The organism is Rhodococcus sp. IEGM 1379 (assembly GCF_030056815.1).
Classification (GTDB): domain Bacteria; phylum Actinomycetota; class Actinomycetes; order Mycobacteriales; family Mycobacteriaceae; genus Rhodococcus_F.
This window is the reverse complement of the sequence record NZ_JASHKR010000015.1, coordinates 1-55,815: the sequence shown is the minus strand read 5'-3', so window position 1 is coordinate 55,815 and position 55,815 is coordinate 1. Positions and strand designations below refer to the sequence as shown.

Genomic DNA, 55,815 nt, shown 5'->3' with positions numbered 1-55,815 from the left:
TACAGCGATGGCGAAGGTTTGATGACGCAGCTGCGGCAGCAGGACCTGCAGGAAATGCTGGTCGACGAAGCTTCACTGCCAGACGCCGACCCGGACCGCCTTGCCGGCCCGTTTGCGCACATCGTCGTGGACGAAGCGCAGGAGTTGACCGACGCGGAGTGGCAGATGTTGCTGCTCCGCTGCCCGTCCCGGAGTTTCACCATCGTCGGCGATCGAGCACAGGCTCGGCACGGGTTCAGGGAGTCGTGGAAGGAACGGCTCGAGCGGGTTGGACTCGACCGGATCAATCAGGCTTCCCTGAACATCAACTACCGGACGCCGGAAGAGGTTATGACAGAAGCCGAGCCGGTTATCCGGGCCGCGCTTCCGGACGCCAACGTCCCGACCTCCGTCCGGATCAGCGGCATCCCCGTCGAACATGGCCCGGTTTCGGAACTGGGTTCGATCCTCGATTCGTGGCTTGCCGAGAATTCGGAAGGGATTGCCTGCCTCATCGGCGCCGAAGATTACCGCGGTGGGACGTCTCGTGTCCGGTCGTTGACCCCGGAACTCGCGAAGGGGCTCGAGTTCGACCTGGTTGTACTCATCGACCCGAATTCGTTCGGCACCGGCATCGAAGGAGCAGTCGATCGGTATGTCGCGATGACCCGTGCGACCCAGAAGCTCGTCATTCTGACAAGTTCTTGAACTCGAGCGATTGACATATCCTAGAACAAGTGTTCGACTTGGGTTATGAGGTGGTCGGGTCAATCGCTGGATGCGGACGACGGAGCGTTGCCGGGGCTCGAGCGCGCTGGTTTGGTGCGTTCGGTCCAGACGCCGGAGTTCGAGGGCATCACGTTCCACGAAGTGCTGTGCAAGAGCGCCCTCAACAAGTTGCCTGAGGAGTCCACTCTTCCATTCAGCTTCACCGTCAACGCTTTTCGTGGCTGTTCCCATGCGTGTCGATATTGTTTTGCCAGGCCCAGCCACGAATATCTCGACCTCGATGCCGGTCATGACTTTGATTCGCAGGTAGTGGTGAAGACCAATATCGCTGCCGTCCTCCGCAAGGAACTGGCGCGAAAGTCGTGGAAGCACGAGTCGGTTGCATTGGGGAGCAATACCGATCCGTATCAGCGTGCGGAGGGGCGTTACCGGTTGATGCCCGGCATCATTCGTGCGTTGACCGAATCCGGTACGCCGTTCTCGATCCTCACCAAGGGAACACTGCTGCGACGGGATTTGCCGCTGCTGAAAATGGCTGCCACGCAGGTCGACGTCGGAATCGGAGTCTCGCTGGCTATCAATGATCCCGTCCTGCAGAAGCAGATCGAACCTGGCACGCCGTCGCCACGCGCTCGCCTGGAGATGATCAGGGCAATCACCGACGCCGGATTCTCCTGCAACGTGATGGTCGCGCCGGTCATCCCGTTTCTCACGGATTCCAACGAACACCTCGACGGACTTTTTGCCGCACTTGCCGAGGCCGGTGCTACCGGGGTGACGGTCTTCCCGATGCACCTGCGGGGGAGTACTCGCGGGTGGTTTCTGAACTTGCTCGCTGAGGAACATCCCGCGCTGATTCGTCGATACCGTGAGCTGTACGGGCGGGGTGCTTACGTCACGCCGGAGTACAAGCAGTGGTTGAAGAAGCGTGTGGATCCGTTGGTGGAACGGCACGGATTAGGCGGGCAATCCAGCCATCGCGTTGCCCCGGCGCAGCGTATCGAACGTGAACTCGTGGGTGCCGGGACTGCGCTGACCTTGTTCTGAAGGCGACGGACCACGGTAATTCGGAGGCCCGGGCTCCCGGTCGCGGGATACAGTCGCCTGGTGCTGCTCACCCTGACGTCCACGCCAACCTCGCGGTTCCCCGATGCCACTGCGTTGAGTTTTCTTCTGCACAAACACCCCGACAAGGTACAGACGTTCGATTTGTCCGTCGGTAAAGCAACGGTGTTGTATCCGAATGTCGGCCCGGAGGAGACGACAGTTGCCCTGATCGTCGACGTTGACCCAATCGAATTGGTGCAGAACAGGTCTCGGCGAGGGAAAGGCAATGACAGCTTTGCGCTGGGGCAATACGTCAACGATCGTCCGTATGCGGCGTCGTCCATCCTGGCCGTGGCGCTGTCCAAACTCTTTCGGACCGCTTTGGCCGGGACGTGCACTTCGCATCCCGAGCTTGTGGATGCCGAACTGGCGCTGACGGTTTCGGTCCCGGTAGTTCCGGTGGGCGGCGATACCGACTTGCCACGTCGGCTGTTCGAACCACTCGGGTGGGACGTGACGGCGGTTCCGGTACCGCTCGACCCTCATCTGCCGGACTGGGGCGATTCCAACTTCGTCTCGCTCACGCTTACCGGGGAACATACGGTGCAGAGCGCCCTCCGGCACCTGTACGTCTTGCTGCCGGTTCTCGACGACGTCAAGCACTACTGGGTTGGATCCGACGAGGCCGACAAACTCGTACGTGTCGCCGGCGAATGGTTGGCGACGCATCCCGAGGCGTCGTTGATCATGTCCCGCTACCTGGCACGCCAACGTGACTTGGTGGAGTCCGTCGTCGACAGGCTTGTTCCCGACGCTGCGGAACCTGTGGACGAGCTTCCGCGTCCGGAACCGCCGCTGGCGCGTTTGCGAACCGAAGCCGTCGTCGAAGCGTTGCGCCAGTTGCACGTTCGACGCGTAGTCGACATCGGATGTGGCGAAGGCAAGCTCATCGAAGCCCTCATGCCGCATGCTCAGTTCGATCGACTGGTCGGTATCGACGTCAGTGCTCGCGAACTTGCCCGCGCAGATCGCCGGTTGAAACTCGCCGAACTATCCGATTTTCAACGTGAACGTGTGTCGCTGATGCAGTCGTCGGCGACCTATCGCGACTCGCGGCTCAAAGGATTTGATGCCGCAGTTCTCATGGAGGTGGTCGAGCACGTCGATGCCACGCGCCTGCCGGCATTAGTGCGATCGGTCTTCGCTGACGCAGCCCCGCAGGTAGTTCTGCTGACGACGCCGAACTCCGACTACAACGCGCTGTATCCGGCGCTGGGCGAGGGAGAGTTCCGCCACCCGGATCACCGGTTCGAGTTCTCGCGAGCTCAATTCGAGGAGTGGGCCGCCGACATCGCTACGGCCCACGGATATTCGGTGCAATTCAGTTTTGTCGGATCAGTTGATCCCACTTTGGGCGGCCCGACGCAGATGGCGATCTTCAAGAAGGAGGTAGGCACGACATGACGGTTTACGAGATACCCGACCTCGCACTGGTTGTGCTGATCGGCGTCAGTGGCTCCGGGAAGTCGACGTTTGCCGCACATCACTTCGGTCCACACGAGACACTCTCGAGCGACCAGTTCCGGGCCTGGGTCAGCGATGATCCGAATTCACAGGGCGCAACGACCGACGCCTTCGAGGTGCTCGAACTGGTTGCCTCCAAGCGTTTGCGTCGTGGCCGGTTCACGGTTGTCGACGCAACCAATGTTCAGCCTGCCGCCCGCAAGCGGCTCATCGCGCTGGCACGTGACCACGACGTTCTTCCCGTTGCGATAGTGCTCGATGTTCCCGAATCGGTGTGCTCCGCGCGTAACGAGGCTCGCCCGGATCGCGCGTTCGGACGTGACGTCATCAGGCGTCAGCACCAGCAGTTGAATCGCTCGCTCCGAGGGCTCGGCAAGGAGGGGTTCCGTACCGTTCACGTGCTCAGTGGGGAGGACGCGATCTCCGAGGCCGAGTTCGTGCGTCGGCCACTGCGCAGCGATCTGCGAACGAACAACGGTCCGTTCGACGTCATCGGCGATATCCACGGCTGCCGAAGCGAATTGGAATCGCTCCTGACAAAGCTCGGCTACTCCATCGAATACGGTGCCGACGGAGCACCGAAAGATGCTGTGCCGCCTCAGGGAAGGACGGCGCTCTTCCTCGGCGACTACGTGGATCGCGGGCCGGACTCGGTGGGCGTACTTCGCCTCGTCATGGGGATGGTTGCTGCCGGTCACGCGCTTGCCGTGCCGGGAAACCACGAAAACAAACTCGTGAAAGCCTTGCGAGGCAAGAAGGTGACGACAAGTCATGGACTGGCCGAGACTCTCGAACAGCTGGCTGCGGAGTCGACAGAGTTCCGGCGAGACGTCGTGGACTTCTGCGACGGTCTGGTTGCTCACCTGGTTCTCGACGACGGAAAGCTTGTGGTCGCGCATGCCGGTCTGAAGGAGGATTACCACAATCGTGCCTCCGGCCGGGTGCGGAGCTTTGCGCTGTACGGCGATACTACTGGTGAGACCGACGAATTCGGCTTGCCGGTGCGGTATCCGTGGGCTGACGACTACCGTGGAGCGGCCATGGTTCTTTACGGGCACACGCCGGTTCATCAGGTGGAGTGGGTCAACAACACCGCATGCCTCGACACGGGATGCGTGTTCGGTGGAGCACTGACTGCTCTGCGATACCCGGAGCGTGAGCTCGTATCGGTTCCGGCTGAGCAGGTCTGGTACCAGCCGGTTGTGCCGTTGGCGCCGCCGACCCGCGCGCCGGATGTTCTGGATCTGGCCGACGTGCTTGATACCACCGGCGTCGAAACCGCGTTGCGGGGACGCGTCTCCGTTCGCCCCGAATACGCGGCTGGTGCATTGGAAGTGATGAGCCGATTTGCTGTGGCGCCGCAGTGGTTGCGGTACCTACCGCCCACGATGGCACCTTGCGCGACATCGCAATTCGATGACTACCTGGAACATCCGTCGACGGCGTTCGAGGCGTACAGAAGTGCCGGGATCAATACCGTGATCTGCGAAGAGAAGCACATGGGATCGCGTGCTGTTGTGCTCGTGTGCCGTGACGCCTCAGTTGCGCGTGAGCGATTCGACGCCCCGGATTCACTCACAGGAATGGTGCATACCCGAACGGGCCGTCAGTTCTTCGACGACGACCTCACCCGGCAACTGCTGGATGGTATCGCCGCGGCGCTTACGACGGCCGGAGTCTGGGAAGAGCTGGGAACAGACTGGATACTGCTCGATTGTGAGCTGCTGCCTTGGAACGTCAAAGCTGAAGGGCTGCTGCGTGATCAGTATGCGGCTGTCGGAGCAGCAGGCCGGACTGACCTCAGTGCCCGGGCAAGTGTGTTGTCGCAGGCAGCATCCCGAGGGCTGGACGTGTCGGAGCTTTCGGAACTGACGTCGGACAGAGCGACCAGCATCGAGCGATTCAGCGAGGCGTACCGGCAGTACGTGTGGCCCACCAACGGGTTGGACGGTGTCCGCGTCGCGCCATTCCAAATCCTTGCCACGGAAGGGCAGGCGTACGGCGAACGCGACCACGACTGGCACCTCGCAGTTGCGGATCGATTGGTCGCAGCGGATCCAAATCGATTCGCCGCCACACGTCGCGTCGTTGTCGAACTCGATTCGGAAGAATCCGTCTCCCAGGCGACCAAGTGGTGGGATTCGCTCACTGACGCCGGTGGGGAGGGGATGGTCGTGAAACCCCTTGCGAATCAGATCTACGGACCACGAGGGTACAACGCACGAGTCCAACCCGGGATCAAAGTTCGTGGGCGAGAGTATCTGCGGTTGATCTACGGAGCCGACTATCTGGAGCCGTCGACGCTCACACGTTTGCGCAACCGCAACCTCGGGCACAAACAGTCAATGGCACTGCGTGAGTACGCACTTGGGATGGAAGCAGTGTCGCGGCTCGTTGAGCGCGAACCGTTGTGGCGCGCTCATCAGGCAGTGTTTGCGGTGCTGGCGCTCGAATCGGAACCTGTTGACCCGAGGCTGTGATGCAGGAATTGCGTCAGAAACTGATCACTCCCGTAGTGATCGACGGGCTGCACCTTAGGTGGTTCGTCCCGCCAGAACTGCGCGAGACGGTCCGCTGGGGGTTGGCTTGGAATTCCGACAGTCCACGAAGGTGGGCTGCGCTGGAGCCAACGTGGTCACTGACCGCCGACGTGCGTTCGAGTTCGAAGCCGCTGTTGCGGCGATTGACAGCTGACCCGAAAATTGATGTGCTGCAGCAACCTTCGATCGGCTATATCGGTGCCCTGCAATTTATGTTCAATGCCGATCTTCCCGTTCCGTCGCAGGTCGCAGTCTCTGGTCCGCTGAACCTCGTTGCGGGAACTCCGCGCAAGAATGTGAACACAAGGCAAGTGTGGACGGATTTCGACTCCGACGCGATCACCGTCGGATTGGTACGACGTCTGCGACTGGTGTCGATAGTGTCGGATATGTTGCCGAATGCACGTCCGCCACACGGATCGAATTGGGGATGGGCGTCACGGCAGTTCGTGTCCGGGACGGAACGGGTCTACGAATTGGCGCACCCGCCAGAAGCACTCGCGTCGTACCAGTTGACGGACCGTGTGAACGGGCCGCACCGAGAGAGTTTCTTGGTGGTAGATCTCGAGACGGACCCGTAGAACTGATCGAAAAATACGTTGGACGAGGTAAAGATCCCCGCGTAGCGTCGAGGTGCACTGATTCACCAGCCGAAACGGAGTTCTACCGTGTTACCGCTTACCGAACGCGATATTCGCGGGTCTTTCGTCAATTGCTCGAAAGGTGAGGCGAAGCGGCTTCCGGTACCACGGGATTTGGATCGGCGACCGTGGGAAGATTTGGACTTCTTCGGCTGGAACGATCCGACAATGCCGGGGCGTGGGTATCTGGTGATTCCGCAGGGCGACGAGTTGATCGGTATTGCGCTCCGCTACCAAACCGGGAAATCGGGTCGCGCTCAGATGTGCACAATCTGCTTGACGACGCACGGTAGTGGGGGAGTCTCGTTGCTGAGCGCAGCCAAGATCGGTGACGCCGGCCGGCGCGGCGACACCATCGGTACGTATATGTGCACTGACCTGGCCTGTCCGCTGTACGCGCGAAACAAGCGGCGGCCGTCTGCGGGCAACCGTTACCAGGAGAATCTGACGTCGGAAGAAAAGGCACAGCGAGTGGTCACGAACATCGGTGCGTTTGTGGCCATGCTGGGCGCTTGACCGAGTGCACCTGCATCGAACGGGTGCAGTCCTGAAGATTAGGCCCTGGATATCCCGGAGTGGGATGTGTACGGAGTGTCGTACGGCAGTGACCTCGCGCTGCATTACCTGCGCGACTACCCGGACGGGATCCGCGCCGTTGTGGCGGATTCCGTAGTGCCGCCGCAGATGAATCTCGCAGACACGTTGTGGCCCAACGCGGCCCGGGGATTCGATGCACTCGGGTCTGCGTGCGACGCGCACCCTGCCTGCCAGGCCATGCTTCCAGACTTGGTCGGGACGCTGGCTAGAACCGTGACCTACCTCGATGCACACCCGCAGGTGGTCTCGGTGACGGCGGGGGATGGGCCGCCGGTCGACGTGATGGTTGACGGCTACAAATTGATGTTCCTCGTGAACTCGGCATCGTTGGCCGCCAACGGACTCGTCGATATGCCGGCGATCATTGCGGCGGCCGCCCGCGGCGATGTCACTCCCGCCGCGCAGTTGCTGGCGAGCGTCCAACCCTCACCGGTCCCGCTCGTTGGGTCGGGACCGACGTACGGAGTGTTCTGCGGCGAAGCCGTCGCACATACGAGTGCCGAGGCCATGTTCGGTGCAGCGAAGAAGTCGCTACCGCAGTTCCCTGTCGCGGTCCTGGGCATGACCCCGCGGCTGCCTTGGCTGGTGGGGGACTGCGCGGCGTGGAATGTCGAGGCAGTCCCGGACCGTGTCGCGCAGCCTGCCGACAGCACCGTTCCAGTGCTGTTGTTGAGCGGCGGTCCGGCGGCCGTCACTGGATTTCTGGACGACCCGTCGTCGTCGTACCGACCGCAATGCCTCGACATTGTCGTGATTCCGCCGTTCTCGACCTCGCTGGCAGGGCCCGCATGATGGTAGAACTCGGCGCCACAGGGTGAAGCCGAGGGTGAAGAACTCAGGTCGGACTGCCCGATTTCTCGATGGTGGATGCTGCCGGGCAAATTCACGACAAAATCCGGCATTTCGAGCATAGGCTCAGTGCTCCGAGTCAACGCAGCCGGTAGAGGCAGTCCCTCGAGTCGTCATGCCGGAAGGAATTGCCCAGCGAGATTAGGACACCACTATGCGCAGAACTCCCTTGATCTTCGTCACCTGTGCCGTCCTACTCGCGGGGTGCTCGACGACCGTCGATTCGACGGGCTCGACCTCAGCATCGACTACGACGACGGACCCGCGGGGCGGCATTCCTCCCGGCTATCCACTGGAATCCGACGTGATGGCGCCGCTGGTCATTACGACCCTCGGGCCGGATCCGATTCCGGTGACCGGTACCGACGGCAAGGTCCACGTCGCCTACGAAATATCGGTGCTCAACGTCTCGCCGCGACCCGCGATCATCACCGCGCTCGACACACTGGCCGGTGGACCGGACGGCAAGGTAGTGGCGAGCCTGGACAAGGACGAGGTGCTGGCTCGTACCTTCCTGTTGGCGAACATCGAGGCGGTACCGGTTACCGACATTCCCGTCGGGCGCACTGTCGCACTGGTACTCGACGACGTCTATGAGACCCGCGCCGACGTTCCGACTGAGGTGACCCACCGTTTGGTCACCTCGTACGGCGCGTTCGTCACACCGAATTCCGGACTCGAGGCGAGGTATCCGGACGCCGTGACTCAGATCGGTGGAGCCGTCACGACCGGGACAGGCTCTCCGGTGATCATCGGCCCGCCGCTCGCCGGAGACGGGTGGGTCGCAGCCAATGGATGTTGCGTGATTACCTCGCACCGCGGGGCGATGATGGCAGTCGGTGGACGGATAAACGGCACCGAGCGCTATGCCATCGACTGGATGCGCATCGATGCGAATAACCCGGAGCTGAGTTCGAGCAGGGGTGACGGCTCGAAGAACGAGGACTACTTCGCCTACGACGCACCGCTGTTGGCTGTAGCCGACGGCACCGTTGTGGCCGTCGTATCGGATAAGCAGGACGAGCCGCCGCACCAGGTAAACAGCAACCTCACGTTCGATCAGCTCGGCGGCAACTACGTGGTCATCGACATCGGTGAGGGCAATTACGCCTTCTACGCGCACATGATTCCCGGATCGGCCTCAGTGAAGCTGGGCGACAAGGTTTCTCGCGGTCAGGTAATCGGGAATCTGGGGAACTCGGGCAACACCACCGAGGTCCATCTGCACTTTCATATCTCGCGGGCCTCGGCCCCGTTGTCCGGCGACAACGTGCCCTACGAAATCGACGCCTTCACATTCGTTGGTTCGACGGTCACCGACACCCTCGTCAAGGGACCGAATGCCGGTGAGCGAACCGATCAGCTTCCGCTCAATCTGGATGTCATCAGCTTTCCTAAATGAGGAGACCGACAATGCGTAAGGCTCCGCTCATTCTTGTTGCGGCCGTTGCACTTTTGGCGGGCTGCTCGTCCTCGGTCGATTCCACCGAATCGAACGTATCCCCGGCATCGACGGTCAATTCTCAGGACGGTGTTCCGCCCGGCTATCCCGCAGACATCGACATACTGGCGCCGTTGGTGATCAAAGCTATTGGGGCGCAGCCGATTCCTGTGACGGGTGCCGACGGCAACGTTCATGTCGCCTACGAAATATCGGTGCTCAACGTTTCGCCTCGACCGGCCGTCATAACCCGGGTCGACACGCTAGCCGGGGGACCAAACGGCAAGGTGGTTTCGAGTCTGGCGAAGAACGAGACACTGGCACGTTCGATGCTGGTCCCGAACTACTCGGGGCCGTTCACCGAGATTCCGGTCGGACGCACTGCTGTGTTGATGCTCGACGATGTGTATGACGCTCGCGCCGACGTTCCGGCCGAGGTGACGCATCGGTTGACCGCAACATTCGGCCCTGCCGCCGAGCGGGATGCGGCCCTCGGTGCAAAGTACCCGGACACGGTGACCCAGATCGGGGGAGTGGTCACGACGAGTGCGAGTTCACCCGTGACTATCGGACCGCCGCTTGCCGGTGACGGCTGGTTGGCGGCCAACGGGTGCTGCGCCGTTTCGTCTCATCGCGGGGCACTGATGGCCTCAGCGGGGAGAATCAATGCCGTCGAGCGCTTTGCCATCGACTTCTTGCAGATCGACACAGTCGCAGGCGTGGGGACGTCCACCGGTGACGGTTCGAAGAACGAGAACTACCGGTCGTACGACGCTCCGCTGCTGGCCGTAGCCGACGGCACGGTGAAGGCAGTGGTGTCCACGATGCCGGAGGAGACGCCGCAACAGGTTCCGGACGTTGCTACCGTGGATCAGCTCGGTGGCAATTACGTGATCATCGATATCGGTGACGGCAACTTCGCCTTCTACGCGCACATGATCCCCGGTAGCGCGTCGGTGAAGGTCGGTGACAAAGTCACGCGCGGGCAGGTGATCGGCAAACTCGGAAACTCGGGCAATACTTCCGAGCCTCATCTGCACTTCCAGGTGAGTCGGGCCGCGATACCTCTGAGCGGCAACAATGTGCCCTACGAAATCGATCGCTTCACGTTGGTGGGATCAATGGCCACCGACGCCCTGGTGAGAGGGCCGAATGCCGGAGAACGTACCAACCAGTTGCCGCTCAACGACGATGTCGTTAACTTTCCGGCGATCTCGTGACGGCGCCGCCGAGGAGTTAGCTGTGACGGGGGATCGGTTACATGCGATAAGAGTGAAGCCGCATTTTCTGATTTCCGTCTATTGGTGGCATATGTCCAGCTATCGTTCTTGGCAACTCCCGCGCCTGGTGGGATGTGACCGAGAGGAATCCCATGAACAGATCTGTGCGGGCCGCAGTGACGCTGGTGGTGGCCGGTGTGTCGCTTGTTGCCCTTTCAACGGTCTCGGGCGCGGCCCCACCGGATAACGGTCAGCGGGATGCGCAGGTGAACTTCTGGGCCACGGACCGCGGCGCCTGCGAGGCAGATTTCACCATCGAGAACCACACCAACGTCACGACCTACACCATCGACTGGCGTATCGACGGCGAGGCTGGGCGCGATATCGGCGTGGGATTTGATGTCTATCGCACCGGTACCCCGAACATGTCGAGCAAGGCGTTGTCGCCGACCTGGCCGGACGAGGTGCCGGAAAATACGCCCGAGAACCGCACGATGCTCTCCGGCCTCCCCGCTGTCTCGGCGACCTACACGCAGGACCTCAAGAACATCATCGCCGGCTGGAATCCTGCGCTGCCCAACCCTGACGCGGATACACACACGGTGGAGTACCGCATGGTGCTCGGCCCGCCCGGGAACAATGGGCAGACTCCCAGCGAATTGCCTGAATGGATCGGCGACCGGGCGTGGCACACCGTCACAGTCACCGGATGCAATCCGCCTCCGGAAACCGGCTCGCTGGGCTCGAGCAGTTGGTTGGGTTCGATCTTCGGCGGGTCTACCGGGTCGATCAACGGCTCTTGAGACGCCGGCGCGAGGGTCTCGAATGAGTGTGCCTGAGATTCGGTGATGTGAAGTGCGGGAGCGGCGTCGCGATGACGGCGTTCCCGCTTTTGCCTACTTTTGGAGGGTCCATCCGGAAATTGCACTGCGCGACAACCATGTTCACCTGTATTTAATATCGGTCACTGACGGAAACTTGATATTTTCCGAATATGTGGCCTACGTTTCTGATACCACCTTGCACAAAAGTGACGAACTAACTTCACGTCCGAGCAACGCAAGATCCATCGGCACCGAAAGGGGAGGACTGGAGTCAGAACGCGCCGAAACCGACGATTCCAGCGACTTCGGACGGATCGATGCGGTGGATCATCACCGAATTGTTCTCGTTGCCACCAATGGTGGTGAGGGTGCCGGCGTCATTGACCAGCACGATGTTGACATGCTGACCGAATGGACTGTCGCCGCTGTACAAGATCGTGTCGCCGACCTTGGGTTGATAATCCTGGCCGTACGGTACAAAGGATCCGACGGATTCGTAGTACTCCTGCAGCGTGTACACGCCGGGGATCCGCCACGAACTCGACTTCGGGTTGGAAAACGGCGCACCGATCTGGTTCATGTTCCAGCTGACAAAGTCTGCACACCAAGACTCTTCGACGCCCTCGGCATATTTGGTGCCCGGGTCGCCGGATTCCCATTCTTGTTCCAGGCTGGTCACCAATTGGCTCTGCGCAGAGGTCAATTCGCTGTAGTCGACAGTCGGGAAGGCGTTGAGTTTCTCGCCCGCCAGAGCGTCGCCGTCGCGGTTGAACCACCAGAGTCCGCCGGCAATCAGGAGTGCCAGTACTACACAGAATCCGACCAGACCTACGAGCTTGGATCTGGTCGGATTCTGTTCGTGTGGCATCACGACACAATAGCGGACTACTCGGGTTTCACTCGAGGGGCGGAGCGGATCGATCGATTGTGGTGGCGAGGGGCTTTTCCTTGATGAAGGTCAGCAGGATGACTGCGACGATTACCAGGGGCACGATGTACATGAAGATCGGTGCCAAGGCGTCGTTGTATGCACCGACGATGGTCTCGCGAATCGGGGCCGGTAGCTTCCAGAGGATTGCGGGTGTCAACGAATTCTCATCGTTTCCGACAGCTCCGCCGGCGGCAGGCAATCGCTCTGTCAGAATATTGGTCAGACGGGATGCGAACAGGCTGCCGACAAGCGCGCTACCCAGGGACGCGCCGATCTGACGGAAGAAGTTGTTCGACGCCGTCGCAGTTCCGACTTCGGCTGCGGGAAAGGTGTTTTGGACGATCAGAATCAAAATCTGCATGACGAGTCCGATTCCCACGCCGAGGATTGTGATGTAGATGCCGAAGACGATCAGTGGTGTCGACGGTGTCAGCCTCGAGAGCAAAACCAAGGCCACGGCGACGATCGACGTGCCGAGGATCGGAAACATCTTGTATCGCCCGGTCTTGCTGATGATCTGTCCGGAGCCGGTAGAGGCGACCAGCATTCCTGCCATCATGGGAATCATCATCAGACCGGCTTCGGTGGCGTTCTTGCCGGTCACCATCTGAATGTAAGTGGGCAGGTAAGCCAGCGCGCCGAACATCGCGATGCCGATGACGAGTCCGGCGACCGTGGTCAGGACAAAATTACGCTCCGAGAACAGGTGCATGGGAATGACTGGTTCGGTTGCGCGGCGTTCGACGAACACAAACGCGATTGCGGAAACAATACAGCCGATGACAAGTCCGACGATGACGGCGGAGCCCCAGGCGTAAGTGTTGCCGCCCCAGGTGGTGAACAGGATGAGGCAGGTTGCAGAAGTCGCGACGAGGATCATGCCGGGGTAGTCGATGCTCGGTTTGCCGAGCTTGGGCTTGGGCAAGTGAAGGAATGCCATGGCGCTGGCTATCGCGAGCAAACCGAGTGGCACATTGATCCAGAACGCCCAGCGCCAGCCGATGCCCTCGGTGAACCAGCCGCCCAGTAGTGGACCGGCGACTGCTGCGATCGCAAAAACGCCGCCCATCGCACCCATGTACCGGCCGCGCTGCCTGGCAGGCACGACGTCGGCGATGATCGCCTGCGCCAGCAGAATCAAACCGCCGCCGCCGAGGCCCTGTACCGCGCGCCCGGCGATGAGGGTGGTCATGTTGTGGGACAGTCCGCCGATAATCGAGCCGACGATGAAAATGCAGATAGCGCCGATGAACAGGCCTTTGCGGCCGATCAAGTCGCCCAGTTTCCCGTAGACGGGCATCATGATCGTTGACGCGAGGATGTATGCCGTTGTTATCCACACCATGTGATTGACGCCGTGCAATTCGCCCACGATGGTGGGCAGTGCGGTGCTGAAGATCATCTGGTCGAGGGATGCCAGGAGCATCGTGATCATCAATCCGGCAAAGACCAGGATGATGGATCGTTTATCCGACGCGGTTTCCAGTTCGTCTGCGTCGGTCGCAGCTTCTTGAGTGGACATGAAGTTCCTTAGTCGAAATCGGTGGACGGACTATCGGTCAGATCGGAGAATCTGGGACATCAATGTCAGTGTTGGATCCACGAGTTCTGATCGCGGACGGTCTCTTTCACCGTTCTGCCAGGCCCGGAAGACGTATCGCATTGCTGCGCCGGCGATGATTACCGTGGCGGTAGCTTCATCGACTGCGTCCGTGTCAGTGGGTAGTCGATGAGTGTCCGGACGTTCGAGCAGTTCGTGCGTGAGCATTCTGGTGAGCGTGTCTTCGAGTTCGTGGAACGTTGCAAGATGCTGTTGGAGCAACGTCGGGTGTCTCTCGAACAGTTGCTTTCGGTGGACAAGGAGGTCTGGGCGCTCGTCCATGATCTTCATCGCTTCAGCGAAGACTGCGAGTGCTCCGCGGAGTGGGTCGCCTCGATGTGCAGAGAGGAGTTCGGAGATTGCTGCGGTGGGGGGAACCTCGATTGCGATTCCGCCGATTGCCGCGTCCTTTGTCGGGAAGTAGTTGAAGAACGTCCGAGTCGATAGTTCGCAGACTTCACAGATGCGTTCCACGGTCACTGCGTCGTAACCGAGATCGAGTACGAGTTGGACAGCGGTGCGCTCGATCAATGCTCGGGTTGCGATTCGCTTGCGCTCGCGCAGACCCAAATTTTCGGTGCCCATGCCGTCAATAATTGCATAGACTGCAAACTTTCACTAAGTGCAAAATATTCTCCAAGGTGCGGTTATGAGCTTGCAAAAACTGGACATCGGAGAAAGCAGATATGGTATCTACGTGGAAGACACCCTGCCTTCGTGCCCTGAATGTTCCAGCGAGTTCACCTATGAAATGGGTGCCCTTATGGTTTGCCCCGAGTGTGCGCACGAGTGGGCGCCGGCAGAGGTAGCCGTAGAAGAAGACGGCGTCATCAAGGATGCTGTCGGCAACATCCTGGCCGACGGTGACACCGTTACAGTCATCAAAACGCTCAAGGTGAAGGGCAGTCCCACCGGCATCAAATCCGGAACCAAGGTGCGAAACATCCGTCTGGTTCAGGGAATTGGTGACCACGACATCGATTGCAAAGTCGACGGAATCGGCCCGATGCAACTCAAATCGAGCGTCGTCAAGAAGGTCTGACCCGCCCGCCTTCTGCGATTCGGGACCGTTCGGCCATACCGTCGTTTTTCAACTTGACCGTGACCGATGTTCAGGCAGACGATTAACTGATGACCGCCGACGACAACGAACTACTCCAGGTCGAACGTAAAATCTCTCGTCTGATCGCTCGATACCGGGAGGCCTTACCTACGGAAATCGAACAAGACGTTCGGATTGTTCACAGGCGCTTTACCAGCGGGCGGATACGCGATTTTGTGCCGCTTCTCGTAGAAAAGGCGGCCCGCGTCGTGATATCGCTGATTGGATGTCGGGGAGTGCCTCGTGATATTCACGGCGATAACGCATCTTGGCTGAACCAGAGCCTCTGCTGTGGCCGACCCTAGCCGTGGTCGTTGTCGTCGGCGCATACTGAAACAACCGTGATCAGCGAGCGTACGGAGCATTGACATGGAAGGTTTTTGGGAGTTTTTCTGGTTTGTTTTCGTCTGTTTTGCCTTCGTCGCCTATTTGAGCGTGTTGTTCTCGATCATCGCCGACTTGTTCAGAGATCACGACACCTCCGGCTGGATCAAGGCAATCTGGATCGTTTTCCTCTTTGTCATTCCCTTCCTCTCCGCGATGATTTACGTCGTTGCTCGCGGCGACGGTATGGCCCAGCGGTCGATGGCCGTGGCCAAGCAACAGATGCACGCGCAGGAAAACTACGTTCGGAGTGTCGCCGGAAAGTCTCCGGCTCAGCAGATTGCGGATGGCAAAGCGCTGCTCGATGCCGGTGCGATCAACGAAGGCGAGTTCAATGCGCTCAAGGCAAAGACCTTGGTGTAATGTCCCGGCGCCAGGCCTCCACCGTGTACGTCGACGTCGCGCCCGGCGACGACTCACCCGGTGTGCAGTCTGTGGCGCGTGAGGTGTGGCTCGTGTGGGTCGAGTCATCCACCGTGCAGTTCGAGGCTGTCCTGCGCCGGGAAACCTTGATCTGAAGAATGCCCGATCCTCGACGTCACCACCCGTCGTATCGGATCCGGTGCACTGCACCGACCGTCCGGTGTCCCAGGATGATGGGTTGGCTTGTCCCGTAAGGATTGTCGACGATGAGAATTGTGCTGTCGACCATCCATCGAGTTTCATCGGTGTCGGCACCCCGGTCGTCCTCGAGAATATGACGGTCGAGATCACCGACAGCACACCGCCGGCGAGTGGGTCTCTCGGATCCCTCGGCGCGATCTTCGGATCGTAACCACGATCCTTTGACCCGTTAGATCCCGCCGCATCTTCGAATCGTGGCCGCCCACCCCTGTGAAAACTCAAGGGGTGGGCGGCCATCGGTGTTGACACCGCAAGCGAAGAACCTTGAGAATCATCGATATGGACAAAATCAAGTTCTTCGAGCTGGTCACCGAATGGTTCGAAGTACTCGGTGTTGTCTCGATGGTTTTCGGGTTCTTGTTTGCCTTTGTCATTGCCGGTCGTTCGTGGTTCCGCACACGCGACGGGGGATCGGCATTCAAGACTCTCCGTGAAACCCTCGGTGCAGTAATTCTCTTGGGCCTCGAGATTCTTGTCGCCGCAGATCTGGTCAAGACGGTGACGTCCTCGCCGTCACTGACGGATGCTGCTGTCCTGGGAATGATCGTGCTGATCCGTACCGTACTGAGCCTCTCGATTCAGATCGAGATCGACGGGGTACTTCCGTGGCGCAAGGCATTGGTGACAGGCCCTGAGCTGCTGGTCCGTGCGGCGCGCGGATCGGGTGGGCGAGCGATGCCCGACGCTCCCAGTTCATAGGGGCCCTCGTATCGAGTGAAAGGTCTGGTAGATGACCGCAGTGCGCACAGAACATCTCACGGTCGACGAGCGCAAGGCGCTGGGTCGTCAGGCCCGACGCGCGACGCCATTGTCGACGCTTGCAGACCTCGCTGACAGTGATCGTGACCCGATCTCGCTTCTGGAAACACAGGCGAAAACTCGTGTACCCGAGTTGGTCCCGATTCGCTACGGCCGGATGTCGGCATCGCGTTTTTCGTTCTTTCGCGGTGCGGCACTGGTGATGTGCGACGACCTTGCGCGTAGTTCGAATTCCGGGATCTACACCCAACTCTGTGGAGATGCGCATCTGAGTAATTTCGGAGTTTTTGCCACTCCGGAACGTAAGTTGGCGTTCGATATCAACGATTTCGACGAGACTTATCCCGGCCCGTTCGAATGGGACGTCAAGCGTTTGGCTGCCAGTTTGGCGATTGCCGGCAAAGACAACGGATATTCCAGTAAGGAACGTAAACAGATCACGCGTGGTTGCGCCGCCGAATACCGGGAAACGATGGCCAAGCAAGCTGCTTTGGGAAATTTGGCGGTGTGGTACTCGCACATCGAACCCGAGGACGGTCTCGAAGAACTGAGTAATCAGATCAAGAAACGAATGCTCGATCGCGCGCTGTCGACACTCGACAAAGCACGCCGACGCGACAGTGTCCAAGCCGCATCGAAGTTCACCGAAGTTGTCGACGGTCGTCGACGGTTCATCAGTGATCCGCCGTTGATTGTTCCGGTGGAAGAGTTGTTCGAGGGCCAGAATCTCGCCTTGGCCGAAGAGGTGCTCCGTGAACGAATCGGTTCCTATCGCAGCACTCTCCAGTGGGATCGTCGGGTGCTATTGCAGAGTTTCGAGATGGTGCACATTGCGCGGAAAGTGGTTGGCGTCGGAAGTGTCGGCACGCGGGCGTGGATGATCCTGCTGAATGGCGTCGACGTCGACGATCCACTGATACTGCAGGTCAAGCAGGCGGTTCCGTCGGTACTGGCCGGCTATGTGGACGGTCCGACGTTCCGGAACGAGGGGGAGCGGGTGGTTAACGGTCAGCGGTTGATGCAGGCCAGCAGTGACATTTTCCTGGGGTGGGAACGAGGCCCCGGGCCTGATGAAGTCGAGAACGATTTCTATATCCGCCAACTTCGTGACGGCAAGGGTTCCGCGATCATCGACGGCATGAAACCCGAAGGAATGGAACTGTACGGTCGACTGTGTGCGCGAGTGTTGGCTTATGCTCACGCTCGATCGGGTGATCGCATTGCCATCACCGAATATCTTGGTGAGGGAACAGAATTCGACTTCGCGATTGGCGAATTCGCGGCGGCGTACACAAAGCGAAATGCTCGCGATCACACCGCTCTGCTGACAGCCATCGACGATGGCCGGGTGTCAGCAGAGCGGGGCATCTAGGCTGCGGTTTCTTCGGCGGACCCTAGCGTGAAGCCATGGATTGACTCAGGGATTCGGAGCCCATCCAGGCCCACGCATGGACCAGCGCGTTCAATCCACTCAGGATGTCCCGCAATGACTCGATTGAACCCATGGAGCACACTCATTTCGCGTTGAAGTAGACGGACCATCTGGATTATCACATGCGGTTGGTGGGTAGCTACCGGTTCACGCGTAGACCGAGTCGAGCCACGCCGCCCACGCTGCGGTCGCTGCTTTGCCGTCAGTATCGGTCGCGAAGAGGTGATGCGCGGCATCTACGTTGCCGCCGAACGCATTTCGTCCGTAGAAGCGCAGGAGTGCGTCGTCGGTATGTAGTCCGATGAACCAGTGGTTGAGGTAGTCGACTACCGCGGACACAGGGCTAATGCCTGGGATGTCGAATGTGACGGTGTCACCGATCGTGGTCGTGGCATCGATTCCGAGCGCGCTGCGCAGCGTTGCCGGGGCTTTGGACGTTCCGGATGCCTCCGGGCCTTCAACCGACACATAGGTGGTGGGCTGCCCGGCGAAATACCGCAGGTACTGGCCGAGACTGTGCAGGTAGAAATCGGTGTGCCTCGCCGAGGTCTCCGGCGACTGCCGCGCGGTCGGCGGCGTTTGCGAACGTGATCTCACTGTCGATGGCGTACGACGCCAAAGGCTTTCCGGGTGCGGTGGCACCGGACATCAGTTCGCCGACCTCCCGAACAATTCTGGCTGCCAGCGACACCAGCCAAGGGGCCGAGAGCTGGTCGGGGAAGCGGCTGGGATCTGGCGCGAGGGCGGACATTGCAGCGGTGGAGATGACGTACGACGCGGCACTTGCTTGCATGACACGTTCAGTCATGTTGCCGCGTTTGCGTTCCTCGACGAGTTGGACGAGTCCGTGTTCTTCGAGGGTTCGCAGGTGATAGTTGACCTTCTGGCGGGTTAGACCGACCAGTGGTGCCAGTGCGGCAGCCGACGTCGGAGTGACAGGTGCAGCCAGGGTCCGCTGCCGAAGGGGGCCAAGAGATGTCTCAGCGGCGGCCGGCCGATCGATGACTGCTACTGCGAACACGACAAATCCATCCCACCGACAATAAGTTCTGTCAAGACAAAACTATTTGTCGATGGGATGGTTTCGAAGTTATTTGACGAGTGCCGGGGGGTTGTTCAGGTCGCGCGCCGAGTACGTGTCGCACGCCGATACCTGGCCGGTCGTGTATCCCGCAGCGAACCACTTCTGGCGTTGATCGGACGAGCCGTGCGTCCAGCCTTCCGGGTTGACCCGACCGGTTGACGCCTTCTGGATTCGGTCGTCGCCGACGGACGATGCCGCCGACAGAGCGTCGCGGATGTCGGTCTGCGTCAACGGCTTCAAGAAGGGCTGGCCGGTGGCCTGGTCCGGAATGGTGTCGGCGTAGTGGGCCCAGACTCCGGCATAGCAGTCGGCCTGCAGTTCGGTACGGACTGCGCCCGACTGTGCACCCTGCGGGTCGGACTGCGCCCGGCTGATATCGCCGAGTTGATTCTGAAGGTGATGACCGAACTCGTGAGCAACCACGTATTCCTGGGCCAACGGTCCAGCACTGGATCCGAAACGGTCGACCAACAGCTGGAAGAAGCTCGTATCGAAATATGCGGTCTGATCGGCGGGGCAGTAAAACGGACCCACGTCACTCGACGCCTGGCCACAACCGGTGTTGACAGAACCGCTGAACAGAACCACCTCCGGGCGCACGTATTTTGTCCCCGTCTGCTTGATCAGCTGCTGCTCCCACACGTCGTCGAGACTGCCGACGGTAAATGCAACCCGGCAGTTCACGTCGTTGTTGGCCTGCGTGCCGGTGCAATCGTCGACCGAGGCGAGGCCCGTCGACGAGCTGGCGCTGTCTGTGGAACTGCTCAGTCCGCCCAGGAGTGAACCGGGATCGCCACCGAACAGTAAAGCCAGGATCAGGACGATGATGCCGCCGGCGCCGCCGCCGATCGCCATCTTGCTGCCGCGGCTACCGCCCCCGCTGCCCTGAACTTGAACGCGCCCCGCTTCGCCGCGGGCCCCCTCGTTGAAGGTCATGTGTGTCGCTTTCTGTTCTCGAGAACAAGTGCTAACTGTCACTTCTGCTGATAGCTTCGCATGCGATGCGGGTCCGCGTTTCCGCTCTGGGCTGTTAGCTCCGTAGGATTACAGACCAAAGTAGTCGGTCGTCGGTTATTGGAAGTTGTTCGAAAGGAATCTCGTGCTGCGCACACATCTCGCCGGTTCATTGCGACCCGAGCAGGCAGAGCAGACAGTAACGCTCACCGGTTGGGTAGCCAGGCGTCGTGATCACGGTGGAGTGATCTTCATCGATCTTCGTGATGCATCCGGAGTTGCGCAGGTAGTTTTCCGGGCAGGTGACGTGGCCGAGCAGGCTCACCGTCTGCGCGCGGAATACTGCGTTCGCGTAACCGGAAAGGTCGAAGTTCGCCCCGAAGGCAACCAGAACTTCGAAATCCCCACCGGTGCAATCGAAGTCAACGCTACAGAGCTCGAGGTCCTCAATGAGAGTGCGCCTCTGCCGTTCCAGCTCGACGATCAGGTCGGTGAGGAAGCGCGTCTGAAGTACCGCTACCTGGACCTGCGTCGTGAAGGCCCCGGACACGCAATTCGTTTGCGCTCCAAGGTCAATGCCGCTGCACGTAATGTGCTGGCCCATCACGAGTTCGTCGAGGTCGAAACCCCGACGCTCACCCGTTCCACCCCCGAAGGTGCTCGCGACTTCCTGGTGCCGGCACGCCTGCAGCCCGGTAGCTTCTACGCGCTCCCGCAGAGCCCGCAGCTGTTCAAGCAGCTCCTCATGGTCGGCGGCATCGAGCGGTACTACCAGATTGCTCGTTGCTACCGCGACGAGGATTTCCGCGCCGATCGCCAGCCGGAGTTCACTCAGCTCGATATCGAGATGTCCTTCGTCAACCAGGACGACATCATCCTGCTGGCCGAAGAAGTTTTGTCGGCACTGTGGAAGCTCGTCGGCCACGAGATCAAGACGCCGATCGCGCGCATGACCTACAACGAGGCAATGCGTCGTTACGGCTCTGACAAGCCTGACCTGCGTTTCGAGATCGAACTCGTCGAGTGCATGGACTTCTTCAAGGACACCACTTTCCGTGTCTTCCAGGCCGAGTACGTCGGCGCCGTCGTGATGCCGGGCGGCGCGAGCCAGCCCCGTAAGCAGCTCGACGCGTGGCAGGAATGGGCAAAGCAGCGCGGCGCCAAGGGCCTTGCCTACGTATTGGTCGGCGAAGATGGCACCCTCGGTGGCCCCGTCGCCAAGAACCTCACCGATGCCGAGCGTGAGGGTCTCGCTGCTCACGTCGGCGCACAGCCCGGTGACTGCGTCTTCTTCGCAGCCGGTGCGACAAAGCCGATGCGCGCACTTCTCGGTGCCGCTCGCGGTGAGATCGCACGCAAGAAGGATCTCATCGACCCTGACGCCTGGGCTTTCGTCTGGATCGTCGACGCACCGATGTTCGAGCCGACGTCCGACGCCACCGCCTCGGGTGACGTCGCTCTCGGCTACTCGGCCTGGACCGCGGTGCACCACGCGTTCACCTCGCCCAAGCCGGAGTTCTTCGACACGTTCGATACCGATCCGGGCACCGCGCTCGCCTACGCCTACGACATCGTCTGCAACGGCAACGAAATCGGCGGCGGCAGTATTCGTATCCACCGCAAGGACATTCAGGAACGAGTGTTCAAGGTGATGGGTATTTCGGAGGAAGAGGCGCAGGACAAGTTCGGTTTCCTGCTCGACGCCTTCGCATTCGGCGCTCCGCCGCACGGCGGAATTGCCTTCGGTTGGGACCGCATCACCGCGCTCCTCGCCGGCATGGATTCCATCCGTGAGGTTATTGCATTCCCGAAGTCCGGTGGCGGCGTCGACCCGCTCACCGATGCACCGACTCCGATCACCGCGCAGCAGCGTAAGGAATCGGGCGTCGACGCGAAGCCCGAAAAGAAGGCTGAAGAAAAGAAGGCCGACGGCGATACTGCCGACGGCAAGTAGAGCTGACCGCGGATCACCATGCTGCATATGAGGGTGATCTGCCCGTCCGAGCGCACCGAGAACGTTCTCGGTGCGCTCGAGGCGCAGCTGGGTGTTACTCACATCGTCGTGTTTCGAGGCGCCGCTCTTTCTCCGCGGGGAGACATGGTGCAGGCCGATGTCGCCCGAGAGTCGGCAAACGAGGTCCTCGAAGCGTTGACCGCGCTCGGTGTCACCGAAGACGGCGGAGTGACGCTGGTCCCGGTGGAAACGGTGCTTTCAGCCTCGGCGCGAAAGGCCGAGCACGATGCGCCCGGCGATTCCGCAGACTCCATCGTGTGGGAGGAACTCCTCTCTCATACGCGTGAGGAATCCACTCTCAATCGAGTGTTTGTCGCCTTCCTGACTATTGCTTGCCTGCTGGCGGCAATCGGCGTGGTGACGGATTCGCCGATCACCATCGTCGGGGCGATGGTGGTCGGGCCGGAGTTCGGTCCGCTGGCAGCGCTTGCAGTGGCATTGGTCAGGCGTGACCGGAGGCTGCGTCGGCGTTCGATTCTTGCGCTCGTCGTCGCCTTCCCGATTGCAATGGGCGTGACCCTGTTGGCCACGTTCGTGGTGAAGATGTTCGGCTGGATGGACGTCGAGAGCCTCGAGACTTTGCATCAGGTTGATTTTGTCTACAAGGTGGGGCCCATCTCGTTTGTCGTGGCACTGCTGGCCGGTGCCGCTGGGATGCTCGCCTTGCTGTCGGAGAAATCTGCGGCCCTCGTCGGCGTTTTCATCTCGGTCACTACAGTCCCGGCAGCCGGATTTGCTGTGGTTGCCGCTGCTAACGGTGAGTGGCGAATTGCTGGACTGTCTTCCCTCCAACTTGCTGTCAATATGCTGGGAATTGTCACCGCCTGCGCGTTGGTGCTGTGGGTCAGGACCCGAGCCGACCAGGAGTTTGCTGCCGCCTTGAAAGGCATTTCGAGTCTGATCGACGACCAGAATTCACCGTAAGTGCAGAGGCGGTGACGCATGATTGTCATCACTAACGGGTAAGTTATGAAGCGATGACCGTATTACTGGCAGACCCCGTATCCGAAGTCGTGGCAGCTGCCGAGCAGTTGCTGACGCGCCGTACAGGGGCACCCGTCACCCTCGTAGATCCGACAGATCTAGGTGGAAGTGGCCGCACAATCGTGCTCCGCGTGAGAGTTGCCGAGAACCCGTTTTCGCTACCTCGCACCCTCGTGATCAAACAAGTCCGTGATCCCTACCTCGGGGTGAAGAACGGCGTGACGCCGCCGGCAGAAGTTTCGCAGGTATTCGAACCTGGCACCGCGTTCCTACGTGAGGCAGTGTCCTACCAATTCGCTAATGCACTGGCTCAGGATGCCCGCCCCGGTGCCGAGCTACTGGCCTACGACCTGGAGGCCAGGCTCCTCGTGCTCAGCGATCTCGGTGACGCCACCGCGATCAGTGTCCTGCTCGAAGACGCCGACGAAGACACCGTCACCAACACGTTGATGGCGATGGCTCAAGCTATGGGCCGCATGCACGCCGCCACCGTCGGCCGTGAAGAAGACTTCACCGCGCTGCTTCGGCGCGCGGAGGTTGCTCACAGCTCCGACGAAGTTGCCGATCAAGTCGGCCGCGTCGTCGCCAATGTGCCGTCGATGCTGGCCGATATCCTTGGCGTCGACGTAGCGCCAAGTGTTCTCGAACAGGTCCAGAACGCTCAGAACCTGTTCAGCGGCGGACGGTTCCGGGCATTCAGCCCGTCCGACCTATGCCCGGACAACATCATCGTCAACGGCGAAGGCGTCCGTTTCCTCGACTACGAGTGGGGCGGATACCGCGACGCTGTCCTCGACATCACCTATGCCCTCGTGTCGTTCCCGGGTTGCCTGTGCAATATCGACCTGACCGAAGAACGAGCGTCGGCAATGGTCGACGCGTGGCGATCCGAGGTTGTGGGGATGTGGCCGGCGCTGGCCGACGAAGCAGAAATGGGACGACGCCTGGTCGAGGCCCAGCTCATCTGGGTGTGGCTGAGTACGTATCTCTTCCTACCCAACGATCACTCGAGGATCGCGGCTGTGCGCGAGCATTACCTGTCGGTTCCCCGAACCGAAGCGCTGGTCGGGCGGTGGGCGCGATTGGCCCGCTCCGCAGAACTCAGTGGCAACACCGACGTCGAGGCCCACGCCCGTGAGGTGTTCGCTGCGCTCCGCGAGCACGGCTGATTCGATCCGGAACTGAAAAACCACCCGTGCCGCCGACGCGCGGGTGGTTTTATTTTCGGTGTTAGTTGTCGGTGAGCTCGTCGGCCTCGGACAGGTCCGTGGCGGCCAATGCTGTCACTAGATCGGGATGACGGAACGTCGACGTGACTTGATCCTCGACCACCCGGAATGCGGAAGCGAGCGTGGCGGACTTGTCGGGTTCTGTAGCCCACGTCGCGGTCTGTTCGACGACGATAATTCCGTGGTGGACGAACATCCTGCCGGGAACGAGAGTGATGCCCGCGTTGGTCGCCCAATCTCGCAGCGCCGCCAACCCCTGGCTGGCCCCCTGTGGCCCGCCGACCTCGATGTCGTCGCTCGACAACTGCAGGAGTGTGTCGATGTCTTGGGAGTTGAGTGCGTCGTGCCACGCGAGGACGGTGGCGATCTCGGAGGTGCTCATGGCCACACGCTATCGAAACAATTGCGTCGGTGCCCTCCGGTAGCGTCGTTTTGTGAGCGATTGGCAAGCTGAGGACAGCGTGATTGATGACAACGGTCTGTTCGAGGCCACACCTGAAGTGGCTGAGGCAGCGGACGAGCCTGACGTCGTCTCGGCTGCCGAGCGGGCTTTGGCGTCGGTGTCGTCGAGCGCTCCGCTGGCGGTACGGATGCGGCCGCGCACCCTCGGTGAGGTAGTGGGACAGCAACATCTACTCGGGCCAGGCGCGCCCCTGCGTCGGATGGTCGAGGGCTCCGGTGCGGCGTCGGTGCTGTTGTACGGGCCGCCCGGTACCGGCAAGACCACCTTGGCGTCGTTGATCTCGGGGGCGACGGGTCGACGGTTCGAGGCATTGTCCGCCCTGTCCGCCGGCGTCAAGGAAGTCCGCGGCGTCATCGAGCTTGCCCGCCGACGCCTTCTCAACGGTGAGCAGACCGTGCTGTTCATCGACGAGGTCCATCGCTTCTCCAAGACGCAGCAGGATGCCTTGCTGGCCGCGGTCGAGAACCGGATCGTTCTGCTGGTCGGCGCCACCACCGAGAACCCGTCGTTTTCCGTGGTGTCGGCGCTGCTGTCGCGATCACTGGTTCTGCAGTTGCAGGCGCTCACCGCCGCGGATATCCAAGAACTTCTCGAGCGCGCAGTCGCCGACGAGCGCGGCTTCGGCGGCGCAATCACCATCGCCGACGACGCGATGGAGCACTTGGTGCGTCTGGCATCCGGAGATGCACGACGCGCCCTCACCGCTCTCGAAGCGGCCGCCGGCGCAGCCATCGACACGGCTGGTGCAGCATCCGGACCCGTGGTGGTTGATCTCGCGACGGTAGAAGCGAGTGTCGACAAGGCTGCCGTTCGCTACGACCGCGACGGGGACCAGCACTACGACGTCATCAGCGCGTTCATCAAGAGCATCCGGGGTTCCGACGTCGACGCGGCGTTGCACTACCTGGCGCGGATGTTGACGGCCGGCGAAGACCCTCGATTCATCGCTCGCCGGTTGGTGGTGCACGCGAGTGAAGACATCGGTATGGCTGATCCGATGGCACTGCAAACGGCAATGGCTGCAGCTCAAGCCGTGCAGTTGATCGGTATGCCGGAGGCTCGGCTGGCTCTGGCGCAGGCAACTATCCACCTGGCGACGGCACCGAAATCAGGTGCAGTCATCGAGGCACTCGGTGCTGCGATGGCCGACGTAGCTGCAGGTAAGTCTGGGTTGGTCCCGCCGCATCTGCGTGACGGCCACTACAAGGGTGCCGAGCAATTGGGCAATGCGGTTGGTTACAAATACCCCCACGAGGCTCGTGACGGTGTTCTGAGACAGCAATATCCGCCGGATGAGTTGATCGGCGTCGACTACTACCGACCCACTGCCCACGGTAACGAGCGAGAGATCGCTGATCGGGTGGGAAAACTGCGTCGAATCGTGCGGGGTTAAAGCTGCAAGTGGGGTGCAGGTTACGCTGGACAGCGACAGTTCGACGCTCATGAAGGTAAGGACCGGTTAGTGCAAACCCACGAGATCCGCAGGCGATTCCTCGACCACTTCGTCAAGGCCGGCCACACCGAGGTCCCCAGTGCGTCGCTGATTCTCGACGATCCGAACCTTCTGTTCGTCAACGCCGGCATGGTTCCCTTCGTGCCGTACTTCCTCGGCCAGCAGACGCCGGCGTACACCCGCGCCACGTCGGTGCAGAAGTGCGTCCGCACCCTGGACATCGAAGAGGTGGGCATCACCACCCGCCACAACACGTTTTTCCAGATGGCGGGAAACTTCTCCTTCGGTGATTACTTCAAGAAGGAAGCCATCTCACACGCGTGGGAATTGCTCACCGGTTCCGTCGCCGACGGCGGCTACGGCATCGACCCGACGCGCCTCTGGGCAACCGTCTTCCATGACGACGACGAAGCATTCGCGATCTGGCGTGACGTCGTCGGTGTTCCCGAGGAGCGCATCCAGCGTCGCGGAATGGCCGACAACTACTGGTCCATGGGCATCCCCGGACCTTGCGGCCCGTGCTCCGAAATCTTCTACGATCGCGGCGCCGAGTACGGCATCGAGGGCGGTCCGGAAGCCGACGAGGATCGCTACATCGAGATCTGGAATCTCGTGTTCATGCAGAACGAGCGCGGCGCAGGTATCAGCAAGGACGACTACCCGATCCTCGGACCGCTGCCGAAGCAGAACATCGACACCGGCATGGGCGTCGAGCGCGTTGCATTTCTGCTCCAGGGCGTCGAAAATGTTTACGAGACAGACCTTTTGCGTCCCGTCATCGAGAAGGCTGCTGAGCTGACCGGCAGCGTTTACGGTGCCGATCACACGTCCGACGTTCGTTTCCGTGTCATCGCCGACCATGCTCGCACTGCTGCCATGTTGATCGCCGACGGCGTCAACCCGGGTAACGACGGACGCGGCTACGTCCTGCGCCGTCTGTTGCGTCGTATCGTGCGTTCGGCCAAGTTGCTCGGCAGCGAGCAGCCCACGATGCGTGAGTTCATGGTTGTCGTCCGCGACACGATGGCTCCGTCCTACCCGGTCCTCGAAACCGACTTCAAGCGCATCGAAAACGTTGCCGTCGGCGAAGAGACCGCATTCCTCAAGACACTGGCTTCGGGCTCGAAGCTGTTCGAGGGTGCAGCCGAAACCATCAAGGCTTCCGGCAAATCCGTCATCGCCGGTGATCAGGCATTTGCCCTGCACGACACTTACGGTTTCCCGATCGATCTGACACTCGAGATGGCGTCCGAAGCCGGTCTCTCGGTCGACGAAGACGGCTTCCGCACGCTCATGGCCGAGCAGCGCAAGCGCGCCAAGGACGATGCTCGTGCCCGCAAGCACGCGCATGCTGATCTCTCGGTCTACAAGGAACTGCTCGATCGCGGCCCCACCGAGTTCACCGGCTTCAACGAATTGGTATCCGAGGCTCACGTCCTCGCGCTGATCGTCGACGGCGTTCGCGTTCCCGTGGCCACGGCCGGTCAGTCCATCGAGGTCATCCTCGACCGCAGCCCGCTCTACGCAGAGTCCGGCGGACAGATCGCCGACATCGGATCGCTCACGGCGCCTGGCCTCGAAGCCAAGGTCAACGACGTTCAAAAGGTCGCCAAGAAGGTCTGGATCCACAAGGTGACGGTCCAGAAGGGCGAGATCACCGAGGGCGACGTCGTCCTCGCTCACGTCGACGCCGAATGGCGTAAGGGTGCAACCCAGGGCCACTCCGGTACCCACATGGTGCACGCGGCACTGCGTCAGGTGCTCGGCCCCAACGCCGTGCAGGCCGGCTCGCTCAACAAGCCCGGCTACCTGCGCTTCGATTTCTCTTGGCAGGGCGCTCTGACGGAGTCGCAGAAGCAGGAAATCGAAGCAGTCACCAACGAGGCCGTGGCGTCCAACTTTGCGGTCAACACATTTGTGACGGACCTCGACAAGGCCAAGTCGATGGGCGCAATGGCGCTCTTCGGCGAAAACTACGGCGACGAGGTTCGCGTCGTCGAAATCGGTGGCCCGTTCTCGATGGAACTGTGCGGCGGTACTCACGTCGGCAGCTCCGCGCAGATCGGTCAGGTCACTCTGCTCGGTGAGCAGTCCGTCGGATCCGGCATTCGCCGCGTCGAGGCGTACGTCGGTTTGGATTCGTACCGCTACCTGGCTAAGGAGCGTGCGCTTCTCGCCGGACTGTCCTCGTCCCTGAAGGTGCCGTCCGAAGAGGTCCCGGCTCGCGTCGAGGCACTCGTCGAGCGCCTCAAGGCCGCCGAGAAGGAACTCGAGCTGACCAAGGCCAAGGCTGTTCTCGCCTCGGCCGGGGAGTTTGTCGAAAAGGCAAAGCGCATCGGAAGCGTGCTTGTCATCGCTGAACCGGCACCGGCCGGCGTCGGCGGCAACGACCTCCGTGCGCTCGTCACCGACATCAAGGGCCGTCTGGGCTCCGAGCCCGCAGTGGTCGCGTTGCTCGGCGACATCGACGGCAAGGTCCCGTTCGTGGTCGCGTCCAGCAAGGGAGCTCAGGCACTCGGTGTGAAGGCCGGCGACCTCGTCGGTTCGTTCGGACCCAAGATCGGTGGCCGCGGCGGCGGAAAGCCCGACATGGCTCAGGGGTCGGGTTCCGACGCCACCGGAATCACGGCGGCGCTCGATGCGATCCGGGACCGGGTCTCAGAACTGGCAGGCGGCAGCTAACGGTGGTGGCGCTGCAGGGCCCCGATCGCCCCGGTCTCGACGACCCAGGCCGTGGCCGACGCATCGCGATCGATGTCGGCAGTGTTCGGATCGGGGTCGCATCCAGTGACCCCGACGGAATTCTGGCGACACCTGTCGAAACGGTTCCCCGAGCCAAAGAACGTGGACCCGACGCGCCGGATATCCGGCGAATTATCGCCATCGTGTCCGAATACGAGGCCGTGGAGGTTATCGTCGGACTGCCACAGACGCTGCGCGGCGAGCAAGGTAAAGCCGCCGGCATCGCCACTGCATTCGCTAAACGACTGCAGAGGGCCGTCGATCCGATCCCGGTGAGACTGTCCGACGAGCGACTGACGACGGTTACTGCTGCGCGCAACCTTCGCGAAAGCGGAGTCAAAGCTCGCGGTCAGCGTCCGATGATCGATCAGGCTGCGGCAGTAGAAATTCTGCAGGGTTGGCTGGACGAGCGGAGTAGAGCAGTGAAACCAGGGGAGTCGTCGGGGGACGCGCCTGCGGCGGAGGACGATCTGTGAACCAGCGGTGGGACGACGGCGATTCACATCGGCCTGCGCGTTCATTTGATTTCGACAACGACGAGACCATGGTCATGCGTGCCCTGCCGCAGACCATCGAACCGCCGCACATGTCGAGGGCCCAGGCACGCAAGCAACGTGAGGCGCAGAGCAAGCGCGCCAAGCGTGGCAAGAAGGTCGGTGTCGTCGCGCTCCTTTTCCTGGTGATCGCAGTTCTGGGCGTCGGTGCTTACGGCGCCACCTGGTACATGGACCGCAATAAGGCGGCAGAAGATTTTGCCGGACCTGGTGGCGCTCCCGTCGTGATCCAGATCAATTCAGGTGAGACGGCGTCGGAGATCGGTGCGACGCTGGCTGCGAAGAATGTGGTTGCCAGTTCTGCAGCGTTCTACAACGCCGCCGTGAAGAACTCCGCCGAAATTCAGAAGGTTCAGCCGGGCTTCTATCAGGTGCCCGTGCAGAGCAAGGCTTCCGACGCACTCAACTCTTTGGTTGCCCCGACCTCCCGCGTGGGATTGGTTGTGGTTGCGGCCGGTCGTCAGCTTCACGACACCGCTGACGCGCAGACCGGTGCCCTCAAGAAGGGCATTTACAACCTCATTTCGGAGGCCAGTTGCGTTGGCAGTGCTCCTGTCCAGAAATGTGTATCTGCTGACGAATTGAACACTGCCGGAGCATCTTCCGATCTCGCATCCTTGGGTGTGCCGAGTTGGGCAATGACGTCGGTCAAGGGTGTTCCGGACAAGGACCGTCAGCTCGAAGGTTTGATTGCTGCCAGCAGTTGGGATTTTGATCCCACGGCTACGCCGACGGAAATCCTGCGGACTCTGGTTCAGGGCAGTGCTGAAATGTATGAGGGGACAGGCATTCTGAAGGCTGGTAGCAGCGTCGGGCTGTCGCCGTACGAGCTGCTGGTTGCCGCTTCGCTGGTCGAGCGTGAAGCATTGACCGACGATATGTCGAAGGTCGCGCGAGTGATCATCAACAGGTTGGCTGTCAATCAGCCCCTGCAGTTCGACTCCACCGTCAACTACTCGCTCGACACCACCGAGGTTGCCACCACCGATGCCGATCGCGAGCGTGTCACGCCGTGGAACACCTACGCCATGCCGGGCCTGCCGGCCACACCGATCGCGTCGCCGAGCATCGACGCGCTCAAGGCCGTCGAATCTCCGGCGCCCGGCGACTGGCTGTACTTCGTGACCATCAACAAGCAGGGCGAAACACTCTTCACGAAGAGCTACGACGAGCACCTTGCCAATATTGTTCTAGCGCAGGAAAGCGGGATTCTCGATAGTGGTCGGTAAGCCGCGCAAGGCCGCAGTTCTCGGCAGTCCCATCGAGCATTCGAAGTCGCCGTTGCTTCACCTTGCGGCGTACAACGCATTGGGTCTGAATGATTGGACCTACGAGCGGATCGAATGCACCGGTGAGCAATTGCCGGCGCTTGTCGACGGATTGGGCCCCGAGTGGGTCGGTCTTTCGGTCACCATGCCCGGCAAGATCGCGGCACTCGAATACGCGTCGGAGCGCACTGCCCGCGCCGTTGTCATCGGATCGGCAAACACGTTGGTCCGCATCGACGGTGGTTGGCGAGCTGACTGCACCGACGTCGACGGCGTCAGTGGCGCCTTGATCGCCGGCGGCGTCGGGGATCTCACCGGGGCATCCGCAGTTGTTGTCGGCGCCGGCGGTACGGCGCGGCCCGCGTTGGTTGCCTTGGCGGACATGGGTGTTCGATCCGTGACTCTGATTGCCCGTGATCGAGGCCGTGCGTCCGGTGCCATCGATTGTGGCACTGCCGTCGGATTGAATGTTGAATTCCTTTCCTTCGACGACCCTCGTCTTGGTTCGGTGTGCGCTGACGCTGCAGTTCTTGTCAGCACAGTTCCAGCCGATGCGGCCGCGCCCTTTGCAGCGGAACTCGGCAAGGCGCGTTTTGTTCTCGACGCGATTTACAACCCTTGGCCGACGCCCCTCGCCTCGGCTGTCGATGCCGCTGGTGGAGTTGTCATCGGTGGTCTGGCGATGCTCCTCAATCAAGCCTTCGGTCAGGTAGAGCAGTTCACTGGCATGTCCGCTCCGCGAGAGGCGATGGCTGCGGCTATCGCTTAGCTTTGTCCACAGCGTCGGGGTAGTCCACAACATGATTTCTCATTCTGTTGGGTCGGGCGTTGCGCTGCATGCTCGTTCCCATGTGGATGTTGGTTGTGTTGGCGGTTGCGGGTGTAATGGCCGGTTCGGGTGCACGACTTCTTGCAAACCTGTGGTTGCGCCGAAACCTTTATGCGGGTTTTTCGGTCCGTCGTGGTGTGCCGGAATTGTGCGTCGCGGCTGGTTGGGTTGTGGTCGGTGTAGCGAATTCCTCGGTGGTGCAGCTTGTTTCCGGCCTGGTGGTTGTGTGGTGGTGTGTCGCCGTCTCGGCCGTTGACGTGGCGGTACGTCGACTGCCCAACAGTTTCACTCTGCCGGGGTATCTCGTTGTACTAGCCGGTGCTGCAGTTGCGGGAACGATGTGGGCAGCGGTAGTGGGTTCGGCAATGCTCGCCGGACTCCATCTCCTGATGCACGTGGTCTCGTCGAGTTCGCTGGGCGCGGGGGACGTGAAGCTCGCACTTCCGCTTGGCGCAATCACCGGGTTGGCCGGCGCGCAGGTGTGGTTGTATGCGGCGCTGTTGGCTCCGCTGTTCACCGTCGTGGTGGCCGTTGTGATGGCGAGGCGCTCGCACCTCCCGCATGGGCCGTCGATGTGTGGTGCGGCGCTGCTGGCCTTGGTCTTCGGAGCGATAGCGGAGGGATGACGTCTGTTTTCGAGTCAGGGTCTGCGGGTACGTGTGAAGTACTCGGATTCGGAGCTGTCGACGTGAGAAGAGATACACATGATCAATCTGAATGTGACGGTCGAACATCTTCGCGACCTCCTGAACAGTACTGCTCATGCGGAACTCGTGGCGGTAGGCGGTGGGATCGAAATCTTCGATCCCAATGAGGAAGGATTCCAAGTCGACGGTATCTCGGTGGTTACTCGGGAGCAGCTCTTCGACAAGCTGCCATCAGGCGGTGACCCGCCGAATGAGGGCGAACTGGCTTTGGCCGCTGCGTCATTGAGCCAGATGATCGCCGACCTGGGTGCATGACCAAGGCGCTCTGCTTCAGGCCCTGAGCCGGCAGACGCCGAAAGCCGGCGCCCTGGCCCTAGACGGCAAAGTCTCAGCGCTGAACTGCCAAGTGGGAGTTGCCGTTTTGCTGATCAACGCCGCGTTGCCATGGGTAGAGGTTCCGGGCGGCGAGATCTTGAAGCACAGTGCCATGGCAGCCCCGGCGATGCTCCCGCCACAGCAAGTCCGATGGCACTGGCTGAGGATGCAGTCGTGAGCGGCGAAGACAACGCCAGGCCACCCACCACGGTTACCGAATCGGTCACGCTGAGGTCAGCGACTCGAACCTGATCAGTTCCGCAAAGTCGTGCATCGGTATTGAGCGAGGCCGCGCACCGAGAAACAGGGCATTCACCCCGGATCTGCTTCGAAAAGGTAGATTTCGGGTACAGGTCGAAGAGTTCGCTCACTGCCTTCGAGCACACCATGCGACTGCCGCGAGCAGGTATGTGCCCACGCCCGGCAGGATGACTACGTTCCCAGCGCGTCGCCGGGATGTCGGGCACCACACGTCTGGCTCACCGAAGAGGTCTCCCTGTACGGCAGGTTCGGAGTTGGCTACACGCTGCTTGTCACCGGGGACCCCGCCGCCATCGACACCTCGGTGTTCGAGGTGGCAGCGAAGGAACGTGGTATCCCGCTCGAAATCCTCGCCCCCGAATACAAGGGGCCTCGAGACCTCTACGGAGCCGAACTCGCCCTCATTCGTCCCGACCCAGCACGTGGCCTGGCGAGGCGATGGACTTCCGGCTTCCGTCGGCGAGATCCTCGACATCGTCAGCGGCGTCGAGGTGAGGCAGACTACGGCCGTATGAGCGCTGGAGCGCGCCCTCCCACGGATGAATCAGATATGCACACATGGCCGCAGCCCGACATCAGTCAAAGATGTCGGGCTGCGGTTCAGTCCGGGGAAAATCGCTACGCGAAGCCGTAGACCATGGATCCGACCAGGGTCATTCCCACACTCCCCATAGCGAGAAATCCGAAGCCTTCCACCGACCCCAGCGGCGAAGACGTAGATAATCTGACGAATTCGGCGCCGATTTGGGCATACGGCATTTGCCACCGCGTTCAATCCGTCGACGGTCAATCCCGTGATCGCCGATAATGCCTCGATTGAACCCATGAGCACACTCATTTCGCATTGAAGTAGACGGACCGTCTGGTTTATCGCATGTAGGTCATGGGTTGTTACCAGCTCAGCCGCCTATTCGGCTTTCGATCCAGTCCGTGGCGTAGCTAGGCTGTCGCCACCAGCGGCGCGACCTCGGTCCCGAGTAGTTCGATCCCTCGGAGCAGGTCGCCATGGGCCAGCCGAGGGTTCGTCATCTGCAGCGACAGTCGGTCCACGCCGCCCAGTTGTTCGCTCACGCGCAGGATTTTGTCGGCTACCGTCTGCGGGTCACCCATAAAGAAGGCGCCGTCCGGCCCAGCGGTGGCGTCGAACTGCTGGCGAGTCGGCCGGGGGAACCCGCGCTCCCGGGAGATGTTGGTGAACATCTCGTTCCAGCCGGGGTAGATGGTGTCCGCCGCCGCCTGGGTGGTTTCGGCGACGAAGCCGAACACGTGCAGTCCTACCTGCAGTACCTCCGGGGCGTGACCGGCCTGGGCTCCCATTCGCCGGTAGAGATCGACGAGCGGGGCAAACTGGCGCGGCTCACCACCGATGATCGCGATCATCAGGGGCAGACCCAGGTGCCCGGCGCGGGCGAAGGACTCCGGGGTTCCACCAACGCCGACCCAGATCGGCAAGGGGTCCTGCACCGGCCGCGGGTAGACGCTTTGTCGGATCAGCGGCGGCCGGTGTTGACCCGACCAGGTGACCTCGAGGTTGTCGCGGATCTGCAGCAGCAGCTCGAGCTTTTCGTTGAAAAGCGAGTCGTAGTCGGCGAGGTCCAGGCCGAACAGTGGGAACGCCTCGGTGAATGAACCGCGGCCCACGACCAGGTCGATCCGACCCTTCGAGATCAGGTCCAGAGTGGCGAACTGCTGGAAGACCCGCACCGGGTCGTCCGCGCTGAGCACCTTGACCGCGCTGCCGAGCCGGATACGTTCCGTCCGAGCGGCCGCTGCGGCCAGGATAATCTGCGGTGCCGAGTCGTAGTACTCGCTGCGGTGGTGCTCGCCGATGCCGAACGAGTAGAGCCCGACCTGGTCAGCGAGGGTGATCTCCTCTAGCAGATGCGCCATCCGCTCTGCCGGACTGATCACACGGTTGTCAGTCGGGTCGGTCACGGAGGAGACGAAGCTGTCGACGCCCAGGTGCATGAGTTGGCCTCTCGATTCGGGGTGGACGGGTGCGCCCAGCTCTGGGGCGTCGATTCAATCAGCCCCGGGGGTGTTGATTCAACCACTCGAGAGGGAGCCTCGCCCGCGGTCAGCGCAGCCCGCGCCTGATGAGGTGCCGTCGAAGGCACGTGATCGTCCGCAGTCGAAGTGGTCCCACACCGTAGCGCATTGGGTCTGTCTCGGGCGCAACAGTTTTCACTGTCGTTTACTCCGCGACGGTGGGTTGGGCGGAGTAGTCCACTTCGAACAAGTCCAGGCACAGAACCTGGTGGTCGTCGAGCATCCGACGAAGCGTCGCGTCGAGCGGCCAGGGAAAGGTGAGTTCGTGGCCGAATCTGTCGTCCACCGCCACTGCCGTCGACCCCGGGGGCAGGAGAGTCGCATCGGTAAGTTCGACGATTGACTCGAACAACGCCGGCGGCGCCGCGAGGTAGTACAGAGTGTGACGAGCGCTCGACCCGTTCAACCCGGCGGTATACAGCAGTCCGTGCGGCGTGATCATCAATCGATCCGAGGCGATCACTGCGTTGCCACTGATCTTCTCGGTGTTGGCCCATTCCACCGCAGCAATCCGGGCCTCTGCCACGCGCCTTCGGGTGTCGTCGGACAGCAACCTGTCGACGTCTGCCCGGCGCACTCGCGGATAGGACTCGGTCTCGAGGTCGAAATGACGTTGCAGGATTTCGTCAAAGAAGTTGAACAACCGCTCGCTCATCGCTGCTCCTCCCACAGATAACCTACGCCCACTGTGACCGCTGGTCACCGTCGAGCGGGTACCGATTCCGGTATTCCGCGCAGGGTTCCGACTCGCTTGTTGCGAGCGCGATCCTGGGTCATTCAGTGCTCGTCGTAATGCTCGCCGTGTGCGGCGTGTCGATGACCATCGTGGACGTAATCTGTGTGATCGCCGTGCGGAATGGCGACGTGGCCGCACCCTTCACCATGGGTGTGGTCGTGGCCCTCATGCACGTGGTGCTCGCCCGTCTCACATTCGTCGACATGATCGCCGTGGGCGCGGTGCAGGTGCCCGTCATGCACGTAGTCGACATGGTCACCATGAGGAACGGCAACGTGTCCGCACCCTTCTCCATGGCTGTGTTCGTGTTCCGTGTGTTGTCGATGTTCTGTTGTCATCGGAAACTCCCTCTTTCGTTGTCGGATTGTTGATGTCGCCCAATCGGGTCGGGGCGCGTCAGCGGGAGGCGTCGGGTCCGGCCGGCAGGTTCACTGCCAGCAGTTGAACTTGCCGTGATCCCTCTGGCGTCATGTAGGTGACGGTGTCGCCCGGTTGATGGCCGGCGAGGGCGATCCCCAATGGGCTGTCGGCGGTGAGTGTGACATCGTCCCCACCGCGCGGCGTCTCCTCGGGGATGACCACGACGCGCAACTTTCTGATCCCGTCGTCGGGAAACTGCACGGTCACCTCCGCGCCGTCGGGAAGGGCGCCGGGTGGGCTGGGCGTGACCCATCCCCCGAGCAGAGCCTCGAGTTGGTCGATCCGATCATCGATCAGTGCCACGTCGTCGGCGCGTTCCAGATCGTCGGCTGCGTCGCCTTGATCCCCGACGGTGTCATGGTCGCTGGTGAGTTCGGCGGCCATTCGATCCCGCTGCTTCCTCAGATCGGCCAATTCGGTGGCCAGGCGCGCTCGCGTCTGGCCAGATAGTGCCCCGGAATCGGTATTCTCAGTCATCGCCAGACTCCCGTGCGGTTGGAGCGAACCGGACTCGGGTCCGGTATGTGGGGCACCAACGCATTCTCGGGGACGGTGCCGAGGAGGCCCGCTTTTGCCGCACTATCCCATGAAACGCCGCGTGGGCCGCGTTCGCAATCATCGATTCGGAAGATTTACCGCTATGAACCGTTGATCGTGGCAGTGCGGCGCGCGGCGGAATAGGTTCGGGCCTACACCGACAACCGGTATTGATCAACACTGAACAACGTCCACTCTTGTTCGTCGAACATTTGATCGCTGGTGCGGGTATCCGAACCGGCTGATGAAAACCCTTATGTGCGCGTGGTATCCGGTGTCATTCAAACGAAGGATACTGAGCAAGCCTGAAATGTGTTCAAGTTGAACACGTTCGGCATACTGCCAGTCGTTTCTGAATTCTTCTCGATTCCGATCCAACACCGTGCTCTGCCTTACGTAAGCGAAGGAAATAGTCAGAAGGATTCGATAGGTCGTTCGCCTGGATAGTTCGGATTCAGAATCCTCGATGAATACCTCCGTCTGTCAAACGCTTCAAACGCGAAGGAGCATGAACTCGATGGCACTACATTTTCGTGATGACAAGCGGAGACGAATTTTCGTTCCGATCGCCTGTGCAGCAGTCTTGTCGATCGGGTTTGCCGGTACTGCATGTAGCGGTAGTGGCGGCGATCAAGCGGTGCAACAGCATTCGTCTGAGACGTCCGTTGAAGTCGACGGTGTCCGGGCAGAGTTCAACGGCTACACCGTCACGGGTCTTGCAGATATCGGCCTCGCTGGGAAAGACCTGGTCGTCACTGGTGATCTTCCCGATGATCGAGCCGTCATCGCAGACGGGTCGATGTCGCTGACTGCGGCATCTCCGATCGTGTCCATCGAGCTCGCGAACGGCAGTCAACCAAGCGCGCCACTGCTGCTGAGCTATCAGTTACCCGGCAACGCACGAATTCCCGATGATGCTGTTCCAGTGCTGGTCTCGCAGTCGGTGGATGGCACTTACGCCATCGAGGATGCCGCGCTGACGGGAACAACAACTATCTCAGCGGAACTGTCACGACCGAGTTGGTTTCAGTTCGGCTGGTTCGATACGAAGTCGTTCATGGACACGGCTCAGAATGCTGTGAAATCCGCACTTGGCACTGAATTCCCAAAGCCAGATTGCATTGGTGAGGGAATTGAGTACGCGACATACACAAAGTCGATTACTCCGGCCGACAACAATGTGGTGTGGACATGCGTCGAAAAAACGCCAGGGTCGAACCCCGCCGAACCCAGCGCTACTGTGCAGCTGTCCTCGAACTCGCCATTCGCCTGGGAAGTATCCAATGATCCTGGAGCGCTGTGGATTACAACGCAAGACAGTGATGCCGACAATCAGTTGTTGTGGCAGTTGTATGCGGAACGTGTCGGGGACCGAACAATCCTCACCCCAGGAGAGACCGTGAGGATGGAGTTCGGGCAATATGTAGAATCGCCTCGTTCTGGGACACTACGGAGCGATCCGGAACTCGATCGTGCCGCGTACACCGCGTGGGGGTACGCAAACGCGTTGGACATGATTCCGTTCGACCAGGGATTCGAGATGGTGTCGGGAATGCTCCGGTGTACACAGTTGGACGCCCGTGATCCTGCTGGGTTTGCCCAAACCGGTTTCGACTGTCTGCAAGGTCTCGCAGCCCAACCGCTCGAATGGGCACTCAGCAAAATTGGAGTGCAACTGATCTCCAACGTGTCTGAATTGCTTGACGGAAAGTCGGGACCGTCGTCGGCGCAATGGACGATAACAACGTCGACGAACGTGACAGCGACTGCTGGCGGCGCCGTTGTATTGGGAAGCAGCGCCGGCACCTACTCGGAGGGGTACGGCACCGCTCAGCCAGAAATGCTGTCGCTTAACTCTTTGTGCGCCAACACGATCGCCCGCATATCGTGGACTTCGTGGGGTGGACAGACTGCCGTCGGATCGGGAATTCAGTGTGCACCGGCGGGTTCCCCGGATAGTGGTGGACCGGTTCAACTGATAGCTTCAGATCTCGGCGACTGCGGTGGCGTGCAGGCGTACCGATCGATGTCGATAGGACAGTCATCGCCGACCATCGGGAATATCTGCATGGAATGACCGCTTGGCTTCGATGTGCGAGTGTCCGGAAGGTGCGCGAGCAGTGTTGGTTTAGTGAAGTGCGGTCAGTTTCGGCGGTCGCAGTGGCGGCCGTGGTGCTACTCCTCTTCGAAGTGATCCTCGTATTCCTCGTCGGTAGATCGCCACACAACGTCCCCAGTCTTCACATCGACGACTCGTACCTCGGTGATGCCAGGTTCATCGACGCCCTCGATGGCGATGGGGATAGCTGCCTCGATGTCGTCATACAACTGATCGAACACGCCGAGAGGACGCCAGTCGCTCGTCAGAGGCGCATCACTCTCAATCCGATACCCACTCATGTTGTGTGCCATTGGATCCTTCTTCCTGTTAACGATGCAGCGTAAGCGCGAGCACCGACATGTGGATTCAGGGGGAGCGCGCTGTCCGAACTTCCCGACCGCTGGCGGGAAATCGCCTGGCGCGCAGCAACTTTGCCGACGAGAAGATCATTGATGCGCTACCCGACACCCAGATCTTCAGCGCTGAGACCGCTCAGCAGATCACCGACGCCAGCACCTACCGCGCGCTCGGGCGGCTCACCGCTGCCGGGGTGATCGAGATTCTGCCCGAGAGCAAACGCAACCAGATCTGGGCCACCGTCAACGTGCTCGCCGAACTCGATGCTCTCAGAGCCATCATCGGCAAGCGCACCACGGAGCACCTGTCATCTTGGAATACAAGAAGGACTGAACTCCGATACCGACATCGAGACGGACCGACTCGGACACCCCAACCGCGCCGACGCCGGATGCCCGTACGTCGAAGAATGACCGCCGGATCGCCCGTGGACGGATCAAAGTCGAGGTCATCGATGCTTTAGATACCGCACGCTTATCCCGTGACTCTCGTCGGTGAGAGAAGGCAAGACTTAACTGAGTTTGAGGCCGCCCTCGGTGGCGAAGACCAAGCGGCCGTCGTCGAGGGCGATCGCCCACCGCTGCACCGGAGCCCAATCACGGCCCAGGTCAGAGTTGTCGATGACGGACTCGGCGAAGTCCACGACCACGACACCAAATCACGCAACGGTGTCGCGTCGAATGTCTGTGTTGGAAGCCGAAATCCGGGCACCGTTGCTGGTTCGGGGAGTCAGCGGTTGCACACTCACCGACTTAGGGCACAGTCTGCTCAAGTCGTGTGAGCAGATTGAATCCGCGCTGACCGAAGTGCGCGATCTGGCCAGTGCAACGCCGCGGGAGCGCGAACTGTCCGGGCTGGTGCGGATTTCCACGACCGACGCCTTCGGTACGGCGTTTGTGTTGCCGCTCATGGCAGAACTGCATCGGACCAACCCGGATCTGATGGTGGAGATCATTACGCAGACCAGATTGGGCGCCTATGGCATCGGTGCGGATATCGAAATCGGGGTCGGTGAACCTGCCGTCGGAAGACCCGGTGCAGAAAAGCTCACCGACTACCGGTTGGGTCTCTATGCTTCCGGCGACTACCTGTCTGAACGGGGAGTACCTCAGAGGCTGGCCGAACTCGCCGATCATTCGCTGGTCTACTACATCGAAGGACTGCTTCGGGCGGAGGAGCTCGACGTGCTGACGCGGCTCACCGGGCATCGCCAAGTCACCTTCGGGTAGACCAACGTGCAGGTACAGACTGTGGCCACGCTCGCGGGCGCAGGGATCGGGTTGCTGCCGTCGTTCGTCGCAGAGCGTGAGCCCACCCTGCGACGGTGCTGCCGTCCGAAGTAGCGATCACGCTGGAAAATTCACTGCGTGCCTGGGCCCGCGGAGACTACGCAGGCCCGCCGCCGCGACCGTCATGCAGGCGATCCGGGAGATGGTGGCCGAGCGTCAGGATGAGCTGATGCCGCACTAGCAATAGTCAACGTCGGTGGCATTTCGCAGATGAAGTTCGGCGGCGGCCTCTGGCGCGAGGCCGCCGCCGCGCCAGAGCTAGAAGGGTTTGGTCGGCAGGTACTTCCCGTCGAGGGTGATCACCGCGCGCTCGCCGCCGTCCGAGTCGGCAACCTTCTTGATATCGAGCTTGAAGTTGATCGCGCTGATGATGCCGTCGCCGAACTGTTCATGCACCAAGGCCTTGAGGGTGGTGCCGTAAACCTGCAGCATCTCGTAGAAGCGGTAGATGGTCGGGTCGGTCGGCACGCCGCCTGGGATGGAACCGCGCAGCGGGATGCTCTGCAGCAGTCGTACAGCGTCCTCATCCAGGTCAAGCTTGGCTGCGACGGTCTTTGCGGCGTCGGCGGGCAATGCATGCTGGCCGAGGAGGGCTGCGGTCACGAAGGCCACACTCAGCCCGGTTCCATCGGTTAGGTCGTGCCAGGACAGGTCCTTTCGGGCCTTGGCGTCGACGACGGCTGCGGCCAGTTCTTCGCGGGGGCCCGGGGTGAATTGCGACTGAATCATGATGATTTCCTTCTACTTTCGGGGTGGGTGATCAGGCGGGGACGCCGGGCATGGTTGCCGCGGCGCAGGTCTGGGGGTGTTCGACGAGCGAGACGAACCGGCGGGTGCCGCTGTCGAGGGCTTCGATCGAACCGGTTTCGATGTCGTATACCCAGCCGTGCAAGTTCAGCCGGCCCTGTTCGAGCGCGAGGGCAACCGAGGGATGCGTTGCGAGGTTGGTCAGCTGGGCGATGACGTTCTCGTGGACCAGCGAGTTCAGCTTCTCGGCCGCTGAGCGGTGTATACGGGCGGCGTTGACGACCTTCGCGGAATTGGCGTGCTGGAGCCAGTTCGCAACGGCGGGCAGCTCGTCGAGGGACGTACCGTTGGAGATCGCGGTCATCGCGCCGCAGTCGGAGTGGCCGAGGATCACGATGTCGGTGACGCCGAGCACTGCGACCGCGTACTCGACGGTGGCCGAGACGCCGCCCGGTTCGGCGCCGTACGACGGGACGATGTTCCCGGCGTTCCGGATGACGAACAGATCTCCGGGTTCGCGTTGGGTCACCAGTTCCGGGACCACCCGGCTGTCCGAGCAGCTGACGAACAGCGCCTGTGGGTTCTGAGTTGTCGCTAGCTCCTTGAAGAGCCCGGAGCGCTGAGGGAATGCGTCCTTTTGGAATGTCAGAAAGCCGTCGATGATGTCGTGCACGTTGCCTCCTTGCATCGGGTGATGACTCAAGGATGTCCTCGCGCGTCCATAGTGTCCAAGACTTGTTCTTCATAAAGTCAATAGGCAGTGTCTATACTTTTTCTCATGGAGCTACGCCACATCCGATACCTGCTCGCGGTAGCCGAACACCAGAACTTCACCCGGGCGGCCGAGGCGCTGCACGTGTCGCAGCCGACCCTGTCCCAGCAGATAAAGCAGCTCGAAATTGCCCTGCGTGTGCAGTTGCTGGACCGGTCGGGGCGCGTCGTACGGACCACCGACGCCGGCGAAGCCTTCCTTCGCTACGCGCGCCGAGCTCTGCAGGATCTCGATGCCGCCGAGCGCGCGATCCACGACGTCCAAGACCTCAGCCGTGGCTCGCTGCGACTGGCGACGACGCCTACCTTCGCCGCCTACCTGGTGGGTCCACTGATGGACCGTTTCACGACGCGACACCCCGGCATTACCGTGACCGTTCAGGAGATGACTCAGGACCGAATCGAGGCGGAGTTGGCACGCGACGGGCTCGAGGTCGGCATCGCGTTTACGGACGTACACTCGGACGAGATTGAGTGCGAGTCGCTGTTTGTCGAAACTCTCAGTCTCGTTGTCGGTGAGGAGCATTCGCGTGCCGGGCGGAGGAAACCCTTGCCCGCGAAGGAACTCGAGGATCAGGCTCTGGTGTTGCTTAGCAGCGATTTTGCGACGCGGCTTCACATCGATCGGTACTTCAAGGATCAGGGCATCACACCCCGGACGGCCATCGAGGTCAGCTCGATCGGCGCAATCGTGGAGATCGTCCGCCGTGGCAGTCTCGCGACCGTGTTGCCCGACGCGATCGCCCTCGAACAGCAGGGACTGTTCTCGATTCCGTTGTCGCCGGCGCTGCCACCGCGCACTGTTGCCCTACTTCGCCGGAAGGGCGCTTATCGCACAGCGGCCGGTCGGGCCTTCACCGAGATGGCGGCAGAGTATCGGGATCAGCGAGTGCCCCAATAGCCACAGTTGAAACGTCAGTGGCATTTACGTGCGAATCAGGCGAACCGTCGAAGTTGTATCAACTCGTGGCCTGTCTCGGCATCCGGATGACGTCCGGTTTCTTGGAAACCCATGACCGCGTAGAAGCGTCGAGCTGACCCGTTGAGTTCGTAGACTTCGAGTGTCACCGTCCCATACAGTGCAGTTGCGTGCTCAACCAGCAACCGCCCGATCCCCAGTCGTTGGGCCTGCGGAGAAACGAACAAGCCACCGATCTCTGCCCCGAGAAGTCCGAGTAGCCCTACAACGCCCTCCGGAGTTTCAGCTATCCAGTTTTCGGCGTTGACGAGGTAGATGTCACGCATCTTCGCTTCACGAATGCCTTCACCTTCTCCGGCAAGGAAAGGATGTGCGAGCTTGGCTGCCTGAGACCATAATTCAACGACAGCTTCCTCGTCGGATGGCCTATAGCGCCGAACCTTCACTGTCGTCTCCACTTGTTCACCATAGGTGACGAAAGTTGGCAGACACCACCGGGAGTTGCGACGCCTTCATAGCCGAAATCGGGACATCCGACCACCACGTCGCGCCGTGGATATGTGGCGGGTGATCATTGAACGAGATCGACATCGAACCGTACAAGCACGGTGATTCCTTCAGAATCGGTTGCGATGTCTTCTGGAATCGTTTCTGTCGCGCTAGTGGCAGGGAATCGAACCGCGTATTCAGCGCCCATAGTGGTAGCGGCACGCAGCAATTCGGATCTCTTTGTCGACAACTTTGTAGACAAGGCGATGTTCGTCGGTAATCCGTCTCGACCAGTAGCCCTGAAACCCGTGTTTGATCAGTTCAGGTTTGCCGATGCCTTGATTGCCGTTTCGCTCGACGTCAGTGATCAGTGTGTTGATTCGTTGGAGGACTTTTCGATCCTGTGTTTGCCACCAGATGTAGTCTTCCCAAGCATTTTCGTCCCAGACCAGTTTCATTCAACAAGGTCCCGGGCAGTTCCTTCTCCCGATTCCAGTCGATCGATCGCGCTCAGGAGGCGGCGGGCGTTTTCCGGGCTTCGGAGCAGGTATGCCGTCTCCTTCAAGGATTCGTAGTCCGCCAACGAAACCATAACGACCGGTTCATGTCCGGCGCGGGTGATGACAACCTCTTCGCGATCATCGGCAACCGCGTTGAGTGTTTCGGCGTACCGTGCGCGTGATTCCGAGTATGTCATTGTTCGCATCAGAGCCTCCAGTTTGTACGTACAAGAAACTGTACGTGGACAGGTTGATGATGGCAATGACAACAACTACGTATGAGGCCGAGTGTCACCACGAACTGATGCCGCAGTAGCAATGGTCGTGCTCCCCACGAATGCGGGGATGAGTCGCTGAGCCTGACACCTAGTTAACTCACCCGAACTGACGCACAATCGGCAGTCTCGCCGCATTCGGACGCATTCGACTTATTGTCCATCAGGCCCGGACTTCATCCGATCTGATGTTGTGTCACGTCATCGGAATGCCGTCCACGGGCCGCTGTCACAACCACTGTCCCGGACGTGGAAAGATAGGCGTCGTGCTGCGTTGGATAACTGCTGGAGAATCCCATGGTCCCGCCCTCGTCGCGATGCTCGAGGGCATGGTTGCGGGGGTCGAAGTGACCTCTGAGGCCATCTCGTCTGAACTTGCTCGTCGTCGACTCGGCTATGGCCGTGGCGCCCGGATGAAGTTCGAGGCCGACAAGGTCACCATCATCGGTGGTGTCCGCCACGGCTTTACGCTGGGCGGCCCCGTCGCCATTGAAATCGGCAACACCGAGTGGCCGAAGTGGGAAACCATCATGTCTGCCGATCCGGTCGATCCGGATCTGCTTGCCGATCAGGCCCGCAATGCCCCGTTGACGCGCCCGCGTCCCGGCCACGCCGATTACAGCGGCATGCTCAAGTACGGCTTCAATGACGCCCGTCCCGTTCTCGAGCGCGCGAGTGCTCGTGAGACCGCAGCTCGTGTTGCCGCCGGCACCGTTGCTCGTTCCTTCCTCCGTCAGGTCTTCGGCGTCGAGGTTGTCTCGCACGTCATCTCCATCGGTGCTTCCGATCCCTACGTCGGTCCGGTGCCGGAAGGCAAGGATCTGGACGCGATTGACGCGAGCCCGGTTCGCGCCTTCGACAAGGCTGCCGAAGAGTCGATGATCGCCGAGATCGAGGCTGCGAAGAAGGACGGCGACACCCTGGGTGGTGTTGTCGAGGTTGTCATCCACGGACTGCCCGTCGGCCTCGGAACGTTTGTCAGTGGCGCCGAGCGTCTCGACGCTCGACTTGCCGCTGCGCTCATGGGAATTCAGGCCATCAAGGGCGTTGAGGTCGGTGACGGCTTCGAGACCGCACGTCGACGCGGCAGCGAAGCTCACGACGAGATTAGCCCCGGCCCGGACGGAATTGTTCGTTCCACCAACCGCGCCGGCGGTATCGAAGGCGGCATGACCAACGGTGAGGCTCTGCGGGTTCGCGCCGCAATGAAGCCCATCTCAACGGTGCCGCGTGCATTGGCAACCATCGACATGGAAACAGGTGAAGAGGCAGTTGCCATCCACCAGCGCAGTGACGTGTGTGCGGTTCCGGCTGCCGGTGTCGTTGCGGAATCCATGGTTGCACTCGTTGTCGCTCAGGCGGCGCTCGAGAAGTTCGGTGGTGATTCCATTGCAGAAACCACAGCCAACTACCGTCGTTACGCCGAGGGCATCGCAGCCCGACCGCCTCGCTGAGGGGTCCGAACTCGGGGGTGCAGAGAGGTCCGACATGAAGCCGAAGGCTGTACTCATCGGGCCACCCGGCGCCGGTAAGTCGACCATCGGGCGTCGGATCGCGCAGGCACTGAATCTGGAAATGATCGACACGGACGCCGAGATCGAGCGGACGACGGGTCGGTCAATTCCCGATATCTTCGCCGTTGATGGCGAACCGCGTTTTCGTGAAATCGAAGAAGACGTGGTCCGCAAGGCGCTGGCCGGCACGGACGGCATTGTTTCCCTTGGCGGTGGTGCGATTCTTTCGGAGCGCACCCGGGATCTGCTGAAGGGCCACACGGTCATCTATCTCGAAATCAGTGTCGCCGAAGGTCTGCGGCGGACCGGTGCCAATAATCATCGTCCGCTGTTGGCTGGTGGAGATCCGAAGGTGAAGTATCAAGAACTGATGCGACGTCGTCGGCCGTTGTACCGGCGCGCGGCCACCATTCGGATGAGGACTGACGGCCGGAGTCCGTCGCGCGTCGTCGCGCAGTTGGTGTCCAAACTTGAAGGCAAATGAGCGGAGCAGTGAAGCAGTGACCGAACCCGTAGTTGTAGAGGTGAAGACCGCAAATCCTTACTCGGTCGTGATCGGCCGCGGTCTGCTCGGCGATATCGTTGCCGAGCTCGAAGGCACGCGGACCGTCGCGATCTTCCACCAGCCCCCGCTGGCGGAGACGGCGGAAGCCGTGCGGGCTGCGTTGGCGGAGAAGGGAATCGATGCTCATCGCATCGAGATTCCGGACGCCGAGGACGGCAAGGATCTGGCTGTGGCCGGCTTCTGCTGGGACGTGCTGGGCCGCATCGGCCTGACACGCAGCGACGCGATCATGAGCCTGGGCGGGGGAGCGGCAACAGACCTCACCGGTTTTGTTGCGGCAACCTGGATGCGCGGCGTGAAGGTTGTACACGTCCCGACGACTCTGCTGGCAATGGTCGACGCAGCAGTGGGCGGCAAGACGGGCATCAACACCGAAGCCGGTAAGAACCTGGTCGGCTCGTTCCACGAGCCGGGTGCTGTGTTCATTGACCTCGCGACACTGGAGACGGTGCCGCACAACGAGATCGTGGCCGGTTTGGCGGAAGTCATCAAGACCGGCTTCATTCAGGATCCGGTAATCCTGGACCTGATCGAGGCAGACCCCAAGGCTGCGCTGGATCCTGCGGGAACTGTTCTGCCCGAGCTGATTCGGCGTTCCGTCGAGGTTAAGGCAAAGGTAGTGGCCGCGGATCTTCGCGAGTCGGATCTTCGCGAAATCCTCAACTACGGACACACTCTGGCCCACGCGATCGAGCGTCGTGAGCAGTACAAGTGGCGTCACGGCGCCGCCGTGGCCGTAGGCCTGGTGTTCGCTGCCGAGCTGGGTCGCCTGGCTGGCCGCCTCGACGACGCGACGGCTGATCGCCACAAGTCGATCCTCGAATTGGTGGGGCTCCCCACGTCGTACGACGACGACGCCTTTTCGCAGCTGCTCGCCGGAATGCAGACCGACAAGAAGAACCGCGCCGGACTACTCAGGTTCGTTGTTCTCGACGGCTTGGCCAAGCCCGGTCGCCTCGAAGGCCCCGATCCGTCGCTGCTGGTCGCGGCATACTCGGCTATTGCCCGTCCTCCGCGGTCGTCCGGCGGTACGGTTCGACTGTGAGAATCTCGCCTATGAGAATCAATGTGGTCAACGGACCCAACCTCGGCCGTCTCGGTAAGCGTCAGCCCGAGGTCTACGGCTCGACCACCCACGACGATCTCGTCGAACTCTGTGTCGCGGCCGGCAAGGAATTGGGCGTCGAAGTAGTTGTCCGTCAGAGCGACCACGAAGGTGAGTTGCTCGGGTGGATTCACGACGCGGCAGATGCCGGTGAACCGGTCATTCTCAACGCCGGCGGACTGACTCACACGTCGGTTGTGTTGCGTGACGCTTGTGCCGAACTCACCGCCGGTCTAGTCGAGGTTCATATCTCGAACGTCCATGCGCGCGAAGAATTTCGGCATAATTCGTACCTCAGTCCCATTGCGACGGGCGTCATCGTCGGGATGGGTGTCGCCGGATACCCACTGGCGATCAGGTTCCTCGCCGAACGAGGCTGAAAACGAGCAATCACAAATTCGGGCACCAGGGGAGTGGGCGGCTACCGGTAAGTGGCGGACGGCCGTGCCTCACCGGTGAGTGGGTCGATCACCTCAGGGTAGAAGTGATCCTCCCAGATGCGCAGGCAGTCCTTGGTTTCCGCGCATTCCTGGGCGACTCCTGGCCCCATCACTCCGACTTGCTGGTGAACGGGAACTTGGCGAGGTCAGCGAGGTCGTCGAGGTCCTTGGGGTGCATGCCGGCAGCGTCATTGAGGTCTTGTGGAACGACGCATTGTCGTAGGCGTGTTGGAGCGCCCATCACAGACGCTCAGTTTGCAGCGCTGAAATCTCGTCGCGGGAGGCGAACTCGATGAATGACAGTGAATCGGCGCAGCCATCGAGCGCAGCAGGAGGAGTCGGACCGGCGGGTTTGACCGGTTGAGCGAGTCGGCTGATCGGGTGTGTGCTCCGGTGCGTGTACGCCACACTGGGATCACTTGGACGCAGTCGCCGGAAAATTTCACGAACATGCAACCTGCACGGCATGTTTCGGTCTCGTTGAGAAATATGTCCGGGTGGTTACACCCTGGGGAAACGGCCAAAAGGGACTTCTAGTATCGGCAGGTCCCATCAGCCACATTCCCCAAGAGGTCCAGTGAAGTCTGTTCAACGCAAGATCTTGGCACCTGCGCTTTCGATTGCATTTTCCATAGGCGTGGTGCTGTCGACGGGTGTCGGCGCACGCGCTCAATCGCTCGAATTCCCTATCACCGGATCAGCCTTCCTCGATGCCGGTTCCCTGAGCGGAAGTTCGGATTCCGCTGTTGCAGGACGAATCAACGCAGCTTTCGCTGCGCACGGCATCCCCGGCGCACAGGTCGTCTACTCGGACGACCGAGGGAAGAAGGAGTTCAACTACGGCGTCTCGAGTGTCGAGACCGCAGCCCCGGTATCTTCGGAGACCGTCTTCGAAGCAGCCTCGCTGACCAAGGTGGTGGCGTCGTACGTCGTCCTCCAACTGGTGGACGAGGGCGTCATCGACCTCGACACACCGTTGTCGGAGTATTTCGCATACCCGCGCATTGCAGCGGATCCCGCGGCCAAGAAGATCACTGCCCGAATGACTTTGACGCACACCACGGGTCTGCCGAACTGGGCCACCAGTCCGTCGAGTGTCGGGTTCGACACAACGCCGGTCAGCACCATGTTCGAACCAGGCACCGCGTGGTCCTACTCCGGTGAAGGCTTCTACTACCTGCAGAAAACCGTCGAATCGCTGACCGGGACACCCTTTGCGGCGCTCGCCAAGGAGCGCGTGTTCGACCGTTTCGGGATGACAAGTAGTGACTTGCTGACCAATCCGGCTTTCGCGGCCGTCACCGCTGTCGGTCACAATGCCGACGGCACGGCGAAGCCTGTCCGCGACTTCGCCAAGGCGAATGTCGCGTATACCCTGCGTACGACGGCAAGCGATTACTCGAAGTTCCTGCGCGGCGCACTTGTCGGTGGTGAGGGGCTCGAGCCGTCCACCCGGGACATGATGTTCACCGCCGCCGGAAGTGCCGACACCGGTGGCAGCGACAAGGACGCGATCGCTCACATCAAGTGGGGTCTCGGAATCGGATTGCAGCAGAACGAACTTGGTGACGCGATTTGGCATTGGGGCGACAACGGCCCGTTCAAGGCGTTCTTCATCGCGTACCCCGAAACGGGTCGCAGCGTCGTGATCATGACGAACAGCGCAAGCGGTCTGGAAGCGGTCAACGACGTGGTTCACGAGTTCTTCGGTGCCGGCACCCTGTATGCGATGGATTGGATCAAGGAAGCAGAATAGGCCGGTATGTGCCTTCGGTACGGGCGATCACTGGGTAAGTAGTTACCCCAGAAGACAGATGCCGCAGCCTGACACGGTTGTCAGGCTGCGGCATGTCTGGTCACTGGAGTTAAGGATCGGACTTCAACGGGACGAAACCCAGTACGCGCCCGCTGGTGGTGTGAACGAGCGGCGGCCAGAGGTGGACGCAGCCGGCCTCGATATTCTTGTTCGTTACTGCTTGCCCAAATCGATGGGAGGAAAGACCGTCGTGTCGGCATCGGAATCTTCGACGGACAGCGCCGCGCCGCCGCTGTAGGCGTGCTGGCCAGTGGGTGAGTCGTAGCCCTCGCTCACCGGAACCTGCTCATGGTGACGCTCATGTGACGGCGTCTGGGGGGCGGTGCCGTTTTTACGCTGTTCGCGGCTTGTGATGAACCGGCCGAGCGTGATGGCGATCATCGCGGGCACGAAGATGAGCAGGATGGTGAAGGCCGCGCCGGAGGTGATTTCGAAGAACAGGCTCTGCTGGGTCAGTTCGAGGGACGGGACGAGGCTGAGGGCCCAGCTTGCGGCGCCGGCGACAAATCCGCCGACGAGTGCGGCCTTGAGCCACAGCATCGTGAGGTCTGCGCCGTCCTCGGATTCGGGGAACTGACGGCGATCGCGAATGCCGTCGATTCCGCCCCAGAGTGCCGCCGCGACGATGACGATCAGCAGCGACAGCCATCGCAGGGTGGACCCCTGCAGCGGCCACTGCGAGATAGCCGCACCGAGCAATGCACGAAAGACAACATGTATCAGGGCCATGCCGAGGCCACGTACCAACCACGCGTTCATACGTACAGCCTAACTAGAACAGATTCCATTATGTGGTCTAACCCACAATTGTTGCTGTAACCGCGTGTTTCGAGGTGAGAAACACACTGCCGAGAACGGTAGGTTCGAGACATGTCAGCTGATCACCGATCCCGTCGTCAAGCGCTTTGTGAACTCTTGATTGCGCGTGAACTCGACGCGATTCTCGTCACAGATCTTGTGAACATCCGATACCTCACGGGATTCACCGGTTCCAATGCCGCGCTGCTGGTGAATGCCGCTGACTCGGCAGCTGACGAGAAGGCGACGGTCATCTGCACCGACGGCCGCTACGTCACTCAGGTGGCGGAGCAGGTGCCGGACCTTCGGGCCGAAATCAATCGTTCGAGTGCTCACCATCTGATTTCGACGTTCTCGGGCGCGGTGTTGGCCTTCGAGTCTCACATTGCGACATTCGCGGAACATCGATCCTGGACGGAGGCCGCCCCGTCCACCCGGTTCGAACCGGTGAGCGGTCTCATCGAGAAATTGCGGATGGTCAAGGACGAACACGAGATCGACTTGCTTCGCGCCGCGTGTACTGCTGCCGATGATGCGTTGGCACAGTTGATCGCTCGCGGCGGATTGCGGCCCGGACGAACCGAACGTGCAGTGGGCCGCGAACTGGAAAACCTGATGTTCGACAACGGTGCCGACGGCATTTCCTTCGAAACCATCGTGGCGGCCGGCGCAAACTCGGCGATTCCGCATCACCGGCCGACGGGAGCGGTATTGGCGTCGGGAGACTTCGTGAAACTGGACTTCGGTGCGCAGATCGGTGGTTACCACTCGGACATGACACGAACCTATGTTCTGGAGACTGTTTCCGATTGGCAACGGGACCTCTACGGGCTCGTCGCACAGTCTCAGGCAGCCGGACGCGCGGCGCTGATTCCCGGTGCAGAATGTGCCGCGGTAGACGCGGCAGCACGCTCGGTGATCGATGATGCCGGGTACGGCGAGTTGTTTCTGCACGGCCTCGGACACGGCGTGGGGCTGGAAATCCATGAAGCACCGGGAATCGGCAAGCTCGGCACCGGTACACTTCTTTCCGGCGCGGCGGTGACCGTCGAGCCGGGCGTGTATTTCTCCGGGCGCGGAGGCGTACGGATCGAGGACACGCTCGTTGTTCGTGAGCAGGGGCCAGAGCTGCTCACACTGACCGCAAAAGACCTTACCGTCGTCTAAGACGGTTCCCGACCCCCTCTAGGAGACGCGAAGCAAGTGGCTTCCACCAGTGATTTCAAGAATGGTCTGGTTCTGCAGATCGAAGGCCAGCTGTGGACGATCATCGAGTTCCAGCACGTCAAGCCTGGCAAGGGCCCCGCTTTCGTTCGCACCAAGCTCAAGAATGTTCTCTCGGGCAAGGTAGTTGATAAGACGTTCAACGCCGGTGTGAAGGTCGAGACCGCCACGGTCGACCGTCGTAGCATGACCTACCTGTACCACGACGGTAGTGACTACATCTTCATGGACGGCGACACCTTCGACCAGGTTCCCGTCAGCGAAGCTGTCGTCGGCGACCAGTCGCGTTTCCTCCTCGAGAACATGCTCGTCCAGGTTGCGACACACGAAGAGGTTCCCCTTTTCGTCGAGCTCCCGGTCACGGTCGAGCTTGTTGTTCAGCACACCGATCCGGGCCTGCAGGGCGATCGCTCCACCGGTGGCACCAAGCCCGCGACCCTCGAGACCGGCGCCGAGATCAGCGTTCCGCTGTTCATCAACACCGGTGACAAGCTCAAGGTCGATTCGCGTGACGGCAACTACCTCGGGCGTGTGAATTCCTAAAGTGTCCGGCACACATAAGAAACTCGGTGCGCGGCACAAGGCACGCAAGCGTGCCGTCGACTTCCTCTTCGAAGCCGAAGCGCGTGACCTCGATCCGGTTGCGCTGACGTCTGAGCGCTCCGACCTGTCCGTCAAGGACGATTCGGTGGCTCCGGTTGCTCAGTACACGGTCACCCTGGTGTCCGGAGTTGCAGAAAACTTGGATCGAATCGATCAGGTCATCTCCTCGCACCTGCAGGATTGGACGCTCGCGCGTCTGCCCGCAGTGGACCGCGCGATCCTGCGTATCGCCGTGTGGGAGCTTTTCCATGCGACGGACGTTCCGCCAGTCGTAGCTGTCGACGAGGCCGTCGAATTGGCGAAGCAGCTGTCCACGGACGATTCACCGGGGTTTGTCAACGGCATCCTCGGCCAGGTCGTTCTGGTGGCGCCGCAGGTTCGTTCGGCTGCTGCTGCGACGTCACAGCGCGCTCAGGAAACTGATTCGGAAACCGAGTAGTTTTCAGTTCCACCACCCGCCGTGCGAGTCGCACACGTGTCACCCTGCGAGTCGCACACGTGTCACCCTGCGAGCGCAGTTGTGTGTCTGCACACAACCTGTCCAAGGACGCGTTCGCACGGCGGGATCAGGTCTGTCGGCTGATAGGGTGGGGACCGTCAGACATCCTTTAACGATCCGTCCAGTGAGGCGGAGAAGGAGGTCGCTGTATGAGCGTGCCCGAAGGGTCTCGCCCATCCGATCTTGCAGGTCCGGATAGCGCTGCAGAAGTCCGTGAATTGTTGTCGGCCCAAGATGTGGGCCGGACCGTCGCGCGTATCGCTCACGAAATCATCGAGAAAACCGCACTCGACGGGCCCGAGGGAACTGCGCCCCGTGTAGTCCTGATCGGTATCCCGACTCGCGGAACCATTCTCGCGACGCGTCTTCGCGACAAGATCGAAGAATTTTCCGGTGTGCGCACTCCCATCGGATCCCTCGACATCACGCTTTACCGCGACGACCTCCGCACCAAGCCTCATCGCCCACTCGAGCGGACATCCGTCCCCGACGGTGGAGTCGACAACGCTCTGGTCGTGCTGGTTGACGACGTCCTCTTCTCGGGCCGTACGGTCCGCTCCGCTCTGGACGCGCTGCGCGATCTGGGTCGCCCCCGCGCTGTACAGCTCGCGGTTCTGGTCGACCGCGGTCACCGTGAACTCCCGTTGCGCGCCGATTACGTCGGCAAGAACGTGCCGACCGCGAGGTCCGAGGACGTCAAGGTTTTGCTCCAGGAGCACGACGGCAGGGATGCAGTCATCATTTCCGGAGGTAAGAGCGCGTGAAGCATCTTCTCTCGATCGCGGATCTCAATCGTGAGTCCGCGTTAGAACTTCTCGACGAGGCCGAGCGCTTCGAGCAGGCACTTCTCGGACGTGAAGTTCGCAAGCTTCCGACGCTGCGTGGCCGCACGGTCATGACGGTGTTCTTCGAGAACTCCACCCGCACGCGCGTCTCTTTCGAGGTGGCCGGTAAGTGGATGAGCGCCGATGTCATCAACGTCAGCGCTTCCAGCTCTTCGGTGTCCAAGGGTGAATCGCTGCGCGATACGGCTATGACGCTGCGCGCCGCGGGCGCCGACGCCCTCATCGTGCGTCACCCCGCGTCCGGCGCAGCTCATCAGATCGCGAAATGGACCGGAGAAGCCGAAGACGGCGGCCCGGCGATCATCAACGCCGGCGACGGAACTCACGAGCACCCGACGCAGGCTTTGCTCGACGCGTTGACCTTGCGTCAGCGTCTCGGCGATATCGAGGGCAAGCGCATCGCGATTGTCGGCGACATCCTGCACAGCCGCGTCGCCCGCTCCAACGCGCTACTGCTTTCGATGCTCGGCGCGGAGGTTGTCCTGGTTGCACCCCCGACACTGCTGCCGGTCGGTGCACACACGTGGCCGGTCACGGTCTCGCATTCACTGGACGCCGAACTGCCCGGCCTCGACGCCGTACTGATGCTGCGTGTTCAGGCCGAGCGCATGAACGGCGGATTCTTCCCGTCGCAGCGCGAGTACTCGATCAACTACGGCTTGTCCGAGAAGCGTCTGGGAATGCTGGCCGATCACGCGGTGGTTCTGCACCCCGGCCCCATGCTGCGCGGTATGGAAATAGCTTCCGCCGTCGCAGATTCTTCCAAAGCTGCTGTACTGCAACAGGTTACCAACGGCGTTCACATGCGCATGGCTGTCTTGTTCCGGCTTCTGGTCGGTTCCGAGGACGGTGCGATGTGACAAAGAATCAGAACGGAGAATCACCCGTGAGTGTCCTGCTCAAGGATGTTTTGATCTACGGAGAAGGGGAGCCCACCGACGTACTGGTCGGCAACGGCACCATCCTCGAGATCGGCGCAAACCTGGATCCGGCCACTGCATCCGAGGTGATCGACGGCAGCGGGCAGATTCTTCTTCCCGGCTTCGTCGACCTGCACACGCACCTGCGTGAGCCCGGCCGTGAAGACACCGAGACCATCGAAACCGGTTCCGCTGCAGCCGCTCTCGGTGGTTACACCGCCGTCTTTGCGATGGCCAACACCAGCCCGGTTGCCGATTCGGTAGTCATCACCGATCACGTCTGGCGACGCGGACAGGAAGTCGGCCTCGTCGACGTCCACCCCGTCGGCGCTGTCACGGTGGGCTTGAAGGGCAAGCAACTCGCCGAAATGGCGACCATGGCAGCCGGCATAGGCAAGGTCAAGATGTTCTCGGACGACGGCCACTGCGTCGACGATCCGTTGATCATGCGTCGTGCGCTCGAATACTCCAGTTCACTCGGTGTTCTCATCGCTCAGCACGCCGAAGAGCCTCGTTTGACCGTCGGCGCAGTAGCGCACGAGGGTCCGACGGCTGCTCGGTTGGGCTTGGCCGGCTGGCCACGCGCTGCTGAAGAGTCAATCGTCGCCCGTGACGCGCTTCTCGCTCGTGACGCCGGCGCTCGGGTTCACATCTGCCACGCCTCGACTGCCGGAACCGTCGAACTCGTGAAGTGGGCTCGTAGCCAGGGCATCTCGATCACCGCCGAGGTCACGCCGCACCACCTGCTGCTCGACGATTCGCGTCTCGAGACGTACGACGCCATCAACAAGGTCAACCCGCCGTTGCGCGAGGCCAGCGATGTTGCTGCCCTGCGTAAGGGTCTGGCCGAGGGCATCATCGACTGCGTCGCCACCGATCACGCTCCGCATGCCGAGCAGGACAAGTGCTGCGAGTTCGCCGCTGCCCGCCCGGGCATGCTCGGCCTCGAAACCGCACTCTCGATCATCGTGCAAACGATGGTCGCACCGGGTCTCTTGGATTGGCGCGGCGTGGCCCGTGTCATGAGCGAGCGTCCCGCGTCGATCGTCGGACTCGACGATCAGGGTCGTCCCATCGCGGTGGGGGAGCCGGCCAACCTGACGCTGGTCGATCCTTCCGCCGAGTGGACAGTGCACGGCCCCGACCTGGCGAGTGTCGCGAATAACACTCCGTACGAGTCGATGACATTGCCCGCTCGGGTCACGACCACACTGTT

At 61.2% G+C, this 55,815-nt stretch carries 63 protein-coding genes (1 of these 63 only partly in view); 43 read left to right on the top strand and 20 right to left on the bottom strand.

What is annotated here, in order from left to right; all coding sequences use genetic code 11:
* The 10 genes from helR to QM600_RS11370 all read left to right on the top strand — a co-directional run.
* On the top strand, positions 1-687 hold the 3' end of the coding sequence (helR, locus tag QM600_RS11415) for an RNA polymerase recycling motor ATPase HelR (RefSeq protein ID WP_283261626.1). Its footprint begins 1,470 nt before the window's first position; 687 of the gene's 2,157 nt are visible here — the last part of the coding sequence; its start codon lies off the left edge, out of view; it ends in the stop codon at positions 685-687.
* A 45-nt stretch (positions 688-732) separates the two neighbouring features.
* Positions 733-1,755, top strand: a complete 1,023-nt coding sequence (locus tag QM600_RS11410; protein WP_283261569.1) for an Rv2578c family radical SAM protein — start codon at positions 733-735, stop codon at positions 1,753-1,755.
* 60 nt (positions 1,756-1,815) lie between these two features.
* The gene (locus tag QM600_RS11405; RefSeq protein WP_283261568.1) at positions 1,816-3,219 is read left to right on the top strand and encodes a 3' terminal RNA ribose 2'-O-methyltransferase Hen1; all 1,404 of its coding nucleotides are present in this window, start codon (positions 1,816-1,818) and stop codon (positions 3,217-3,219) included.
* Positions 3,216-5,759, top strand: a complete 2,544-nt coding sequence (locus QM600_RS11400; protein ID WP_283261567.1) for a polynucleotide kinase-phosphatase — start codon at positions 3,216-3,218, stop codon at positions 5,757-5,759. The genes QM600_RS11405 and QM600_RS11400 overlap by 4 nt, the downstream gene beginning before the upstream one ends.
* Entirely contained in the window at positions 5,759-6,400 is a 642-nt protein-coding gene (locus QM600_RS11395) for a hypothetical protein (protein WP_283261566.1), read from the top strand. Before QM600_RS11400 ends, QM600_RS11395 begins: the two co-directional genes overlap by 1 nt.
* Positions 6,401-6,487: 87 nt before the next feature.
* Positions 6,488-6,976, top strand: coding sequence for an FBP domain-containing protein (locus QM600_RS11390; RefSeq protein WP_283261565.1), 489 nt, complete (start codon positions 6,488-6,490; stop codon positions 6,974-6,976).
* A 45-nt stretch (positions 6,977-7,021) separates the two neighbouring features.
* Positions 7,022-7,849, top strand: a complete 828-nt coding sequence (locus tag QM600_RS11385; RefSeq protein ID WP_349307257.1) for an alpha/beta hydrolase family protein — start codon at positions 7,022-7,024, stop codon at positions 7,847-7,849.
* A 211-nt stretch (positions 7,850-8,060) separates the two neighbouring features.
* Entirely contained in the window at positions 8,061-9,308 is a 1,248-nt protein-coding gene (locus QM600_RS11380) for a M23 family metallopeptidase (protein WP_283261563.1), read from the top strand.
* Positions 9,309-9,319: 11 nt separating this feature from the next.
* Entirely contained in the window at positions 9,320-10,567 is a 1,248-nt protein-coding gene (locus QM600_RS11375; protein ID WP_283261562.1) for a M23 family metallopeptidase, read from the top strand.
* A gap of 152 nt (positions 10,568-10,719) precedes the next feature.
* A complete protein-coding gene (locus QM600_RS11370; protein WP_283261561.1) occupies positions 10,720-11,370 on the top strand; it encodes a hypothetical protein in 651 nt (216 codons plus the stop codon).
* Between the two features lie 292 nt (positions 11,371-11,662).
* Here the strand turns inward: QM600_RS11370 and QM600_RS11365 are convergent, their stop codons facing one another.
* Genes QM600_RS11365 through QM600_RS11355 form a run of 3 tightly spaced genes read right to left on the bottom strand, consistent with a single transcriptional unit; the run spans position 11,663 to position 14,507 of the window.
* The gene (locus tag QM600_RS11365; RefSeq protein WP_283261560.1) at positions 11,663-12,259 is read right to left on the bottom strand and encodes a CHAP domain-containing protein; all 597 of its coding nucleotides are present in this window, start codon (positions 12,257-12,259) and stop codon (positions 11,663-11,665) included.
* Between the two features lie 28 nt (positions 12,260-12,287).
* Positions 12,288-13,844 (bottom strand): MDR family MFS transporter, encoded by a 1,557-nt coding sequence (locus QM600_RS11360; RefSeq protein WP_283261559.1) that lies wholly within the window; start codon positions 13,842-13,844, stop codon positions 12,288-12,290.
* 30 nt (positions 13,845-13,874) lie between these two features.
* Positions 13,875-14,507, bottom strand: coding sequence for a TetR/AcrR family transcriptional regulator (locus QM600_RS11355; RefSeq protein WP_283261558.1), 633 nt, complete (start codon positions 14,505-14,507; stop codon positions 13,875-13,877).
* Positions 14,508-14,619: 112 nt separating this feature from the next.
* Here QM600_RS11355 and QM600_RS11350 point away from each other — a divergent pair, with 112 nt between their 5' ends.
* From QM600_RS11350 to QM600_RS11320, 7 genes are all read left to right on the top strand, one after another.
* Positions 14,620-14,964: a zinc ribbon domain-containing protein YjdM gene (locus QM600_RS11350; protein ID WP_283261625.1), complete on the top strand. Its 345-nt coding sequence runs from the start codon at positions 14,620-14,622 to the stop codon at positions 14,962-14,964.
* An 89-nt stretch (positions 14,965-15,053) separates the two neighbouring features.
* Positions 15,054-15,329, top strand: coding sequence for a three-helix bundle dimerization domain-containing protein (locus QM600_RS29860; protein WP_283261557.1), 276 nt, complete (start codon positions 15,054-15,056; stop codon positions 15,327-15,329).
* 64 nt (positions 15,330-15,393) lie between these two features.
* Positions 15,394-15,771, top strand: a complete 378-nt coding sequence (locus QM600_RS11340) for a PLDc N-terminal domain-containing protein (RefSeq protein ID WP_283261556.1) — start codon at positions 15,394-15,396, stop codon at positions 15,769-15,771.
* The gene (locus QM600_RS11335; RefSeq protein ID WP_283261555.1) at positions 15,771-15,926 is read left to right on the top strand and encodes a hypothetical protein; all 156 of its coding nucleotides are present in this window, start codon (positions 15,771-15,773) and stop codon (positions 15,924-15,926) included. Before QM600_RS11340 ends, QM600_RS11335 begins: the two co-directional genes overlap by 1 nt.
* Before the next feature lie 65 nt (positions 15,927-15,991).
* Positions 15,992-16,183 carry a hypothetical protein gene (locus tag QM600_RS11330; RefSeq protein ID WP_283261554.1) on the top strand — a complete coding sequence of 64 codons (192 nt, stop codon included), beginning with the start codon at positions 15,992-15,994 and terminating at the stop codon, positions 16,181-16,183.
* 128 nt (positions 16,184-16,311) lie between these two features.
* Complete coding sequence (locus QM600_RS11325) at positions 16,312-16,731, top strand: DUF1622 domain-containing protein (protein WP_283261553.1); 420 nt, start codon at positions 16,312-16,314, stop codon at positions 16,729-16,731.
* A 31-nt stretch (positions 16,732-16,762) separates the two neighbouring features.
* Positions 16,763-18,163 (top strand): DUF2252 domain-containing protein, encoded by a 1,401-nt coding sequence (locus QM600_RS11320; protein WP_283261552.1) that lies wholly within the window; start codon positions 16,763-16,765, stop codon positions 18,161-18,163.
* Positions 18,164-18,370: 207 nt separating this feature from the next.
* Here the strand turns inward: QM600_RS11320 and QM600_RS11315 are convergent, their stop codons facing one another.
* The 3 genes from QM600_RS11315 to ypfJ all read right to left on the bottom strand — a co-directional run bounded on the left by QM600_RS11315 (position 18,371) and on the right by ypfJ (position 20,243).
* Positions 18,371-18,691, bottom strand: coding sequence for a hypothetical protein (locus tag QM600_RS11315; RefSeq protein ID WP_283261551.1), 321 nt, complete (start codon positions 18,689-18,691; stop codon positions 18,371-18,373).
* Positions 18,681-19,244 carry a winged helix-turn-helix domain-containing protein gene (locus tag QM600_RS11310; protein WP_283261550.1) on the bottom strand — a complete coding sequence of 188 codons (564 nt, stop codon included), beginning with the start codon at positions 19,242-19,244 and terminating at the stop codon, positions 18,681-18,683. Before QM600_RS11310 ends, QM600_RS11315 begins: the two co-directional genes overlap by 11 nt.
* 69 nt (positions 19,245-19,313) lie before the next feature.
* On the bottom strand, positions 19,314-20,243 hold the full coding sequence (gene ypfJ / locus QM600_RS11305) for a KPN_02809 family neutral zinc metallopeptidase (protein ID WP_283261549.1): 930 nt from the start codon (positions 20,241-20,243) through the stop codon (positions 19,314-19,316).
* A gap of 163 nt (positions 20,244-20,406) precedes the next feature.
* Between ypfJ and aspS the strand changes: the two genes are divergently transcribed.
* The 3 genes from aspS to QM600_RS11290 are packed head-to-tail and all read left to right on the top strand — an operon-like array spanning position 20,407 to position 24,428.
* Positions 20,407-22,215, top strand: coding sequence for an aspartate--tRNA ligase (gene aspS, locus QM600_RS11300; protein ID WP_283261548.1), 1,809 nt, complete (start codon positions 20,407-20,409; stop codon positions 22,213-22,215).
* A gap of 18 nt (positions 22,216-22,233) precedes the next feature.
* The gene (locus tag QM600_RS11295) at positions 22,234-23,199 is read left to right on the top strand and encodes a DUF389 domain-containing protein (RefSeq protein ID WP_283261547.1); all 966 of its coding nucleotides are present in this window, start codon (positions 22,234-22,236) and stop codon (positions 23,197-23,199) included.
* 53 nt (positions 23,200-23,252) lie between these two features.
* On the top strand, positions 23,253-24,428 hold the full coding sequence (locus QM600_RS11290) for a protein kinase family protein (RefSeq protein ID WP_283261546.1): 1,176 nt from the start codon (positions 23,253-23,255) through the stop codon (positions 24,426-24,428).
* A gap of 61 nt (positions 24,429-24,489) precedes the next feature.
* On the opposite strand, the gene QM600_RS11285 is transcribed toward QM600_RS11290, so the two are convergent.
* Entirely contained in the window at positions 24,490-24,870 is a 381-nt protein-coding gene (locus tag QM600_RS11285) for a nuclear transport factor 2 family protein (RefSeq protein ID WP_283261545.1), read from the bottom strand.
* A 97-nt stretch (positions 24,871-24,967) separates the two neighbouring features.
* Between QM600_RS11285 and QM600_RS11280 the strand changes: the two genes are divergently transcribed.
* The 8 genes from QM600_RS11280 (at position 24,968) to QM600_RS11245 (ending at position 32,997) form a co-directional block, all read left to right on the top strand.
* The gene (locus tag QM600_RS11280) at positions 24,968-26,344 is read left to right on the top strand and encodes a replication-associated recombination protein A (protein ID WP_502942942.1); all 1,377 of its coding nucleotides are present in this window, start codon (positions 24,968-24,970) and stop codon (positions 26,342-26,344) included.
* A 69-nt stretch (positions 26,345-26,413) separates the two neighbouring features.
* Positions 26,414-29,086, top strand: coding sequence for an alanine--tRNA ligase (gene alaS / locus QM600_RS11275; protein ID WP_283261544.1), 2,673 nt, complete (start codon positions 26,414-26,416; stop codon positions 29,084-29,086).
* A 2-nt stretch (positions 29,087-29,088) separates the two neighbouring features.
* Positions 29,089-29,622, top strand: a complete 534-nt coding sequence (ruvX, locus tag QM600_RS11270; RefSeq protein ID WP_283261543.1) for a Holliday junction resolvase RuvX — start codon at positions 29,089-29,091, stop codon at positions 29,620-29,622.
* On the top strand, positions 29,619-30,929 hold the full coding sequence (locus tag QM600_RS11265; protein WP_283261542.1) for an endolytic transglycosylase MltG: 1,311 nt from the start codon (positions 29,619-29,621) through the stop codon (positions 30,927-30,929). The genes ruvX and QM600_RS11265 overlap by 4 nt, the downstream gene beginning before the upstream one ends.
* Positions 30,919-31,737: a shikimate dehydrogenase gene (locus tag QM600_RS11260; protein WP_502942940.1), complete on the top strand. Its 819-nt coding sequence runs from the start codon at positions 30,919-30,921 to the stop codon at positions 31,735-31,737. Before QM600_RS11265 ends, QM600_RS11260 begins: the two co-directional genes overlap by 11 nt.
* A gap of 80 nt (positions 31,738-31,817) precedes the next feature.
* Positions 31,818-32,423 carry a prepilin peptidase gene (locus QM600_RS11255; protein ID WP_283261541.1) on the top strand — a complete coding sequence of 202 codons (606 nt, stop codon included), beginning with the start codon at positions 31,818-31,820 and terminating at the stop codon, positions 32,421-32,423.
* A 78-nt stretch (positions 32,424-32,501) separates the two neighbouring features.
* On the top strand, positions 32,502-32,759 hold the full coding sequence (locus QM600_RS11250; protein ID WP_283261540.1) for a hypothetical protein: 258 nt from the start codon (positions 32,502-32,504) through the stop codon (positions 32,757-32,759).
* Positions 32,752-32,997 carry a hypothetical protein gene (locus QM600_RS11245; RefSeq protein WP_283261539.1) on the top strand — a complete coding sequence of 82 codons (246 nt, stop codon included), beginning with the start codon at positions 32,752-32,754 and terminating at the stop codon, positions 32,995-32,997. Before QM600_RS11250 ends, QM600_RS11245 begins: the two co-directional genes overlap by 8 nt.
* A gap of 1,022 nt (positions 32,998-34,019) precedes the next feature.
* Here the strand turns inward: QM600_RS11245 and QM600_RS11240 are convergent.
* The 4 genes from QM600_RS11240 to QM600_RS11225 form a co-directional block, all read right to left on the bottom strand.
* Positions 34,020-35,048: an LLM class flavin-dependent oxidoreductase gene (locus QM600_RS11240; RefSeq protein WP_283261538.1), complete on the bottom strand. Its 1,029-nt coding sequence runs from the start codon at positions 35,046-35,048 to the stop codon at positions 34,020-34,022.
* A 226-nt stretch (positions 35,049-35,274) separates the two neighbouring features.
* Positions 35,275-35,784, bottom strand: coding sequence for a glucose-6-phosphate dehydrogenase (locus tag QM600_RS11235; protein ID WP_283261537.1), 510 nt, complete (start codon positions 35,782-35,784; stop codon positions 35,275-35,277).
* Between the two features lie 122 nt (positions 35,785-35,906).
* Entirely contained in the window at positions 35,907-36,203 is a 297-nt protein-coding gene (locus QM600_RS11230) for a hypothetical protein (RefSeq protein ID WP_283261536.1), read from the bottom strand.
* Between the two features lie 58 nt (positions 36,204-36,261).
* Positions 36,262-36,762 carry a GreA/GreB family elongation factor gene (locus tag QM600_RS11225; RefSeq protein ID WP_283261535.1) on the bottom strand — a complete coding sequence of 167 codons (501 nt, stop codon included), beginning with the start codon at positions 36,760-36,762 and terminating at the stop codon, positions 36,262-36,264.
* A 577-nt stretch (positions 36,763-37,339) separates the two neighbouring features.
* Here QM600_RS11225 and QM600_RS11220 point away from each other — a divergent pair.
* Complete coding sequence (locus QM600_RS11220; RefSeq protein WP_283261534.1) at positions 37,340-38,899, top strand: hypothetical protein; 1,560 nt, start codon at positions 37,340-37,342, stop codon at positions 38,897-38,899.
* Positions 38,900-38,997: 98 nt separating this feature from the next.
* Here the strand turns inward: QM600_RS11220 and QM600_RS11215 are convergent, their stop codons facing one another.
* Positions 38,998-39,234, bottom strand: coding sequence for a hypothetical protein (locus QM600_RS11215; RefSeq protein WP_283261533.1), 237 nt, complete (start codon positions 39,232-39,234; stop codon positions 38,998-39,000).
* 47 nt (positions 39,235-39,281) lie between these two features.
* Between QM600_RS11215 and QM600_RS11210 the strand changes: the two genes are divergently transcribed.
* On the top strand, positions 39,282-39,743 hold the full coding sequence (locus QM600_RS11210) for a hypothetical protein (RefSeq protein ID WP_283261532.1): 462 nt from the start codon (positions 39,282-39,284) through the stop codon (positions 39,741-39,743).
* Between the two features lie 48 nt (positions 39,744-39,791).
* Here the strand turns inward: QM600_RS11210 and QM600_RS11205 are convergent, their stop codons facing one another.
* Positions 39,792-39,923 carry a hypothetical protein gene (locus tag QM600_RS11205; RefSeq protein ID WP_283261628.1) on the bottom strand — a complete coding sequence of 44 codons (132 nt, stop codon included), beginning with the start codon at positions 39,921-39,923 and terminating at the stop codon, positions 39,792-39,794.
* A gap of 37 nt (positions 39,924-39,960) precedes the next feature.
* On the opposite strand from QM600_RS11205, the gene QM600_RS11200 reads away from it, so the two are divergent.
* Positions 39,961-40,509 carry a LysR substrate-binding domain-containing protein gene (locus QM600_RS11200; protein ID WP_283261531.1) on the top strand — a complete coding sequence of 183 codons (549 nt, stop codon included), beginning with the start codon at positions 39,961-39,963 and terminating at the stop codon, positions 40,507-40,509.
* Between the two features lie 318 nt (positions 40,510-40,827).
* On the opposite strand, the gene cynS is transcribed toward QM600_RS11200, so the two are convergent.
* Positions 40,828-41,298, bottom strand: coding sequence for a cyanase (cynS, locus tag QM600_RS11195; protein ID WP_283261530.1), 471 nt, complete (start codon positions 41,296-41,298; stop codon positions 40,828-40,830).
* Between the two features lie 31 nt (positions 41,299-41,329).
* Positions 41,330-41,989: a carbonic anhydrase gene (locus tag QM600_RS11190; RefSeq protein WP_283261529.1), complete on the bottom strand. Its 660-nt coding sequence runs from the start codon at positions 41,987-41,989 to the stop codon at positions 41,330-41,332.
* 105 nt (positions 41,990-42,094) lie between these two features.
* On the opposite strand from QM600_RS11190, the gene cynR reads away from it, so the two are divergent.
* Positions 42,095-42,988 carry a transcriptional regulator CynR gene (gene cynR / locus QM600_RS11185; RefSeq protein WP_283261528.1) on the top strand — a complete coding sequence of 298 codons (894 nt, stop codon included), beginning with the start codon at positions 42,095-42,097 and terminating at the stop codon, positions 42,986-42,988.
* Positions 42,989-43,023: 35 nt separating this feature from the next.
* On the opposite strand, the gene QM600_RS11180 is transcribed toward cynR, so the two are convergent.
* The 3 genes from QM600_RS11180 to QM600_RS11170 form a co-directional block, all read right to left on the bottom strand.
* Positions 43,024-43,464: a GNAT family N-acetyltransferase gene (locus QM600_RS11180; RefSeq protein ID WP_283261527.1), complete on the bottom strand. Its 441-nt coding sequence runs from the start codon at positions 43,462-43,464 to the stop codon at positions 43,024-43,026.
* Positions 43,465-43,692: 228 nt separating this feature from the next.
* Positions 43,693-43,953: a Txe/YoeB family addiction module toxin gene (locus tag QM600_RS11175; RefSeq protein WP_283261526.1), complete on the bottom strand. Its 261-nt coding sequence runs from the start codon at positions 43,951-43,953 to the stop codon at positions 43,693-43,695.
* Positions 43,950-44,201 (bottom strand): type II toxin-antitoxin system Phd/YefM family antitoxin, encoded by a 252-nt coding sequence (locus QM600_RS11170; protein ID WP_283261525.1) that lies wholly within the window; start codon positions 44,199-44,201, stop codon positions 43,950-43,952. Before QM600_RS11170 ends, QM600_RS11175 begins: the two co-directional genes overlap by 4 nt.
* A gap of 335 nt (positions 44,202-44,536) precedes the next feature.
* Between QM600_RS11170 and aroC the strand changes: the two genes are divergently transcribed.
* Genes aroC through aroQ form a run of 4 tightly spaced genes read left to right on the top strand, consistent with a single transcriptional unit; the run spans position 44,537 to position 47,834 of the window.
* Positions 44,537-45,724, top strand: coding sequence for a chorismate synthase (gene aroC / locus QM600_RS11165; RefSeq protein ID WP_283261524.1), 1,188 nt, complete (start codon positions 44,537-44,539; stop codon positions 45,722-45,724).
* Between the two features lie 34 nt (positions 45,725-45,758).
* The gene (locus QM600_RS11160) at positions 45,759-46,268 is read left to right on the top strand and encodes a shikimate kinase (protein ID WP_283261523.1); all 510 of its coding nucleotides are present in this window, start codon (positions 45,759-45,761) and stop codon (positions 46,266-46,268) included.
* Between the two features lie 16 nt (positions 46,269-46,284).
* Entirely contained in the window at positions 46,285-47,394 is a 1,110-nt protein-coding gene (aroB, locus tag QM600_RS11155; protein ID WP_243618295.1) for a 3-dehydroquinate synthase, read from the top strand.
* A gap of 11 nt (positions 47,395-47,405) precedes the next feature.
* Positions 47,406-47,834, top strand: a complete 429-nt coding sequence (gene aroQ / locus QM600_RS11150; RefSeq protein WP_283261522.1) for a type II 3-dehydroquinate dehydratase — start codon at positions 47,406-47,408, stop codon at positions 47,832-47,834.
* Positions 47,835-48,003: 169 nt separating this feature from the next.
* Here aroQ and QM600_RS11145 read toward each other — a convergent pair whose 3' ends face one another.
* Positions 48,004-48,135: a hypothetical protein gene (locus QM600_RS11145; RefSeq protein WP_502942938.1), complete on the bottom strand. Its 132-nt coding sequence runs from the start codon at positions 48,133-48,135 to the stop codon at positions 48,004-48,006.
* Positions 48,136-48,471: 336 nt separating this feature from the next.
* Here QM600_RS11145 and QM600_RS11140 point away from each other — a divergent pair, with 336 nt between their 5' ends.
* The gene (locus QM600_RS11140) at positions 48,472-49,650 is read left to right on the top strand and encodes a serine hydrolase domain-containing protein (protein ID WP_283261521.1); all 1,179 of its coding nucleotides are present in this window, start codon (positions 48,472-48,474) and stop codon (positions 49,648-49,650) included.
* Between the two features lie 213 nt (positions 49,651-49,863).
* Here QM600_RS11140 and QM600_RS11135 read toward each other — a convergent pair whose 3' ends face one another.
* On the bottom strand, positions 49,864-50,469 hold the full coding sequence (locus tag QM600_RS11135) for a B-4DMT family transporter (RefSeq protein ID WP_283261520.1): 606 nt from the start codon (positions 50,467-50,469) through the stop codon (positions 49,864-49,866).
* A 111-nt stretch (positions 50,470-50,580) separates the two neighbouring features.
* Here QM600_RS11135 and QM600_RS11130 point away from each other — a divergent pair, with 111 nt between their 5' ends.
* The 6 genes from QM600_RS11130 to QM600_RS11105 all read left to right on the top strand — a co-directional run.
* On the top strand, positions 50,581-51,675 hold the full coding sequence (locus QM600_RS11130; protein WP_283261519.1) for a M24 family metallopeptidase: 1,095 nt from the start codon (positions 50,581-50,583) through the stop codon (positions 51,673-51,675).
* A 36-nt stretch (positions 51,676-51,711) separates the two neighbouring features.
* A complete protein-coding gene (gene efp, locus QM600_RS11125; protein WP_094272766.1) occupies positions 51,712-52,275 on the top strand; it encodes an elongation factor P in 564 nt (187 codons plus the stop codon).
* A gap of 1 nt (position 52,276) precedes the next feature.
* Positions 52,277-52,774 carry a transcription antitermination factor NusB gene (gene nusB / locus QM600_RS11120; RefSeq protein WP_283261518.1) on the top strand — a complete coding sequence of 166 codons (498 nt, stop codon included), beginning with the start codon at positions 52,277-52,279 and terminating at the stop codon, positions 52,772-52,774.
* Between the two features lie 209 nt (positions 52,775-52,983).
* Positions 52,984-53,598, top strand: a complete 615-nt coding sequence (gene pyrR / locus QM600_RS11115; protein ID WP_283261517.1) for a bifunctional pyr operon transcriptional regulator/uracil phosphoribosyltransferase PyrR — start codon at positions 52,984-52,986, stop codon at positions 53,596-53,598.
* A complete protein-coding gene (locus QM600_RS11110) occupies positions 53,595-54,539 on the top strand; it encodes an aspartate carbamoyltransferase catalytic subunit (RefSeq protein ID WP_283261516.1) in 945 nt (314 codons plus the stop codon). Before pyrR ends, QM600_RS11110 begins: the two co-directional genes overlap by 4 nt.
* On the top strand, positions 54,536-55,815 hold a 1,280-nt coding region (locus QM600_RS11105; RefSeq protein WP_283261515.1), incomplete at its 3' end, for a dihydroorotase. The genes QM600_RS11110 and QM600_RS11105, both read left to right, overlap by 4 nt.

What these genes read in the sequence shown, in the direction of transcription:
- QM600_RS11360 (WP_283261559.1), bottom strand. Translation starts at nt 13,844, where the DNA reads ATGTCCACTCAAGAAGCTGCGACCGACGCAGACGAACTGGAAACCGCG.
- QM600_RS11170 (WP_283261525.1), bottom strand. Translation starts at nt 44,201, where the DNA reads ATGCGAACAATGACATACTCGGAATCACGCGCACGGTACGCCGAAACA.
- QM600_RS11320 (WP_283261552.1), top strand. Translation starts at nt 16,763, where the DNA reads ATGACCGCAGTGCGCACAGAACATCTCACGGTCGACGAGCGCAAGGCG.
- QM600_RS11380 (WP_283261563.1), top strand. Translation starts at nt 8,061, where the DNA reads ATGCGCAGAACTCCCTTGATCTTCGTCACCTGTGCCGTCCTACTCGCG.
- QM600_RS11225 (WP_283261535.1), bottom strand. Translation starts at nt 36,762, where the DNA reads ATGACTGAGAATACCGATTCCGGGGCACTATCTGGCCAGACGCGAGCG.
- QM600_RS11235 (WP_283261537.1), bottom strand. Translation starts at nt 35,784, where the DNA reads ATGAGCGAGCGGTTGTTCAACTTCTTTGACGAAATCCTGCAACGTCAT.
- QM600_RS11220 (WP_283261534.1), top strand. Translation starts at nt 37,340, where the DNA reads ATGGCACTACATTTTCGTGATGACAAGCGGAGACGAATTTTCGTTCCG.
- QM600_RS11365 (WP_283261560.1), bottom strand. Translation starts at nt 12,259, where the DNA reads ATGCCACACGAACAGAATCCGACCAGATCCAAGCTCGTAGGTCTGGTC.
- aroQ (WP_283261522.1), top strand. Translation starts at nt 47,406, where the DNA reads ATGAGAATCAATGTGGTCAACGGACCCAACCTCGGCCGTCTCGGTAAG.
- QM600_RS11285 (WP_283261545.1), bottom strand. Translation starts at nt 24,870, where the DNA reads ATGAGCACCTCCGAGATCGCCACCGTCCTCGCGTGGCACGACGCACTC.
- QM600_RS11375 (WP_283261562.1), top strand. Translation starts at nt 9,320, where the DNA reads ATGCGTAAGGCTCCGCTCATTCTTGTTGCGGCCGTTGCACTTTTGGCG.
- QM600_RS29860 (WP_283261557.1), top strand. Translation starts at nt 15,054, where the DNA reads ATGACCGCCGACGACAACGAACTACTCCAGGTCGAACGTAAAATCTCT.
- QM600_RS11145 (WP_502942938.1), bottom strand. Translation starts at nt 48,135, where the DNA reads ATGGGCGCTCCAACACGCCTACGACAATGCGTCGTTCCACAAGACCTC.
- QM600_RS11160 (WP_283261523.1), top strand. Translation starts at nt 45,759, where the DNA reads ATGAAGCCGAAGGCTGTACTCATCGGGCCACCCGGCGCCGGTAAGTCG.
- QM600_RS11295 (WP_283261547.1), top strand. Translation starts at nt 22,234, where the DNA reads ATGCTGCATATGAGGGTGATCTGCCCGTCCGAGCGCACCGAGAACGTT.
- QM600_RS11335 (WP_283261555.1), top strand. Translation starts at nt 15,771, where the DNA reads ATGTCCCGGCGCCAGGCCTCCACCGTGTACGTCGACGTCGCGCCCGGC.
- QM600_RS11395 (WP_283261566.1), top strand. Translation starts at nt 5,759, where the DNA reads ATGCAGGAATTGCGTCAGAAACTGATCACTCCCGTAGTGATCGACGGG.
- QM600_RS11215 (WP_283261533.1), bottom strand. Translation starts at nt 39,234, where the DNA reads ATGGCACACAACATGAGTGGGTATCGGATTGAGAGTGATGCGCCTCTG.
- QM600_RS11200 (WP_283261531.1), top strand. Translation starts at nt 39,961, where the DNA reads ATGTCTGTGTTGGAAGCCGAAATCCGGGCACCGTTGCTGGTTCGGGGA.
- cynR (WP_283261528.1), top strand. Translation starts at nt 42,095, where the DNA reads ATGGAGCTACGCCACATCCGATACCTGCTCGCGGTAGCCGAACACCAG.
- QM600_RS11175 (WP_283261526.1), bottom strand. Translation starts at nt 43,953, where the DNA reads ATGAAACTGGTCTGGGACGAAAATGCTTGGGAAGACTACATCTGGTGG.
- QM600_RS11135 (WP_283261520.1), bottom strand. Translation starts at nt 50,469, where the DNA reads ATGAACGCGTGGTTGGTACGTGGCCTCGGCATGGCCCTGATACATGTT.
- QM600_RS11325 (WP_283261553.1), top strand. Translation starts at nt 16,312, where the DNA reads ATGGACAAAATCAAGTTCTTCGAGCTGGTCACCGAATGGTTCGAAGTA.
- QM600_RS11240 (WP_283261538.1), bottom strand. Translation starts at nt 35,048, where the DNA reads ATGCACCTGGGCGTCGACAGCTTCGTCTCCTCCGTGACCGACCCGACT.
- QM600_RS11130 (WP_283261519.1), top strand. Translation starts at nt 50,581, where the DNA reads ATGTCAGCTGATCACCGATCCCGTCGTCAAGCGCTTTGTGAACTCTTG.
- QM600_RS11290 (WP_283261546.1), top strand. Translation starts at nt 23,253, where the DNA reads ATGACCGTATTACTGGCAGACCCCGTATCCGAAGTCGTGGCAGCTGCC.
- QM600_RS11230 (WP_283261536.1), bottom strand. Translation starts at nt 36,203, where the DNA reads ATGACAACAGAACATCGACAACACACGGAACACGAACACAGCCATGGA.
- QM600_RS11255 (WP_283261541.1), top strand. Translation starts at nt 31,818, where the DNA reads ATGTGGATGTTGGTTGTGTTGGCGGTTGCGGGTGTAATGGCCGGTTCG.
- QM600_RS11250 (WP_283261540.1), top strand. Translation starts at nt 32,502, where the DNA reads ATGATCAATCTGAATGTGACGGTCGAACATCTTCGCGACCTCCTGAAC.
- QM600_RS11340 (WP_283261556.1), top strand. Translation starts at nt 15,394, where the DNA reads ATGGAAGGTTTTTGGGAGTTTTTCTGGTTTGTTTTCGTCTGTTTTGCC.
- pyrR (WP_283261517.1), top strand. Translation starts at nt 52,984, where the DNA reads ATGAGCGTGCCCGAAGGGTCTCGCCCATCCGATCTTGCAGGTCCGGAT.
- QM600_RS11410 (WP_283261569.1), top strand. Translation starts at nt 733, where the DNA reads ATGAGGTGGTCGGGTCAATCGCTGGATGCGGACGACGGAGCGTTGCCG.
- QM600_RS11210 (WP_283261532.1), top strand. Translation starts at nt 39,282, where the DNA reads ATGTGGATTCAGGGGGAGCGCGCTGTCCGAACTTCCCGACCGCTGGCG.
- cynS (WP_283261530.1), bottom strand. Translation starts at nt 41,298, where the DNA reads ATGATTCAGTCGCAATTCACCCCGGGCCCCCGCGAAGAACTGGCCGCA.
- ypfJ (WP_283261549.1), bottom strand. Translation starts at nt 20,243, where the DNA reads ATGACCTTCAACGAGGGGGCCCGCGGCGAAGCGGGGCGCGTTCAAGTT.
- QM600_RS11370 (WP_283261561.1), top strand. Translation starts at nt 10,720, where the DNA reads ATGAACAGATCTGTGCGGGCCGCAGTGACGCTGGTGGTGGCCGGTGTG.
- QM600_RS11355 (WP_283261558.1), bottom strand. Translation starts at nt 14,507, where the DNA reads ATGGGCACCGAAAATTTGGGTCTGCGCGAGCGCAAGCGAATCGCAACC.
- QM600_RS11400 (WP_283261567.1), top strand. Translation starts at nt 3,216, where the DNA reads ATGACGGTTTACGAGATACCCGACCTCGCACTGGTTGTGCTGATCGGC.